The organism is Pseudonocardia sp. T1-2H, from assembly GCF_038039215.1.
GTDB lineage: Bacteria > Actinomycetota > Actinomycetes > Mycobacteriales > Pseudonocardiaceae > Pseudonocardia.
On sequence record NZ_JBBPCL010000001.1, the window covers coordinates 5966392 to 6022722 of the forward strand.

General features: G+C 72.9%; 49 protein-coding genes, 6 pseudogenes and 1 riboswitch (2 of these 56 cut by a window edge). Of the genes and pseudogenes, 29 read left to right on the forward strand and 26 right to left on the reverse strand.

Annotated features, from left to right (window positions below; translation table 11 throughout):
• Positions 1-293, forward strand: partial view of a LytR C-terminal domain-containing protein gene (locus WBK50_RS29415; protein ID WP_341338681.1) — the 3' end only. 505 nt of this gene lie to the left of the window's left edge; only the last 293 of its 798 coding nucleotides appear in the window; its start codon lies beyond the left edge, outside the window; its stop codon occupies positions 291-293.
• Positions 294-348: 55 nt separating this feature from the next.
• Here WBK50_RS29415 and WBK50_RS29420 read toward each other — a convergent pair.
• The 4 genes and pseudogenes from WBK50_RS29420 to moeA form a co-directional block, all read right to left on the reverse strand.
• A pseudogene (locus tag WBK50_RS29420) lies at positions 349-2620 on the reverse strand (AAA family ATPase).
• Positions 2621-2702: 82 nt separating this feature from the next.
• Positions 2703-3713 carry a CDP-alcohol phosphatidyltransferase family protein gene (locus WBK50_RS29425; RefSeq protein WP_341338682.1) on the reverse strand — a complete coding sequence of 337 codons (1011 nt, stop codon included), beginning with the start codon at positions 3711-3713 and terminating at the stop codon, positions 2703-2705.
• The gene (locus tag WBK50_RS29430; RefSeq protein ID WP_341338683.1) at positions 3710-4426 is read right to left on the reverse strand and encodes a phosphatidylserine decarboxylase; all 717 of its coding nucleotides are present in this window, start codon (positions 4424-4426) and stop codon (positions 3710-3712) included. The genes WBK50_RS29425 and WBK50_RS29430 overlap by 4 nt, the downstream gene beginning before the upstream one ends.
• A 497-nt stretch (positions 4427-4923) precedes the next feature.
• Entirely contained in the window at positions 4924-6195 is a 1272-nt protein-coding gene (gene moeA, locus WBK50_RS29435; protein WP_341338684.1) for a molybdopterin molybdotransferase MoeA, read from the reverse strand.
• 225 nt (positions 6196-6420) lie between these two features.
• Between moeA and groL the strand changes: the two are divergent.
• Positions 6421-8050 (forward strand): annotated as a pseudogene (gene groL / locus WBK50_RS29440) (chaperonin GroEL).
• Positions 8051-8431: 381 nt separating this feature from the next.
• Here groL and WBK50_RS29445 read toward each other — a convergent pair.
• The 3 genes from WBK50_RS29445 to WBK50_RS29455 form a co-directional block, all read right to left on the reverse strand.
• Entirely contained in the window at positions 8432-8767 is a 336-nt protein-coding gene (locus WBK50_RS29445; protein WP_341338685.1) for a PspC domain-containing protein, read from the reverse strand.
• Between the two features lie 86 nt (positions 8768-8853).
• The gene (locus WBK50_RS29450) at positions 8854-9051 is read right to left on the reverse strand and encodes a hypothetical protein (RefSeq protein ID WP_341338686.1); all 198 of its coding nucleotides are present in this window, start codon (positions 9049-9051) and stop codon (positions 8854-8856) included.
• A gap of 93 nt (positions 9052-9144) precedes the next feature.
• On the reverse strand, positions 9145-10818 hold the full coding sequence (locus WBK50_RS29455) for a DNA repair helicase XPB (protein WP_341338687.1): 1674 nt from the start codon (positions 10816-10818) through the stop codon (positions 9145-9147).
• A 553-nt stretch (positions 10819-11371) separates the two neighbouring features.
• Here WBK50_RS29455 and WBK50_RS35475 point away from each other — a divergent pair.
• The 7 genes and pseudogenes from WBK50_RS35475 to WBK50_RS29485 all read left to right on the forward strand — a co-directional run.
• A pseudogene (locus WBK50_RS35475) lies at positions 11372-12280 on the forward strand (nitrate- and nitrite sensing domain-containing protein); the annotation flags it as partial.
• A 495-nt stretch (positions 12281-12775) separates the two neighbouring features.
• Positions 12776-14062 carry an ATP-binding protein gene (locus WBK50_RS35480; protein ID WP_445942407.1) on the forward strand — a complete coding sequence of 429 codons (1287 nt, stop codon included), beginning with the start codon at positions 12776-12778 and terminating at the stop codon, positions 14060-14062.
• Positions 14038-14856 carry a hypothetical protein gene (locus tag WBK50_RS29465; RefSeq protein ID WP_341338689.1) on the forward strand — a complete coding sequence of 273 codons (819 nt, stop codon included), beginning with the start codon at positions 14038-14040 and terminating at the stop codon, positions 14854-14856. The genes WBK50_RS35480 and WBK50_RS29465 overlap by 25 nt, the downstream gene beginning before the upstream one ends.
• A 259-nt stretch (positions 14857-15115) precedes the next feature.
• Entirely contained in the window at positions 15116-16009 is an 894-nt protein-coding gene (locus tag WBK50_RS29470) for a hypothetical protein (RefSeq protein WP_341338690.1), read from the forward strand.
• A 73-nt stretch (positions 16010-16082) separates the two neighbouring features.
• On the forward strand, positions 16083-16505 hold the full coding sequence (locus WBK50_RS29475) for a roadblock/LC7 domain-containing protein (protein ID WP_341338691.1): 423 nt from the start codon (positions 16083-16085) through the stop codon (positions 16503-16505).
• 89 nt (positions 16506-16594) lie between these two features.
• Positions 16595-17218: a DUF742 domain-containing protein gene (locus WBK50_RS29480; protein ID WP_341338692.1), complete on the forward strand. Its 624-nt coding sequence runs from the start codon at positions 16595-16597 to the stop codon at positions 17216-17218.
• On the forward strand, positions 17199-17801 hold the full coding sequence (locus WBK50_RS29485; RefSeq protein ID WP_341338693.1) for a GTP-binding protein: 603 nt from the start codon (positions 17199-17201) through the stop codon (positions 17799-17801). Before WBK50_RS29480 ends, WBK50_RS29485 begins: the two co-directional genes overlap by 20 nt.
• 72 nt (positions 17802-17873) lie before the next feature.
• Here WBK50_RS29485 and WBK50_RS29490 read toward each other — a convergent pair whose 3' ends face one another.
• Positions 17874-20102 (reverse strand): helicase-associated domain-containing protein, encoded by a 2229-nt coding sequence (locus tag WBK50_RS29490; protein ID WP_341338694.1) that lies wholly within the window; start codon positions 20100-20102, stop codon positions 17874-17876.
• A 123-nt stretch (positions 20103-20225) separates the two neighbouring features.
• Here WBK50_RS29490 and WBK50_RS29495 point away from each other — a divergent pair, with 123 nt between their 5' ends.
• Positions 20226-20411: a hypothetical protein gene (locus WBK50_RS29495; RefSeq protein WP_341338695.1), complete on the forward strand. Its 186-nt coding sequence runs from the start codon at positions 20226-20228 to the stop codon at positions 20409-20411.
• 47 nt (positions 20412-20458) lie between these two features.
• Complete coding sequence (locus WBK50_RS29500; RefSeq protein WP_445942408.1) at positions 20459-21028, forward strand: nucleotidyltransferase family protein; 570 nt, start codon at positions 20459-20461, stop codon at positions 21026-21028.
• Between the two features lie 31 nt (positions 21029-21059).
• On the opposite strand, the gene WBK50_RS29505 is transcribed toward WBK50_RS29500, so the two are convergent.
• Positions 21060-21662, reverse strand: a complete 603-nt coding sequence (locus WBK50_RS29505) for a LysM peptidoglycan-binding domain-containing protein (protein ID WP_341338698.1) — start codon at positions 21660-21662, stop codon at positions 21060-21062.
• A gap of 440 nt (positions 21663-22102) precedes the next feature.
• Between WBK50_RS29505 and moaC the strand changes: the two genes are divergently transcribed.
• Positions 22103-22591 carry a cyclic pyranopterin monophosphate synthase MoaC gene (gene moaC / locus WBK50_RS29510; protein ID WP_341338699.1) on the forward strand — a complete coding sequence of 163 codons (489 nt, stop codon included), beginning with the start codon at positions 22103-22105 and terminating at the stop codon, positions 22589-22591.
• Positions 22588-23495, forward strand: a pseudogene (locus WBK50_RS35485) (molybdenum cofactor biosynthesis protein MoaE). Before moaC ends, WBK50_RS35485 begins: the two are co-directional and overlap by 4 nt.
• A 66-nt stretch (positions 23496-23561) precedes the next feature.
• Here the strand turns inward: WBK50_RS35485 and WBK50_RS29525 are convergent.
• On the reverse strand, positions 23562-24134 hold the full coding sequence (locus WBK50_RS29525; protein WP_341338702.1) for a LysM peptidoglycan-binding domain-containing protein: 573 nt from the start codon (positions 24132-24134) through the stop codon (positions 23562-23564).
• A gap of 645 nt (positions 24135-24779) precedes the next feature.
• Between WBK50_RS29525 and WBK50_RS29530 the strand changes: the two genes are divergently transcribed.
• From WBK50_RS29530 to WBK50_RS29555, 6 genes and pseudogenes are all read left to right on the forward strand, one after another.
• A complete protein-coding gene (locus WBK50_RS29530; RefSeq protein ID WP_341338703.1) occupies positions 24780-25571 on the forward strand; it encodes an AAA family ATPase in 792 nt (263 codons plus the stop codon).
• A 4-nt stretch (positions 25572-25575) separates the two neighbouring features.
• Positions 25576-26723, forward strand: a pseudogene (locus tag WBK50_RS29535) (vWA domain-containing protein).
• Between the two features lie 11 nt (positions 26724-26734).
• Positions 26735-27847, forward strand: coding sequence for an XdhC/CoxI family protein (locus WBK50_RS29540; protein ID WP_341338704.1), 1113 nt, complete (start codon positions 26735-26737; stop codon positions 27845-27847).
• A gap of 345 nt (positions 27848-28192) precedes the next feature.
• Entirely contained in the window at positions 28193-29407 is a 1215-nt protein-coding gene (locus WBK50_RS29545; protein WP_341338705.1) for an iron-containing alcohol dehydrogenase, read from the forward strand.
• A gap of 4 nt (positions 29408-29411) precedes the next feature.
• Positions 29412-30812 (forward strand): MadS family sensor histidine kinase, encoded by a 1401-nt coding sequence (locus WBK50_RS29550; protein WP_341338706.1) that lies wholly within the window; start codon positions 29412-29414, stop codon positions 30810-30812.
• A gap of 11 nt (positions 30813-30823) precedes the next feature.
• Positions 30824-31504: a MadR family response regulator transcription factor gene (locus WBK50_RS29555; protein WP_341338707.1), complete on the forward strand. Its 681-nt coding sequence runs from the start codon at positions 30824-30826 to the stop codon at positions 31502-31504.
• A gap of 55 nt (positions 31505-31559) precedes the next feature.
• Here the strand turns inward: WBK50_RS29555 and WBK50_RS29560 are convergent, their stop codons facing one another.
• The 5 genes from WBK50_RS29560 to thiO all read right to left on the reverse strand — a co-directional run bounded on the left by WBK50_RS29560 (position 31560) and on the right by thiO (position 35488).
• Complete coding sequence (locus WBK50_RS29560) at positions 31560-32411, reverse strand: Gmad2 immunoglobulin-like domain-containing protein (protein ID WP_341338708.1); 852 nt, start codon at positions 32409-32411, stop codon at positions 31560-31562.
• Between the two features lie 274 nt (positions 32412-32685).
• Complete coding sequence (locus tag WBK50_RS29565; RefSeq protein ID WP_341338709.1) at positions 32686-33219, reverse strand: gamma carbonic anhydrase family protein; 534 nt, start codon at positions 33217-33219, stop codon at positions 32686-32688.
• Positions 33220-33399: 180 nt separating this feature from the next.
• Positions 33400-34158 (reverse strand): thiazole synthase, encoded by a 759-nt coding sequence (locus WBK50_RS29570; protein WP_341338710.1) that lies wholly within the window; start codon positions 34156-34158, stop codon positions 33400-33402.
• Between the two features lie 2 nt (positions 34159-34160).
• Positions 34161-34361, reverse strand: coding sequence for a sulfur carrier protein ThiS (gene thiS / locus WBK50_RS29575; RefSeq protein ID WP_341339545.1), 201 nt, complete (start codon positions 34359-34361; stop codon positions 34161-34163).
• A gap of 5 nt (positions 34362-34366) precedes the next feature.
• Complete coding sequence (gene thiO, locus WBK50_RS29580; protein WP_341338711.1) at positions 34367-35488, reverse strand: glycine oxidase ThiO; 1122 nt, start codon at positions 35486-35488, stop codon at positions 34367-34369.
• Positions 35485-35597: riboswitch (TPP riboswitch) on the reverse strand. It overlaps the preceding gene by 4 nt.
• Before the next feature lie 33 nt (positions 35598-35630).
• Between thiO and thiE the strand changes: the two genes are divergently transcribed.
• Positions 35631-36299, forward strand: a complete 669-nt coding sequence (gene thiE / locus WBK50_RS29585; protein ID WP_341338712.1) for a thiamine phosphate synthase — start codon at positions 35631-35633, stop codon at positions 36297-36299.
• 43 nt (positions 36300-36342) lie between these two features.
• Here thiE and WBK50_RS29590 read toward each other — a convergent pair whose 3' ends face one another.
• Together WBK50_RS29590 and WBK50_RS29595 are read right to left on the reverse strand one after the other, a co-directional pair.
• A complete protein-coding gene (locus WBK50_RS29590) occupies positions 36343-37272 on the reverse strand; it encodes a hypothetical protein (protein WP_341338713.1) in 930 nt (309 codons plus the stop codon).
• 304 nt (positions 37273-37576) lie between these two features.
• Positions 37577-38266: a DUF3159 domain-containing protein gene (locus WBK50_RS29595; protein ID WP_341338714.1), complete on the reverse strand. Its 690-nt coding sequence runs from the start codon at positions 38264-38266 to the stop codon at positions 37577-37579.
• Positions 38267-38402: 136 nt separating this feature from the next.
• On the opposite strand from WBK50_RS29595, the gene WBK50_RS29600 reads away from it, so the two are divergent.
• Positions 38403-39224, forward strand: coding sequence for an SGNH/GDSL hydrolase family protein (locus tag WBK50_RS29600; RefSeq protein WP_341338715.1), 822 nt, complete (start codon positions 38403-38405; stop codon positions 39222-39224).
• A 72-nt stretch (positions 39225-39296) separates the two neighbouring features.
• Here WBK50_RS29600 and thpD read toward each other — a convergent pair whose 3' ends face one another.
• The 7 genes from thpD to WBK50_RS29635 all read right to left on the reverse strand — a co-directional run bounded on the left by thpD (position 39297) and on the right by WBK50_RS29635 (position 46542).
• Positions 39297-40217, reverse strand: a complete 921-nt coding sequence (thpD, locus tag WBK50_RS29605; protein WP_341338716.1) for an ectoine hydroxylase — start codon at positions 40215-40217, stop codon at positions 39297-39299.
• Between the two features lie 80 nt (positions 40218-40297).
• Complete coding sequence (locus WBK50_RS29610) at positions 40298-40702, reverse strand: ectoine synthase (protein WP_341339546.1); 405 nt, start codon at positions 40700-40702, stop codon at positions 40298-40300.
• Between the two features lie 8 nt (positions 40703-40710).
• Positions 40711-41967, reverse strand: a complete 1257-nt coding sequence (ectB, locus tag WBK50_RS29615; RefSeq protein WP_341338717.1) for a diaminobutyrate--2-oxoglutarate transaminase — start codon at positions 41965-41967, stop codon at positions 40711-40713.
• A gap of 11 nt (positions 41968-41978) precedes the next feature.
• Complete coding sequence (gene ectA / locus WBK50_RS29620; RefSeq protein ID WP_341338718.1) at positions 41979-42518, reverse strand: diaminobutyrate acetyltransferase; 540 nt, start codon at positions 42516-42518, stop codon at positions 41979-41981.
• Positions 42519-42801: 283 nt separating this feature from the next.
• Complete coding sequence (locus tag WBK50_RS29625) at positions 42802-44418, reverse strand: flavin-containing monooxygenase (RefSeq protein WP_341338719.1); 1617 nt, start codon at positions 44416-44418, stop codon at positions 42802-42804.
• Positions 44419-44470: 52 nt separating this feature from the next.
• Complete coding sequence (locus tag WBK50_RS29630; protein WP_341338720.1) at positions 44471-45214, reverse strand: RluA family pseudouridine synthase; 744 nt, start codon at positions 45212-45214, stop codon at positions 44471-44473.
• 131 nt (positions 45215-45345) lie between these two features.
• A complete protein-coding gene (locus tag WBK50_RS29635; RefSeq protein ID WP_341338721.1) occupies positions 45346-46542 on the reverse strand; it encodes an FAD-dependent monooxygenase in 1197 nt (398 codons plus the stop codon).
• Positions 46543-46714: 172 nt separating this feature from the next.
• Between WBK50_RS29635 and WBK50_RS29640 the strand changes: the two genes are divergently transcribed.
• Together WBK50_RS29640 and WBK50_RS29645 are read left to right on the forward strand one after the other, a co-directional pair.
• Positions 46715-48103 carry a UDP-glucose dehydrogenase family protein gene (locus tag WBK50_RS29640; protein WP_341338722.1) on the forward strand — a complete coding sequence of 463 codons (1389 nt, stop codon included), beginning with the start codon at positions 46715-46717 and terminating at the stop codon, positions 48101-48103.
• The gene (locus WBK50_RS29645) at positions 48100-49392 is read left to right on the forward strand and encodes a lipopolysaccharide biosynthesis protein (protein WP_341338723.1); all 1293 of its coding nucleotides are present in this window, start codon (positions 48100-48102) and stop codon (positions 49390-49392) included. Before WBK50_RS29640 ends, WBK50_RS29645 begins: the two co-directional genes overlap by 4 nt.
• Here WBK50_RS29645 and WBK50_RS29650 read toward each other — a convergent pair.
• The gene (locus WBK50_RS29650) at positions 49367-50269 is read right to left on the reverse strand and encodes an ATP-grasp fold amidoligase family protein (RefSeq protein ID WP_341338724.1); all 903 of its coding nucleotides are present in this window, start codon (positions 50267-50269) and stop codon (positions 49367-49369) included. The genes WBK50_RS29645 and WBK50_RS29650 overlap by 26 nt on opposite strands.
• Before the next feature lie 207 nt (positions 50270-50476).
• On the opposite strand from WBK50_RS29650, the gene WBK50_RS29655 reads away from it, so the two are divergent.
• The 5 genes from WBK50_RS29655 (at position 50477) to WBK50_RS29675 (ending at position 54914) form a co-directional block, all read left to right on the forward strand.
• Positions 50477-51478 carry a glycosyltransferase family 2 protein gene (locus tag WBK50_RS29655; RefSeq protein ID WP_341338725.1) on the forward strand — a complete coding sequence of 334 codons (1002 nt, stop codon included), beginning with the start codon at positions 50477-50479 and terminating at the stop codon, positions 51476-51478.
• 71 nt (positions 51479-51549) lie between these two features.
• Positions 51550-52368, forward strand: coding sequence for a class II aldolase/adducin family protein (locus tag WBK50_RS29660; RefSeq protein WP_341338726.1), 819 nt, complete (start codon positions 51550-51552; stop codon positions 52366-52368).
• 66 nt (positions 52369-52434) lie between these two features.
• Positions 52435-52641: a hypothetical protein gene (locus tag WBK50_RS29665; protein WP_341338727.1), complete on the forward strand. Its 207-nt coding sequence runs from the start codon at positions 52435-52437 to the stop codon at positions 52639-52641.
• Between the two features lie 309 nt (positions 52642-52950).
• Positions 52951-53841: an SMP-30/gluconolactonase/LRE family protein gene (locus WBK50_RS29670; protein ID WP_341338728.1), complete on the forward strand. Its 891-nt coding sequence runs from the start codon at positions 52951-52953 to the stop codon at positions 53839-53841.
• An 83-nt stretch (positions 53842-53924) separates the two neighbouring features.
• Positions 53925-54914 (forward strand): LLM class flavin-dependent oxidoreductase, encoded by a 990-nt coding sequence (locus WBK50_RS29675; RefSeq protein WP_341338729.1) that lies wholly within the window; start codon positions 53925-53927, stop codon positions 54912-54914.
• 186 nt (positions 54915-55100) lie between these two features.
• Here WBK50_RS29675 and WBK50_RS29680 read toward each other — a convergent pair whose 3' ends face one another.
• Positions 55101-55880 (reverse strand): TetR/AcrR family transcriptional regulator, encoded by a 780-nt coding sequence (locus WBK50_RS29680; protein WP_341338730.1) that lies wholly within the window; start codon positions 55878-55880, stop codon positions 55101-55103.
• A 236-nt stretch (positions 55881-56116) separates the two neighbouring features.
• Between WBK50_RS29680 and WBK50_RS29685 the strand changes: the two are divergent.
• Positions 56117-56331 (forward strand): annotated as a pseudogene (locus WBK50_RS29685) (ankyrin repeat domain-containing protein) (its annotated part continues 16 nt past the right edge of the window); the annotation flags it as partial.

Genomic DNA, 56331 nt, shown 5'->3' on the forward strand with positions numbered 1-56331 from the left:
GGGAACCGCTGCGCGTCTACAACAACAGCACGATCGCCGGCCTCGCCGCCAAGGCCGCGGAGGACTTCCGCCGCGCCGGCTGGACGGTCACCGAGAGCCGCAACTACTCCGACGGCGTCATCCCGACGACGACCGTCTACTACCGTCCGGGCACCGCCGAGCAGGCCGCGGCCGAGCGGCTCGCGGCGGAGTTCGGGATGCGCGCCGAACCCCGGTTCGCCGGCATCCAGGACGCGACACCCGGACTGATCGTCATCCTCACCAAGGACTACAAGTACGCCGCGAGCTCGTAGGGAGAGCACCGCCGCAGCGCCGCCCGGTAGGGCAGCGAACGGCCCCGGCCTCCGGTCAGGCGCGGCGCGCGGCGTAGGCCTCCAGCTCCGCCACCTGCTCCGGGTCGAGCGACGGCGGGACCGCGCGGCGGGCCGCCGCCAGGTGGGCGGCGGTGACCTCCGTGGCGTCGAGGGACTCCCGCATCGCGGTCAGCGCCGCCTCGCGCAGGATCGCGGCACAGTCCGCGGCGGAGTAGCCCTCGAGCTCCACGGCGAGGGCGTCCAGGTCGACGTCCTCGGCGAGCGGGATGTTGCGGCCCGCCGCCCGCAGGATGTCCGCCCGCGCCTCGGCGTCCGGCGGCGGGACGAACACCAGCCGCTCGAGCCGGCCGGGGCGCAGCAGCGCGGGATCGACGAGCTCGGGCCGGTTCGTCGCCCCGACCACGACGACGTCCCGCAGCGGGGTCGCCCCGTCGAGCTCCGTGAGCAGCGCCGCGACCACCCGGTCCGCCACCCCAGAGTCCGTGGACCCGCCGCGGCGCGGGGCGAGCGCGTCGACCTCGTCGAGGAAGATCAGCGAGGGGGCGGCGTCCGCCGCCTTGCGGAACAGCTCGCGCACCGCCCGCTCGGACTCGCCGACGTACTTGTCCAGCAGCTCCGCGCCCTTCACGGCGAACACGTTGAGCGCGCCGGAGCCCGCGAGCGCCCGGAGCAGGAAGGTCTTCCCACCACCCGGCGGCCCGTAGAGCAGCACTCCGCGCGGGGCGGCGACCCCGAGCCGGGCGAACGAGTCGGGATAGCGCAGCGGCCACAGCACGGCCTCGGTCAGGGCCTGCTTGACCTCGGCCATGTCCCCGACCTGGTCCAGCGTGATGCCCCCGGTCTGCAGCGTCTCCGTCGACGACATGGAGATCGGCCGGGTGCCCCCGACCGCGTCGAGCAGGTCACGCTGGGTGATCTTCGGATCCTCGCCGGAGCCTCTGCCGCAGCGCCGCCTGCACCGCCGCCTCCCGCCGCACGGCGAGCAGGTCCGCCACGACGAAGCCCGGGGTCCGCTCCGCGATCTCGGCCAGGTCGACGTCCTCGGCCAGCGGCACGTCCTGCAGCAGCCTGCGGAGCAGCTCCGCCCGGGTCCGGTGGTCGGGGAGCGCGAGTCCCAGCTCGCGTTCGGCCAGGTCAGGGGCCCGGAACCGGGGATCGACGGCCTCGGGTGCCGCCGTCGTCGCGACGAGGGCGAGCCCCGGCGTCCCGACGGTCTCGCGCAGCGCGTCCAGCACCAGGGTCGCGAGCGGCGGCGCGGTCGCGGCGGGGAGCAGCGCGTCGACGTCCGTGACGAGCAGGACCACGGGCGAGTCCGCGGACGCGGCGGCCCGGGCGGAGGTCAGCACCTCCTGGACCCGTGCCGCGGCCGACGCGGGCTCGAGCGCCCCCGCGGACGGCCCGTTCAGCTCGACGCACCGCGCCTTGGTCGCGGCGGCGACGCTGTGCACCAGCGTGGTCTTGCCGGATCCTTCCGGCCCGGTGACCAGCACCCCCAGCCGTGCGGTGCCGCCGAGCCGGACGAGCAGCTCGGGACGCGCGAACGTCAGCTCCAGCCACTCCACGAGCTTGCGCGCGGCCGCCGTGTTGCCGATCAGGTCGTCGATCGGGAGCGCCGGTTCCGCCGGCGGCGCGGGTGCGGGCCGTGCGGCGGGTGTGGGGCCTGCCCCGGTGGCGGCGGGCGCGGAGGCATGTGGGGCGGCGGTGGCGCGGGACGACGCGGTGGGCGCGTCCGCGGTCGTCGGACCGTCGACCCAGCCGACGACGGTCGTGGGCGAGATCGAGACCGGCCCCGCGGGCTCGGCGGCGGCGACCGTGAGCAGCTCGCTCGTCCACACGCCGCCGATCGCGTTCGCCAGCGTCCGGCGGGTTCCGGGGACGTCCGCGCCGGGCGGCGGCGCGATGTCCTGGGGCAGCAGGGACACCGCGTCGCCCGGCGTCAGGACCTTGCCGAGCAGGGCGAGCCGGGCCGTCGCGGGCGTCACCGCGGCCCGGACCAGGCGCGATCCGGCGAGGACCACTCGTCGGGCCGGGGTGACCTCGACCGGTTCGACCACGACCGAGGACCCGTCCGTGAGCCCGGCGTTGGAGAGCGTGACGTCGTCCAGGCGGGCGTGGCCGGGGGCGCCGCGGGCCTCACCGGCCACCGCGAGCGCGGCCGTCTCCCGGGTCCCGGTGAGGGTGACCGCGTCCCAGGAGCGCAGGCCGAGGGCGTCGAGCACCTCCGGGTGCAGGCGTACCACGCCCCGGCGGGCGTCGAGGGCGGAGGTGGCGAGGCGGGCGACCAGGGTGATCACGGGCACCGGCACACGGTATCGACCGCGTGGTGACGGGCGTCGGCCCGCTCAGCGACGGCCCGCTCAGCGACGGCCCGCTCGGCGACGGCCCCGCTCAGCGACGGCGGAGCCCCGGCCGACGCCGGTTCGCACTCGGTACCGGCTGGCCGCCGGGACGCGGGCCGGTCCCGTTCGGGCCCGTCCCGTTCGGGGCACTGTTCTGGGGGGATCCGCCGTCCGGGCCGAGGCGGCGGACCGCCGCGCGCATCACGCCGCTGGCCCGCCCGGCGACCCGGCGTCGCAGCGGTGGGCGCAGGCCCAGCCGGCGGGCCGAGCGCGCGGCCCGGGCGACGGCCCGGCGCTCACGCGGCGGGACACCCCATGCCTCGGGGTGCTTCGACAGCCAGCGGTACCGCTGGAACGTGACCGGTGCCAGCGCCACGTACCCGGCCGCGATCAGCGCCATCCCGAGGAACGGGGCGGTGAGCAGGATCGCCGCGACCACGCCGACCAGCACCAGCAGCGGGGCGATCAGGCGGGGCTGCACCCGGACGCTCTTCAGCGACAGCGTCGGGAGCCGGCTGACCATCAGACCTGCGACGAGCAGCGCCCACAGCGCCACCGTGATCTGCGACGACCACCAGCCCGGTCCGAAGTGCAGCCACAGGTAGAGCGGAACGCCCGCGGTGAGCGCGGCCGCCGGCGCCGGGACGCCCATGAAGAAGCGCTTGGCGAACGGGGGCTGGTCCACGTCGTCGATCAGGGTGTTGAACCGGGCGAGGCGCAGCGCCATGCAGACCGCGAACACCAACGCGACGACCCAGCCGAAGCGGTTGCCCTGCAGCGCCCAGATGTAGAGGACAAGCGCGGGCGAGACACCGAAGGAGACGAGGTCCGCGAGCGAGTCCAGCTCGGCGCCGATCCGGCTGCTGGCGTCGAGCAGGCGGGCCAGGCCGCCGTCCAGCGCGTCGCAGAGCGCGGCCGCGCCGACCGCGGCGATGCACAGCTCGAACCGTCCGGCCAGCGCGAACTGGACGGCGGAGAGTCCCGCGCAGAGCGCGAGGACGGTGACGGCGTTGGGCAGCAGCCGCACGCCCGCGGCGTACGGGCCGTCCGGCCGTGTCACCGATCCCGCCTCGGCGCGCAGGGGGACAGGTCCGCGAGGACGGTCTCGCCGCCGATCGTCCGCTGCCCGACGGCCACCTCCACGGAGGCACCGGGCGGGAGGTAGGTGTCGACGCGGGAGCCGAAGCGGATCAGCCCGTAGGTCTCCCCGGCGGCGACCTCGTCCCCGGCCCGGACCTCGCAGACGATCCGCCGCGCCAGCAGGCCGGCGATCTGGACGACGCCGACGGCGTGCCCGTCCTGGGTGTCGAGCACGAGGGAGTTGCGCTCGTTGTCCTCGCTGGCCTTGTCCAGGTCCGCGGAGAGGAAGGCGCCGGGCCGGTACTCGACCTCGCGGATCCGGCCGTGCGCGGGGACGCGCTGCACGTGCACGTCCAGGACGGACAGGAAGACGCTGACGCGCGGGCACGGCACGCGCGGGAGGTCCAGCTCGTCCGGCGGCACGACCTCGGCGATCGTGGCGACGGTGCCGTCGGCCGGCGCGAGGACCACGCCGGTGCGCGGCGGGGGCGTGCGGTGCGGGGACCGGAAGAAGGCTGCGGTGCCCAGCGTGGCGAGCAGGCCGAGACCGCCCCCGCGGCCGGTGAGCAGGCGGAGGGCTGCGGCGGTGACTCCCACGCCGGCGACGATCGGCCGTCCGCCCGGATGCATCGGCGGAACCGCGGCGCGGACCAGCTCGGCGATGTGACTCAGGGACGTCCCGGTCTCGGGCATGTGGCGGGTCTGCTCCTCGTCGGCCGGCGCCCGACCCGGGTCACCGCCATGGCGGTACCACGCGGTCGGATGGGCGGCCGCCACGCTACGCGGGGCGGATGGGCCAGGAGTAACGGGAGTCCGATTCGCGGAGGACCTGCCCGGGATCCGCGGAAAGGCCCCGGCCACGCAGAGGGCTCCGGGAACGGAAAGGGCCCCGGACACGCAAAGGGCCGGAGCCGCCATCCCCCGAGACGACGACCCCGGCCTTGGAACCGCTCGTCCGCTCCCCAGCGACGGGCGGTGGGTCCTTTGCGAGGAGTGGTTGCCCCTCCTCAGTTGAAAGTATCCCCAGCAGTCGACCCAACGTCCAGATCAATGGCGGAGATGCCGCTGATGCGCACCGATTGGCCGAACACTCACAAGCTAAGACGCTTCGCTGCGTTGCAGTGTTGCACCGAGCGACTGTGATCTGTACCACTTTCCGGGCGACGTGTGGTGCGATTACCCCTGACGGGTCACCCGTCGAGCAGCCAGACCTCGACGGGGTCGCCCACACGGACGGCGTCCAGCCCTTCGGGCAGGACCATCAGGCAGTCCGCCCGGGCCAACGCTCCCAGCAGGTGGGACGCCGGACTGCCCACCTCGCGGACGGTGCCGTCGGCGGCGTCGAGCACCCCGCGGCGGAACTGACGCTTGTCCGCCGGCGAGCGGAGGTCCTCGCCGGCCTTCGCCGTCACCACCGGGCGGGCCGGGTGTGGATGGCCCATGGCGGCTCGCAGCGCGGGACGCACGAACACCTCGAAGGACACCAGCGAGCTGACCGGGTTCCCGGGGAGTGTGACCACGGGGCAGGAGATGCCGTCGTCGAGCTGCAGGCGGCCGGCACCCTGGGGGCCGCCCGGCTGCATCGCGACGCGCACGAAGTCCACCCCGTGTCCCGTCAGCGCGTCCTTCACGACCTCGTAGGCGCCCGCGCTCACCCCGCCCGAGGTGATGACGAGGTCGACGCCCTCGGCGACGCGTTCCTGCAGGACCTTCCGGAACTCGTCGACGTCGTCCGCGACGCTGCGCAGCTGCTCGGCCGTGCACCCGGCGTCGCGGATCGCGGCGGCGAGCATCACCCCGTTGGACTCGTAGATCTGGCCGGGGCGCAGCTCCCGGCCGGGCTCGACGAGCTCCGAGCCGGTGGAGAGGACGAGGACGTGCGGCTGCCGGCGCACCCGCAGGGTCGCCAGGCCGAGCGCGGCGGCGATGGCGATCTGCGGCGCGCCCAGGACCGTGCCGGCGGTCAGCGCCACGACGCCGGCCGCGACGTCCTCGCCGACCGTGCGCACGTGGGTGCCGGCGGGCCGCTCCGCCGCGATCCGGACCCGTTCGGTGCCGCCGTCCGTCAGCTCGACCTGGATGACGGCGTCCGCGCCCGCGGGCATCGGGGCGCCGGTCATGATCCGGGCGGCCGTCCCGGGCTCGAGCGCCGGGACGTCGACCCGGCCGGCCGGGATGTCCGTGGCCACCGGGAGCTCGACCGGGGACGACTCGCCGGCCCCGACGACGTCGACAGCCCGGACCGCATAGCCGTCCATCGCCGAGTTGTCGAAGGGCGGCAGGGCGAGCGGGGTGACGAGGTCCTCGGCCAGCACCCGGCCCCGGGCCTCGGCGACCGGCACCTCGACGACCTCGGTCGGCGGCAGCAGGGCCGCGACCACCGCCCGGTGCTCGTCGACGGTCCGAGCGGACTTGATGGTTCCGGGCTGCGGGGCGGGCGCGGCGGCGTTCACGATCACCATCCTGCCGCAGCTTCGCGAGTACCGTCGCGACGGCTCCATCGCTCGATCGACCCGGCCACCCAGTCTTGCACTCGCCTACCCCGAGTGCTAAAAACGCCCTTGGCACTCGACACGCGTGAGTGCCAGGTCGGGCCGGTGAGACCGGCGCAGGGTTGCCGGTCGTCCGTCGCGGGCGCCGCTCGACACAAGACTTTCGTGTCATCCCAATCGGAGGACAACACCCCCATGGCGAAGATGATCGCTTTCGACGAGGAGGCGCGCCGCGGGCTCGAGCGCGGCATGAACACCCTCGCCGACGCTGTCAAGGTGACGCTCGGCCCGCGCGGCCGCAACGTCGTCCTGGAGAAGAAGTGGGGCGCGCCCACCATCACCAACGATGGTGTGTCGATCGCCAAGGAGATCGAGCTCGAGGACCCGTGGGAGAAGATCGGGGCCGAACTCGTCAAGGAAGTTGCCAAGAAGACCGACGACATCGCGGGTGACGGCACCACCACCGCGACCGTCCTGGCCCAGGCGCTGGTCCGCGAGGGCCTGCGCAACGTGGCCGCCGGCGCGAACCCGATGGGTCTCAAGCGCGGGATCGAGAAGGCCGTCGAAGCCGTCTCCCAGCAGCTGCTGAAGACCGCCAAGGAGGTCGAGACCAAGGAGCAGATCGCTGCCACGGCCTCCATCTCCGCCGCCGACAAGCAGATCGGCGAGCTCATCGCCGAGGCGATGGACAAGGTCGGCAAGGAAGGCGTCATCACGGTCGAGGAGAGCCAGACCTTCGGTCTGGAGCTCGAAGCTCACCGAGGGCATGCGCTTCGACAAGGGCTACATCTCGCCCTACTTCGTGACCGACGCCGAGCGCATGGAGGTGGAGCTCGAGGACCCCTACATCCTCCTGGTCTCCTCCAAGATCTCGACCGTCAAGGACCTGCTCCCGCTGCTGGAGAAGGTCATGCAGTCGGGCAAGCCGCTGGCGATCATCGCCGAGGACGTCGAGGGCGAGGCCCTGGCCACGCTCGTCGTCAACAAGATCCGCGGCACCTTCAAGTCCGTCGCCATCAAGGCGCCCGGCTTCGGTGACCGCCGCGAGGCCATGCTCACCGACATGGGCATCCTGACCGGCGGCGAGGTCATCTCGGAGAAGGTCGGCCTCAAGCTGGACACCGCCGACCTGTCGCTGCTCGGCAGCGCGCGCAAGGTCGTCGTGACCAAGGACGAGACCACCATCGTCGACGGCGCGGGCGACGCGGACCAGATCGCGGGCCGGGTCAACCAGATCCGCGCCGAGATCGACCGCACCGACTCGGACTACGACCGCGAGAAGCTGCAGGAGCGCCTGGCCAAGCTGGCCGGCGGTGTCGCGGTCATCAAGGCGGGCGCGGCCACCGAGGTCGAGCTGAAGGAGCGCAAGCACCGCATCGAGGACGCCGTTCGCAACGCGAAGGCGGCCGTCGAGGAGGGCATCGTCGCCGGTGGCGGCGTGGCGCTCATCCAGGCCGGTGCGGGCCTGTTCGAGGGCCTCGGCCTGGAGGGCGACGAGGCGACCGGGGCGAACATCGTCAAGGTCGCGCTCGAGGCGCCGCTCAAGCAGATCGCCATCAACGCCGGCCTCGAGGGCGGCGTCGTCGCGGAGAAGGTGCGCGGGCTTCCGGCCGGCGAGGGCCTCGACGCGGCCACCGGTGAGTACAAGGACCTGGTCAAGGCCGGCATCATCGACCCGGCCAAGGTCACCCGCTCGGCGCTGCAGAACGCGGCCTCGATCGCGGCCCTGTTCCTCACCACCGAGGCGGTCATCGCCGACAAGCCGGAGAAGAACGCCGCTCCGGCCGGCGACCCGACCGGCGGCATGGGCGGCATGGACTTCTGAGTCCTGCCCCACCCAGTACGTCCACGCGAGGGCGGCACCCAGCAGGGTGCCGCCCTCGCGGCGTTCTCGCCGGGCCCGGAGGCGGGCGGCGCCGCGCCCGCCGGACGCGCAGCCCGTGCTGCGGCCGCTGCGATCCGCCCGCCACGATCACCTCGACGTCGGCTGCGGCGGTCCCGCACGAGGTGCCGAGGATCCCGGCGGCCGACCAGCCGCCCAGCCCCCCGTGACGAGCAGGTACGCGGCGCGCGAGCGCAGCTCGAGGTCCGGCGGATCCGCCTCCCCTCGAAGGACGGGGACCTACACCCCGCCCGCCCGTCACCAGCTCGCAGCGTGGTTCCGGCCGGTGCCGGATCCGCGCCGTGGTTCCGGGAGGCCTGATGCTCACTCCACCGGGGCGAGCGCCCAGGCCGCGGCATAGATCAGCACGCCGGCACCGAAGCCGAACACCGTCAGCACCACGAGGCCGATCCGGATCAGCCCCGCGTCCACGTCCAGGCTCTCGGCGAGGCCGCCGCAGACGCCGCCGAGCATCTTGTCGGAGCGGCTGCGGTGCAGGCGGAAGGGCTTCTTCGCCGGCGCGGCGGCCTTGACCGCGGCGGGGGCCGCCGGCTCGTCGGAAGTCGGGCCTGCGGTGATCGGGCCGGCGTCGGTCAGGCCGCCGGGGATCGGGCCGTCGGTGATCGGGCCCGTGGAGGTGGTGGTCGTCGTCTCGTCCATGTCCACCACACTGCGCCGCGCCGGAGCCCGGAACCTCCGGGAGGACCCCGGTCCCGACCCGGATCCGCCCCCGGCCCCGGCCGGGGTCAGGACCCCGGGGGCTTCGACGGCGTGCGCGCGGACTGCCGCGGGTGCGGGACCTCGCGCTCGGCGTCGCCCGGCACCTGTCGGTCCCGGAGCCGGATGACCCGGCCCAGGAGCAGCGCGACGACCACGGCGACGACCACCCAGGCCGCCACCGCGACGACGATCCAGCCGATGATCGAGATCTCGGGGCTCCTCATGTCGCGTCGAAGACCCAGTGTCCACCCCTCGCGGCCGTCGCGCACGCTCCGGCGGGTGGCCGCGATTCGGCCGAGCGGACGCGAAGTCGCTGCTCAGCCCGTCTCGGGGTCCATCTCGGGGAGGGCGGGGCCGAGCAGGTCGTCCGCGTCGACGATTCGGTAGGCGTAGCCCTGCTCGGCGAGGAACCGCTGCCGGTGCGCGGCGTACTCCGTGTCGAGGGTGTCTCGCGACACGACGGAGTAGAAGTGCGCCTGCCGTCCGTCGCCCTTCGGGCGCAACAACCGGCCGAGACGCTGTGCCTCCTCCTGCCGCGAGCCGAACGTGCCGGACACCTGCACCGCGATGGACGCCTCGGGCAGGTCGATCGAGAAGTTCGCGACCTTGCTGACGACCAGCCGGTCGATCTCCCCCATGCGGAAGGCCTCGAACAGCGACTCCCGCTCCCTGTTCTTGGTGGAGCCCTGGATGACCGGGCAGTCCAGCGCCTCGCCCAGGTCGTCGAGCTGGTCCAGGTAGGCCCCGATGACGAGGGTGGGCTCCCCCTTGTGCCGGTCCAGGATCGCCTGGACGACGGGCAGCTTGGTGCGCGCGGTGGAGGCCATGCGGTAGCGCTCCTCGGCCTCCGCCGTGGCATACGCGAGCCGCTCGGCCTCGGTCATCGTGACCCGGACCTCGGTGCACTCGGCGGGCGCGATCCAGCCCTGCTGCTCGATGTCCCGCCACGGGGCGTCGAAGCGCTTGGGCCCGATCAGGGAGAACACGTCACCCTCCCGGCCGTCCTCGCGGACCAGCGTCGCGGTGAGGCCGAGGCGCCGGCGGGACTGCAGGTCCGCCGTCATCCGGAACACCGGCGCGGGCAGCAGGTGGACCTCGTCGTAGAGGACCAGGCCCCAGTCCCGGGAGTCGAAGAGCTCGAGGTGGCGGTACTCACCCTTCGTCTTGCGGGTGATCACCTGGTACGTGGCGATGGTGACCGGGCGGATCTCCTTCTTCTCCCCGGAGTACTCGCCGATCTCCTCCTCGGTGAGGCTGGTCCGCGCGATCAGCTCACGCTTCCACTGGCGGCCGGAGACGGTGTTCGTCACCAGGATCAACGTCGTGGCCTTGGCCTTCGCCATCGCCGCGGCCCCGACCAGGGTCTTCCCCGCGCCGCAGGGCAGGACGACGACGCCGGACCCGCCCTGCCAGAACCCCTCGACCGCCTGGGCCTGGTAGTCCCGCAGCGTCCAGCCGTCCTGGACGAGGTCGATGGCGTGCGCCTCGCCGTCGACGTAGCCGGCGAGGTCCTCGGCCGGCCAGCCGACCTTGAGCAGCATCTGCTTGAGGTGCCCGCGCTCGGACGGGTGGACGATCACCGAGTCCTGGTCGATCCGGGCGCCGAGCATCGGGGCGATCTTCTTCTGTCGCATGACCTCCTCGAGCACGGCGCGGTCCAGCGCCGTCATGACGAGGCCGTGGGCAGGGTGGTTCGCCAGCTGCAGCCGCCCGTAGCGGCCCATCGTGTCCACGACGTCGACGAGCAGCGGCTGCGGCACCGCGTAGCGGGAGAAACGGACCAGCGCGTCGACGACCTGCTCCGCGTCGTGCCCGGCGGCACGGGCGTTCCACAGCGCGAGCGGGGTGACCCGGTAGGTGTGCACGTGCTCCGGCGCGCGCTCCAGCTCCGCGAACGGCGCGATCGCGGAGCGGGCGTCGTCCGCCATCGGGTGGTCGACCTCGAGGAGCAGCGTCTTGTCGGACTGGACGATCAGAGGTCCGTCGGTCACGGAACGGGTTCCCTTCGACGGGGTGTGCGGGTCACCGGCGGGTGACCGGTCGGTACAGCAACGAATACTCTCGGTGAGCCGGACGGCACCCGACGCGCGACGAGCGGTCGGGTTGGGGAAGATCGGCTCGGGGGCCGACCGGTGGTCCACCTCACCGGCCTGGGGAGGCTCGGTCCGGAGTTATAGTGATCGGGCTCAAACAAGAGAACGTACGTGTGCCACGACGATCATATCCGTTACCGGCGCGAACACGGCCTCCCCAGCGGCCGCGTGTCGGCACCGAGAAGAACCGGAACGCGCTTCGCGGAATTCCCCGTGCCGCCACCGGTCCCCGACGAGTAAGGCGCGAGAAGATCGACCCGACGCTCCCCCGGCCCCGCAGACACCTGCCGAGTCCCGTACCGCCCGTCCGGCGTGTACGGCGCACCCGCTGTCGGCCATTTGCCGCCGCTGGCGTGCACCTCGGCGTCCGCGAGGGCCGTGAGGGCGCTTCCCGTCGGTCACGCGTGTCACTCTCGTCCGGGTCGTCGGGAACCATCAGGGAGACGTTGACGTGACCAGCACCGAACGCCACCCCACGTGGTCCGAGCGGTTGAACCCGCGCAACTGGAACCTGGCCACCAAGCTCGTCGCCGTCGGGCTCGTCCCGACGCTGCTGGCACTGGTCCTCGGGGTCCTGCGGATCGCGGACCAGGCGGGGGTCGCCCAGGACCTCGGCACGGGGAACCGGCTGCTCGAGATCAGGCAGCAGCTCGCCGCGAGCGCGGACGCCCTGCGGGCGGAGCGCGACGCCGCGGTGCTGTTCGTGGCGGGCAACCGGAAGGGGGACCGCGCCGCCCTGGAGGCCGCGGACGGCGCCACGGACGCCGAGCTGGACAAGGCGCGGCAGGCCCTCGCGGACCCGGCCGCGCAGGGTCCGGGCACCGCGACGGCGATGCAGCAGGCCGAGGGCGGGTTCACCCAGCTCCCGGTGCTGCGCACGGCCACCGTCTCCTCGCCCGTCCCGGCCGAGGACGTGCTGAACCAGTACACGGACATCATCGAGCGCGCGGACGTTCTCGAGAGCGCCCTGCTGCGGCAGGCGCAGACCGAGCAGAACGGCGGCCTGGCGGACGCGCTCGCCGCCACCACCGCCGCCTCCGAGGCGCTGGCCCTGCAGCACACCGTGATCGGCGGCGCGATCGCCGCGGGGCAGGTGCGGGAGCCGGACCGGACCGCCGTCACCGGCAGCGACGCCGCCTACCGTGCGGCCTTCGCCGCCTACCAGGTCTCGCTCACGCCGGAGCAGCTCGGCCGCTACGGCAACTTCGCCACGGACGGCGCCAACGTCGCCCGCGAGCAGCTGCGTACCGCGGTCCTCGGCACCGCCGACGGGCGCCCGGTGGTCGCGGACCCGGTGGCCTGGAACGCGGCCTACCAGCAGTCGGCGCAGGTCGTGGAGAACGCCGCGGCAGGCGTCGAGAACGAGCTCACCAGCGACAGCGCCGCCGCCCAGGAGGAGGCGAGCAACCAGGCCGGGGTCAACTCCGTGATCCTGATGCTCGGCCTGCTGCTCGGCATCGCGATCATCGTGCTGCTGGCCCGCTCGCTGATCCGCTCGCTGCGCATCCTGCGGCGGTCCGCCCTGGACGTCGCCGAGCGGCGACTGCCCGCCGCCGTCGAGAACATGCGCACGGGCAACGCGATCAACGCGATCGTCGAGCCGGTGCCGCTGAGCGGCCGGGACGAGGTCGGCCAGGTGGCCCGCGCGTTCGACGCGGTGCACGGGCAGGCCGTCCGCCTCGCCGCGGACCAGGCCGCCCTGCAGGCCAACGTCTCCAACATGTTCGTCAACCTCTCCCGCCGCAGCCAGGCCCTCGTCGAGCGCCAGCTGCAGCTGATCGAGCAGCTGGAGAGCAACGAGCAGGACCCGGACCAGCTCTCGAACCTCTTCCAGCTGGACCACCTCGCCACCCGTATGCGGCGCAACAGCGAGAACCTGCTGGTCCTCGCGGGCACGGACCTCGCCAAGCGCAACATCGCCCCGGTCCCGGTGGTCGACGTGCTCCGCGCCGCGGTGTCCGAGATCGAGCAGTACCAGCGGATCGTCGTGCAGCCGCCGCCCTCCGCGACCGTCGCCGGCCGCGCCGCGAGCGACATCGTCCACCTGCTGGCCGAGCTGCTGGACAACGCGACGAACTTCTCCCCGCCGGACTCGCAGGTCGTCATGAGCACGATCCGGCTGGACGACGGCTCACTGCTGGTCGAGATCGCGGACCGCGGCGTCGGCATGGCGGACGCCGAGCTCGCCGAGGCCAACCAGCGCCTCGACGGCCCGTCCGCGATCGACGTCTCCGCGTCGCGCCGCATGGGCCTGTTCGTGGTCGGCCGCCTGTCCCACCGGCACGGCCTGGCCGTTCGCCTCGGCGGCACCCCGATCGACGCCGGTGGCGGCGGCCTGACGGCCTCGGTGACCGTGCCGTCGACGCTCGTCCCGTCGGCGGAGCCCGGGCCGCCCCAGCGCGCGGTGGCCCCGGCGCAGGTCCCGCAGCAGACGCCGAACACGCCGGAGCGTCCCGGCGGTGGCCTGCAGAGGGCGGGCGGCCGGAACACCGGCCCCGACGGGCCGGGCCCGAACGGCTCCGGCCTGAACGGCTCCCGTCCGCAGGTCAACGGAACGCCGCGCACCGGATCGCTGTCGTCGCTGGTCGCGGGCAGCGACGGGCCGATGAGCCCGGCCGGTGCGTTCGAGCAGGCGTTCCCCCGGAGGTGCCGAAGGCGCCGTCCAGCCTCAACGGCAGCAACGGCCTGCCCACCCGCAAGCCCGGGTCGGCGCTGCGCCGTAACAAGCCGCCGGAGGCCGCCTCGCCGTCGCCGTTCGACGCGTTCGAGCGGCCGGACCCGGCCGAGCGGCCCAGCGCGGCCGAGCGGCTCACCGCGTTCGACAAGACCCGGCGCGACTCCCGCCCGGACGACCTGGCGGACACGCCGGACGCGCCCGGTGAGGCCACCTTCGGCGGCATCGCCGCCGTCGGTGCGGCCGGTCCCGCCGTGGGCCTTCCCGGCCCCGGCCGGGCGGACGCCTCGCAGGACCGTTCCGACGACGCCCGGGACGAGACGTCCACGAACGATGCCGAGACGGGTGCGGCCGAGCGCGGCCTTCCCGACGGCAGCCGCACCTCGGCCGGGCCGGACGACATCGAGAACACCGACGACACCGCCACCCAGGCCAACCCGATCGTGGCGCAGTCCGGCCCCGAGGTGACGGCCGCCACCGAGGACGACACGGACGCCGACCGGGGCGAGGGGCACATCGAGTCCCCGGGCGGGTCCTGGGCGGTGGAGTCGCTGCGCGGCACCCCCGACGACCTCCGCGACGCCGGCGCCCCCGGCTCCGGCTCGAACGGAAGCGCGCCCGGGAGCAGGGACGACATCGCACCGGGTGCGTCGTCGCAGAACGGCTCCGGGTCCGGCGGCTCGGCCTTCGAGGGCCTGCCGAAGCGCGAGCCCGGTCGGCTCTCCCGTGGCGTTCCCCGCTCGGGTGACCCCGCCGAGACCGGTGAGGCCGAGGACGGGACGGAGCAGGAGACGATCGCCCCCGCAGCCCCCGCCACGGCCGCCGCTTCCGGCGGCCGCGAGGACACGGCCGAGAAGGACCGGGCCACCGGGGACCTCCCGGACGGTGAGACCGCCGACGAGGTCGAGGCCCCGGATCCCCTTGCCGAGGACGTCCGGACGGACGGCCACGACAGCGGCGACACCCGGGACGGCGAGAACCCGGACAGCGGAGCTGCAGGACGAGCGCTTCCCGGACTTCCCCGGCGCGGGTGTCGGCGGGCCCGGAAGCAGCGGCAACCTCGGCGGCCCGCTGCCCACGCGGAACGCTCCGGGTGCGGGCCCGAACGGCCCCGGCTCCGGTCGTCCCGGCTTCGGCGGGCCCGGGTCCGGTCGACCCGGTGCCCCGGGCAACGGCATCCCCGGCCCCGGCCCGTTCCGGGCGGCCGAGCAGCAGCCCGTCGGGGCCTCCGCGTTCGCCGGTCCCCGGGACCGGCCGGGTGAGGAGCGCGAGCAGGACGGCCTCCCCGTCCACGGCGGCCGGACCCGGAACGATCAGGGTCAGAACGGCCTCGACCGCAACGGCCCGGGCCAGAACGCACCTGGGCACAACGGCCCGGGTCAGGGGCAGAACGGCCCCGGCGGCCAGGGTCTCGGTCAGGGTCAGGTCGGTCAGGGTCAGGTCGGTCAGGGTCAGGGCGCTGCGAACGGTGGCGGGCTGATCGGGCCCGGCGGTCTGCCCCGGCGTCGCCCGCAGGCCCCCATGGCGGCCCAGGCGCCGGCCGAGAGCCTCTTCGCGCCGCACGTGGCGGGTGCGGGAACTCCCGCCGACCAGCTGCGGCGGCCCGGCGGCTTCGAGACCCCGCGCAACGCTCCGCCCGCCGGTCCCCCCGGGGCCCCGTTCGGTGCGGCGCCCTCGGGTCCCGCAGCCGGCGGCCCGTCGGGCCTCACGGGCCCCGCGAGCACTACCCAGGCCGGCTTCGACATGGGCCAGACCACGCCGATCTTCGAGGAGATCGCCTCCGCCTGGTTCCGCTCGAACCGTGCGGTCCCGGTGCGCTGGGAGGACGGCCAGGATCCGGACGCCGCTCGCGGCCAGGGCCCGCAGGCGTTCCAGCCGGGCCCGCACCAGGGCGGCCCCGGCCGCGCGCCCGAGGGTCCGGTCCGCACGGGCGGACCCGCCCGGTTCGGCCGCCCGGCGGAGGGCGGGCCGGCAGGCCTGCCCCGTCGCACGCCCGGCAACGGGGATCGGCAGCCGCTCGAGGCCCCCGTCGGCGCCCGCGCCGAGGCGGGCCGCGGCCCGGCTCTCCCCGAGCGGACGGGCCCGCAGCGGGACGAGGAGTTCGCCACCGCGGCGGACGAGGGCTGGCGCGCGGCGGAGTCCACCGTCACGGAGGCCGAGCGTTCGGCCGAGGTCACGACCGCCGGACTGCCGAAGAGGCGACCCCGCGCGCGGCTCGTCCCGGGCAGCGCAGCAGGATCCGCGGTACTGGACGGTCCGTCGGCACCCAGCCGTAGCGCCGAGGTCATCCGCGGCCGACTGACCAGCTACCAGCAGGGTGTCCGGCAGGGCCGGGAGAGCAGGCTGCGTCGGCAGGCGGGACCCCCGCCGGCCGGCGGCCCGGCGCGCACGACAGAACAGCAAGGGGAGTCATGATCGGGCTCGAGCGGTCGCACCGAGCGGCCACACCGGGAAGCACCGGTCCGACGAGGATCAACGGGGAGCAGGCGTGACGGCACCACAGTCCCAGCCCAGCCGATTCGGATGGCTGGTCACCAACTTCGCCGAGCGGGTTCCGGGGGTGGCACACGCGATCGTGGTGTCCGCCGACGGCCTGCTGCTGACGGCGTCCGACAGGCTTCCCCGGGACCGGGCGGACCAGCTCGCCGCGGTGGCGTCCGGGCTCGTCAGCCTCACCCAGGGCGCGGCGCGCTGCTTCGACGCCGGCGGTGTGGTGCAGACCGTCGTCGAGATGGACCGCGGGATCGTTCTGCTCATGTCCATCAGCGACGGGTCCTGCCTGTCGGTGCTCGCGTCGCCGAGCTGCGACATCGGTCTGATCGGCTACGAGATGACGCTGCTCGTCGACCGGGTCGGCCAGCTGCTCACGCCCGAGCTCCGGGCCGAGCTGCAGGGTTCGTTCGGGCCCTGATTCCCACCGGCGGCGCCTGCCCGGGCGCCGCCGTTCCCCAGAAGACGACGAATACCCGTCACGATCGGCGTAAGGCAGGTGAGGTCCCGATGGCCGACGGTCCCGGCGACGAGCCGCGGCAGAACGCAGAGCCGACGTTCGCCGACGTGATGAACGGATTCAGCTTCGATTCCGGACGTTCACGCAAGAAGCGCAGGTGGGGACGCCGGCGCGAGGACGAAGCCGTCCAGGACGGCCCCCGCACGCCCTCAGGCGGGTCGCCCCAGGCGCCCGAGCGGGCCGAGAGCGTGCCGCCCGAGCGGGACCCGGAGATGTACCAGACGGGCCCGATCGACCGGGTCCCGTACGAGCCGGTGCCGCCGGCGGCGCCGATCGGCGCGTCCGCGGTCCGGCCCTACGCCTGGACCCGCGGCCGGACCAAGTCCGGCTTCGACCTGGCGATCGAGACCTTGGTGTCGACCAGTCCGCAGGGTCGCGCCAAGTTGGGAATGCTCCAGATGGAGCATCGCTCCGTCGCGGATCTCTGCGAGGAACCGCGCTCCGTCGCCGAGGTGGCCGCGCTGCTGTCCATCCCCCTCGGGGTGGCGCGCGTGCTCCTCGGAGACATGGCCGGTCTCGGCGTGGTGACCGTTCACCAGACCGCGAGCAGCGCCGGCAACCTGCCGGACCTCGCACTGATGGAAAGGGTGTTGAGTGGACTCCGTCGGCTCTAGGCCGCCGCAGCAGGCCGCCTCCACCGCGACGATTTCGGCCAAGATCGTGGTCGCGGGTGGCTTCGGCGTGGGCAAGACGACTTTCGTCGGCTCCGTCTCCGAGATCGTCCCGTTGACCACCGAGGCGGTGATGACCGAGGCGAGTGCCGGTCACGACGACCTCTCGGCGACGCCGAACAAGACGACCACCACGGTCGCCATGGACTTCGGCCGTGTCTCCCTGGACCGGGACCTGATCCTGTACCTGTTCGGCACGCCCGGACAGCACCGGTTCTGGTTCATGTGGGACGACCTGGTCCGGGGCGCGATCGGCGCGGTCGTCCTCGTGGACACCCGCCGCCTCGCGGACTGCTTCGCGGCCATCGACTTCTTCGAGGACCGCGGCCTGCCCTACGTGGTGGGTGTCAACGCGTTCGACGGGCTGATCCAGCACCGCATCGAGGACGTGCGCGAGGCCATGTCCATCGGCGCGGACGTCCCGATCGTCGCCTGCGACGCCCGGGACCGGGAGTCGACCAAGCAGGCGCTCATCGCGCTCGTCGAGCACGCGATGGCGCACCGGATGGCCGCCGGCGCCCGCTGACCCGCCGTACCGGACGGCCCTCCGCGGACAGACGTCCCGGGAGGGCCGTCCTCCGTCGGCGGACGGCCGAGCTCACGTGTCGACCAGCGCGATCGACGTGATCCGGTGCAGCGGTAGCCGGTGGATCTCGCCGCTGACCGCGTCCGTCCCCTCGACGACCCCGGCGCCGATCTGGGTCGGTGCGAGCACCCGCTCCCCCGCGACCCCGTGCCCGTCGACGTAGCCGATCCACACCTGGCCGCGGGTGCGCGCGGCCTGCTGCAACGTCGCGAGCGTCGCAGTGGATCCGTTCGCCGCGCCACGGCGGACGCCGGCGAGCGCGTCCCCGGATCGCATCCTGGCGACGAGTCGGTCCAGCTGGCTGCCGGCGGGCTCGGGTGCGACGGCGGCGCGCCGGGGCCGCCGGGGATCCGTGCGGGCGCCCTTGCCCCCGAGATCCAGCACTCCGCCGGACGCGTCCTCCGCCGCGGGGCTGAACCCGGCCGCGCGCAGCCCGTCCATCAGCTCGGACAGCGGGACCGGGCTGATGGCGACAGTCGGCGCGATCCGCCGCAGTTCCAGGGCCGCGCTCTGCGGATGGGCGATGACCTCGGAGAGCAGCACCTCGTCGTCGGAGCGCAGGAAGGCCGACGCGACGCCGCCGCGCAGCCGGCCGTGCCGCCGCGCGACGTCCTCCACGAGATAGGTCAGGCCCTGCGGCACCGGCGTCGACGAGTGCGCCTCGAGCAGCGTCTTCACGTCCGACGCGGACCGTCCCGCGTCCAGGGCGCGCCGGATGCTCGCGTCGGTGAAGCGGTAGACGGTGGCGCCGCCGCCGGACTCGACGTCCGCGAGGAGCGCGAGCTCACGAGCCAGCTCGGGCACCAGCGGCCCGGGTGCGACCGCGGTGAGGTCCGCCTGCAGCAGGATCCTGTCGACGGGTCGGGGCAGCGTCGCGCGGAGTGCGGCGACGAGAGCGGCCGAGTCGTCTGGCTGCGCGTCCAGCAGCACCCGGCCCGGACCGGTGAGGGCGTCCAGGGCGACGACGCCGAGGACCGTGGCCTCGGCCAGTGTCCAGCTGACCATCTCGTCCCGCAGCCGCCCACCCCGGCGCGGCGCGCGCCACGCCAGCAGGTCCGCGAGCCCGCTGGGGCTGCGGACCGACGTCCCGGCGGGCAGGTCCGCGAGCGCGCCGAGCACCCGGCGTCGGTCCCGGACCGCCAGCGGGCGACGCAGGGTCTCGGACAGCGCGTTGATCGGGCGGTCCTGGTCGTCCCGGCGGCCGACCAGACCCGGGAGCCGGGGCATCTCCAGCCACGCACGGGCGAGGGTGACCCAGCGGTGCTCGGGCCCGCCCGCGGCCCACACGTCGACGTTCGTGGTCGGCATCCACTCGGGGTTCGGGCTGTCGCTCTCCCCGACCAGGTCCGCGGCCAGCGCGACCTCGATGAGCAGCGCCGCGACGGCCTCGTCGACCTCCATCTCCCGGGCCGCGCGGCGCAGTTCGCGCACGCCGAGGCCGCCGGAGCGGAGGACGGGCGGGGGCACCCGGCCCCAGAGGTCGATCAGCCGCTCGACCTTGCGCAGCATCTCCAGCGCGGCGCCCGCGGCGGTTCCGTCCACGACCGAGGGCTCACGGGCGAGCGTCTCCGGGTCCGGCGGCGTCGCGTCGATGTGGCCCATCGGCCGTTCCCCGCGCAGCGCGACCCCCACCTGCAGCGGCAGCTCGACGGTCTCGGGGTCCAGGCGTATCAGCAGCCCGCGGGTGAGCAGCCGCCCGACGGGGCTCGACGGGTCCGACGCGGAACGGCTGCGGCCGATCGGCGGGCCCGCGATCAGCGCGTCCAGCACCCGCTGCTCCTCCGGCGCGACGGCGGCGAGCAGTGCGGGCAGCTCGGAGCTCGCCGCGGGGCCGGACGCCCGGCGCCCGAGGTTGCCCGGATACTGCGGCACGACGTCCCGCGTGGCCGGGACCAGGCACAGCTCGTCGTCCGCGCCCCAGACCAGGGCGCGGGCCCGCAGGGCCGCCAGCGACGCACCGAGGGCCTCCGCGGGCACGTCCGGTCCGAGGAGCCGCGCGATCTCGCCGCGCTCGGCGGGCTCGCTGTCCGCGTCCACCAGCACCAGCGCCTCGAGGACGGCCAGGGTCACGGTGTCCAGATCGTCACACGCGCGGTGCACGGACGCCCGGATCGCCGCCCTCGTCGCAAGCACCGTGAAGTCCCCGGGCGGGGGCACGCCGAGGTCCGGCCGGAGCCTGAGCAGGGCGGCTAGCGTCTCGTCGTCCTGGGCGCGCAGCCAGTCGACCAGCGAGGTGGGCATCGCCCTCCACGGTAGCCGCCGGGGCTCCGCGCTTCCTCCGCACGCCCGATACGGGATACTGGTGTCAGACGAGTGCGGGTCCACTGAGACCCGCGCACCACCACGCACGAGTCGGAGGACACCGTGGCGAAGGCGAAACCTCAGAAGCCCGGCCGCATCGACCCGAACTGGCCGCAGCTGCCGGACGGCGAGCACCCCCTCACCGAGCTCCTCGGACCGGTCCAGGGCTCGTTCTCACCGTTCGGGGAGATCGAGTTCCCGCTGGCGAAGGTGCCCTACGAGCACCCCGTCACCGAGATCAACAAGTAGTCGTGCCGCCTGCCGGCCTGCTGCTCGCCGCGGGCGCGGGCCGGCGGATGGGCGGACCGAAGGCCCTCGTCGAGCTCGACGGGCAGCCGCTGGTCCGCCGGGCGTTGCGCGTGCTCGCCGAGGGCGGGTGCACCCCGCTCGTCGTGGTGCTGGGCGCCTCGGCCGAGCGCGTCGCCCCGCTGGTCCCGGACGACGTGCGGGTGGTCGTCGCCGAGGACTGGGCCGAGGGCATGGGTGCGTCCCTGCGCGCGGGCCTCGACGCCCTGGCGTCGCTGGACGTCGACTCCGCCGTGGTCCATCTCGTCGACCTGCCGGGCGTGACCCCGGAGGCCGTGGCCCGGCTGGCCGCCGCCCCCACCTCGGACGCCCCGGGCCCGGACGCCCTCGCCCGGGCCGCCTACGCCGGGATCCCGGCTCATCCGGTCCTGCTCGGCCGTTCGCACTGGGCCGGGGTCCGGGATGCCGCGAGCGGCGACGCGGGCGCACGGGGCTATCTGAGGGGCAATCCGGCGGTCCGGCTCGTCGAGTGCGGGGACGTGGCCGAGCCCGACGACGTGGACACCCCGCAACAGCTCGCCCGCCTCGGACACACCACCGCCCCGCCGCCGTCGGTGTGACGGGAGCGGGGCGGAGGTCCGGAAGGACCGCTCAGAAGCGGACGACCTGCCCGGGGAAGATCAGGTTCGCGCTCTTCAGCCCGGGGTTCTTCGCCAGCAGGGCCTGGAAGCCACCGGCGACGTCGTGCGCCGCGGCGATCTCGCCCAGGGTGTCCCCGGCCTTCACCGTGTAGGTCCCCGCGGTGGGCTGCGCGGCCGGCGCGGCGGCGGGGGCGCTCAGCCGCACCTGCTGGGCGGGCGCGGAGCGCTGCGTGGCGCCACCGGACGCACCGACCTTCTTCGAGCACGCGGGCCACGCGCCCCAGCCCTGGCCGGCCAGCACCTTCTCGGCGACGACGATCTGCTGCTCACGGGTGGCCTGGTGGGCCGCGGGGGCGAACTGGCCGCCGCCGAACGCGTTCCAGGTGCTCTGGGTGAACTGGAGCCCGCCGGAGAAACCGTTCCCGGTGTTGATGGCCCAGTTGCCGGTGCTCTCGCACTGCGCCAGGCGGTCCCACGTGGAATCGGACGCGGCGTTCGCAGCCGGTGCGGCGACGACGAGCGGGGCGCCGGCGACGGCACCGACGAGAGCGGTGCGAGCGATCTTGCGAGTCGCGCTCGAGGGTTTACGGTGCTTTCCGCGATTGTGCGCCATGACAGTTCTCCGCCGCTGCGCGTGCGGAATCAGACTTCTGGCCGGGGAGCCGGGCAGCGGCAATGTGGGGCCATCGCCGGTCTTTCCGTCCCTGTCCCACGTGAGTGCCTCGGGGGCCGTCACCGCCGGACAGGGAACGCGCTGCGGTGTCGGGGCCCGCCCGCGTGGGATAAACCCGGGGGGATTCGGGAGGGCCGGAGAAGACGGTACGTGGACCGCAGAATCTCGCAAGTGACCTCGACATCGGCGGATCACCGTGCATTACGCCGCCGTTAACCTGCGACGAGCGACGTCCCACCAGGTCAACGACGTTATATAACGAGCAGGACACGGCCGGGCTACGGAACGACATGCGGTCGATCATGTGACCTAGATCACTGCAACCGTGGCGGGCCACGTGGCCCGCACCACGCCCGACGGCGGCACGTAGGGTCACCCACGTGGAGCTCACGCACGTCGACAGCACCGGCGCCGCCCGCATGGTGGACGTCACGGCCAAGGAGCCGAGCGCCCGCACCGCGGTGGCGACCGGGGTGTTCCGGACGACGGCCGAGGTCGTCGCCCTGCTGCGCAGCGACGGCCTGCCCAAGGGCGACGCGCTGGGCACCGCCCGGATCGCCGGGATCATGGGCGCCAAGCGCACGCCGGACCTCGTCCCGCTGTGCCATCCGATCGCGCTCAGCGGCGTGACCGTCGAGCTGGAGCCGGGGACCGACACCGTCGGGATCCGCGCCACCGTACGCACGACGGACCGCACGGGCGTCGAGATGGAGGCCCTCACCGCGGTCGCGGTGGCCGGGCTGACCCTGCACGACATGGTCAAGGCGGTGGACCCGGCGGCCGTGCTGGACGCGGTGCGGGTCGAGCGCAAGGAGGGCGGGAAGACCGGCCTCTGGACCCGCCCGGACGCGCCCGGGGACGAGTCGTGACGACCTCCAGGACCGCCGGCGTCGTGACGGCGTCGAACCGCGCCGCGGCCGGCGTCTACGAGGACCGCGGCGGTCCGTTGATCGTCGACTGGCTCCGGGAGCACGGGTTCCACGTGGCGGAGGCCGTCGTGGTGCCGGACGGCGAACCCGTCGGCCAGGCGCTCCGGGCAGCCGTCGCGTCCGGCCTGGACGTCGTCCTGACGACGGGCGGGACCGGCCTCTCGCCCACGGACGCGACACCCGAGGTCACCCGCGCGGTGCTGGACTACGAGGTGCCGGGGCTCGCGGACGCGATCCGCGCCGCCGGGGCCCCGAAGGTCCCGACGGCGGTGCTGTCCCGCGGGCTGGCCGGAGTGGCGGGACGCACGCTGATCGTCAACCTGCCCGGCTCGCCGGGCGGGGTGCGGGACGGGCTCTCGGTGCTCGAAGGTGTCCTGGAGCACGCCGTGGACCAGCTGCGAGGAGGGGACCACTGATGACCGCAGAGATCCGACGGGCCGCCGTCGGCGAGGACGTCCTGGACGTCGACGAGCACGCGCGGCTGGTCGACGACCCGGCCGCCGGCGCCGTCGTGACCTTCGCCGGAGTGGTCCGGGACCACGACGGAGGACGGTCGGTCAACGGGCTGGAGTACAGCGCGCACCCGACCGCGCAGTCCGTCGTGGCCCAGGTCGCGGCGGACGTCGCGGCGCGCGCCACCGGGGTCCGGGCGATCGCGGTGAGCCACCGCGTCGGCCCGCTCGGGATCGGCGACGTGGCACTGGCCTGCGCGGTTGCGGCGGATCACCGCAAAGAGGCCTTCGACACCTGCGCCGAGCTGGTGGAAGAGGTGAAACGGCTGCTGCCGGTGTGGAAGCACCAGGCGTTCGCCGACGGTTCGGACGAGTGGGTCAACTCGACCTGAGCCGCGCCCGTCCCCCGGGGACGACACCGGGTTGGACCGGGCGCGTCACAGGCGAGCGGCGGCCCGTCAGGCCGAGAGGACCTGGCCGATGCTCAGCACGTCCGGGTTGGCCAGGCCGTTGGCCGCGGCCAGCTTCTGCCAGGTCGTGCCGTGCGCGGCGGCGATCTCGCCGAGCGTGTCGCCCGCCTTGACCGTGTAGTTGCCGCCGGCAGGGGCCGGGGCCACGGCCGACTTCGCGGGGGCCGACTTCGCGGGGGCCGGCGCCGAGGCGCGAACGGCCGTGGGGGCCGGCTTGCCGCTCATGCCCGCCTTCTTCGAGCAGGAGGGCCACGCGTTCCAGCCCTGCGCCGCCAGCACCTTCTCGGCCACGGCGATCTGCTGCTCGCGGCTGGCGTTGTGCGGCAGGCCGGTGCCGCCGTAGGCGCGCCAGGTGGTCAGGTTGAACTGCAGGCCGCCGTAGTAACCGTTGCCCGTGTTGGTCGCCCAGTTACCACTGCTCTCGCACTGGGCGAGGGTGTCCCACGCGGAGGTCGGGGTCGCCGCCTCGGCCGTGCTTGCGAGGGCGACCGGGGCGCCGACCGCGACTGCGCCGGCGACGGCGACACGCAGAAGGCCTCGACCGGAGATACCTCGTGTCATTTTCACAGCTCCATACCGCGCTACCGAGGAATCCCGATGCGAGCGGGCAGGGGAACCCGCACTGCAATCGCAATAGCGATCGGATTGCAACCTTTGCGATCCGGAAATACTTCCTCGCCCTGTCCCGTCTCGTTGCTCGACGGACCGGGAACCGCGGGACAGGGAAGCGTGGCGCGGCGGTTCCGGATGTTTTCCGGCCGAACCCTTCGGCTCGACCGAGGCGGAACGCTACGTTTCGAACAACGGAAGAGGTCAAATTCGTGAAGCGTGACCCTCGTCACTGTAACGCTACACGGTTGTCATTCGAACATGATGGTTTCCCTGGTCAGGACGTCGTTATTACGGTTGCATCACGACCAGACCAATACGACCGATCCGGAACTGTTGTCGAACGGCTCACAAGAGATCAGTTACTCGCTGATCGGTGTTCGACGACCGTGCGTGACGAGGGACGCGCGGCCCCCTGGTGGCCGGACGCCCGTTCGTCGGTCATGCTGGGGTGGTGACCGATTCCGCTCCGGGAACGGGTGACGGCGCCGCCCGCGGCCTCTTCTCCTCCCCGAGTCGCCCGCTGCTCTCGCCGACGCCCTCCGCTCGACGGGCTACCTCGCCGACGACGGCCTCGCCACGGCGACCTTCCTCGCCATGCGCATGGGCCGCCCGCTCTTCTGTGAGGGTGAGCCCGGGACGGGCAAGACCGCACTCGCCCAGGCGCTCGCGACCGTGACCGGCGCCGAGCTCATCCGGCTGCAGTGCCACGACGGGATCGACTCCACCCAGGCCCTCTACGACTGGGACTTCCCCCGCCAGCTGCTGCACCTGCGCGCGCTCGAGACGGCGGCGACGGTGGACGGGGACAGGCTCGACGCGGACGCCGTCGAGGCTTCCCTCTACGCGGATCGCTTCCTGCTCGCCCGGCCGATCCTGCGTGCGCTGCGCACCACCCCGAGCGTCCTGCTGATCGATGAGATCGACCGCGCGGACGACGAGTTCGAGGCCTTCCTGCTCGAGGTGCTGAGCGAGCACGCGGTGACGATTCCGGAGATCGGCGAGGTCCGGGCGAAGGTGCCGCCGATCGTCGTGCTGACGTCGAACCGCACCCGCGAGGTGCACGACGCGCTCAAGCGCCGCTGCCTCTACCTCTGGCTGGACCACCCGGACATCGCCCGCGAGGTCGAGATCCTGAAGAGCAGGCTGCCGGGCGTGCCCGAACGGCTCGCCGCGCAGATCGCTACCACCGCGCACACCCTGCGCCAGTCGGACCTGATCAAGCCCCCGGGCGTCGCGGAGTCCCTGGACTGGGCCCGCGCGCTGATGCTGCTCGGGGCCCGGCACCTGGACGTCGAGAACGCGGCGCGCACGCTGGGCGCGGTGCTGAAGTACCGCGAGGACGCGGACCGCGTCCGCAACCAGCTCGACGCGCTGCTGGCGTCCTGACCCGATGCAGTACCCGAGCGCGGCGCCGCCGGCGGAGGAGGGATCGGACCCGATCCCCGGCCTCGTCGGCTTCACCGAGGTGCTCCGCGCCGCCGGGGTCCCGGTCACGACGGACCGGGTCGCGGCGTTCTTCGAGGCGCTGGACACCCTCGACGCCACCAGCCGGACGCAGAGCTACTGGGCCGGGCGGCTGACCCTGTGCTCGGATCCGGACGACGTCCGGCGGTACGACCTCGCCTTCGACGCCTGGTTCGATCCGCCGAGGGGCGGCCGGACCACGATCAAGGACGACCGGCCGCCGCCCCCGCCCAAGCTCGCCTCCCTGATGCCGGCGTCCCCGCGGGAGGCCGGTCCCGGCGAGGAGGAGGACGGCCCCGTCATCCGGGCCACGGCCTCCGGGGACGAGGTGCTGCGCAGCCGGGACATCGCCGAGCTGTCCCCCCGGAGCGCGAGCACCTGCGCCGGATGCTGGCCCTGCTGCGACCGGCCCCGCCGACCCGCCCGTCCCGGCGGCGCCGGCCCTCCCGGCACGGTGCCGCGGACCCCGGCCGGACGTTGCGCGCGGCCCTGCGCAACCAGGGCGAGATCCGCGAGCTGCACCGGCGGCGGAACTCCCCGCGCCCGCGCAAGGTCGTCCTGCTGATCGACGTGTCCGGCTCCATGGAGCCCTACGCGGACGCGCTGATGCGCTTCGCGCACGTCGTCGTCCGGCGGGCGCCGCGCAGCACCGAGGCGTTCACCCTCGGCACGCGGCTCACCAGGATCACCCGCGAGCTGCGCCAACGCGACACGGAGCGGGCGCTCGGCCAGGCCGGCAAGGCCATCCCGGACTGGTCCGGCGGCACCCGCCTCGGCGAGGTGCTGCAGGCGTTCGTGGACCGGTGGGGTCAGCGCGGGGCCGCCCGGCGCGCCGTCGTGGTGATCTTCTCCGACGGCTGGGAGCGCGGCGAGCCGGACCTGCTCGGCCAGCAGCTGGCCCGGCTCTCCCGGCTGGCCCACAAGATCGTCTGGGTCAACCCGCACGCCGGCAAGGACGGCTACGCCCCGGTCCAGGGCGGAATAGTGGCGGTGCTGCCGTACTTGGACGACCTGTTGGCCGGGCACAGCCTGGACACGTTGCAGAAGCTGCTCGAAGTAGTGCGGGAATCCTGAGGTGGACCGGTATGCGTGACGTGGTGGACCAGCTCGAGGGCTGGTGGAAGAACGGCGAGACGGCGGCGCTCGCGACCGTCGTCGCGACGTTCCGGTCGGCCCCGCGCCAGCCCGGCGCGTCGATGCTCGTCGGGCCCGGCGGCGAGGCGGTCGGGAGCGTGTCCGGCGGCTGCGTGGAGGGCGCGGTCTACGAGCTCGGCCAGGAGGTCCTGACCGACGAGCGCCCGGTCCTGCAGCGCTACGGCGTGTCCGACGACGACGCGTTCTCCGTGGGCCTGACCTGCGGCGGCATCCTGGACGTCTTCGTCGAGAAGGTCTCCCCCGAGACCTACCCCCAGTTCGGCGAGGTCGTGGACGCGATCCGGACCGAGCAGCCCGTCGCGGTCGCGACCGTGGTGTCCGGGCCCGCGGAGCGCCTGGGCAAGCGGCTGATCGTGTGGCCGGACCGGGTGGACGGCACCACCGGTTCCGCCCGGCTCGACGGCGCGGCCGGGGACGACGCGCGCGGCCTGCTCGACGCCGGCCGCAACGCGATGCTGACCTACGGCGTCGACGGGCAGCGCCGCGGCGAGGGCCTCTCGGTGTTCGTCGAGGCGTTCGCCCCGCCGCCCCGCATGATCGTGTTCGGCGCGATCGACTTCGCGGCGGCCTGCGCCAAGATGGGCAACTTCCTCGGCTACCGCGTGACCGTCTGCGACGCCCGCCCGGTGTTCGCCACGGCCAGCCGGTTCCCCGGGGCCAACGAGGTCGTCGTCGAGTGGCCGCACCGGTACCTGGCCGCGGAGGCCGAGGCCGGCCGGATCGACGGCCGCACCGTGCTCTGCGTCCTCACCCACGACCCCAAGTTCGACGTTCCGCTGCTCGAGGTCGCCCTGCGGCTGCCCGAGGTCGGCTACATCGGCGCGATGGGCTCGCGGCGCACCCACGACGACCGGCTCGAGCGGCTCAGGGAGCGCGGCATCACCGACGAGGAGATCGCCCGCATGTCCAGCCCGATCGGCCTGGACCTCGGCGCGCGCACCCCGGAGGAGACCGCGGTGTCCATCGCCGCGGAGATGATCGCGCAGCACTGGGGCGCCGGGGGCTCCCGGCTCGCCGAGCGCGAGGGTCCCATCCACACCTGATCCCCGCCGGCGACGGCGCGTGCACCTGACCTTTCGGAGAGTCCCGGACCGTCCCCTCGGGCGGTCCGCATCCGGCCTCGTCCGGCTAGCGTCCGGGGACGTCGACGAGAGGGGTCTGTGCATGTCGTGCCGCCGTGCCCGTCCGCGCCCCGGCCGAACGGAAGACGGTGATCGGTGACGACCCGTCACGGAGCATCCCCGTCCCACGCCCCTGTGGCGTGCGGCGTCCCGCTCGCCGGAGGGCACGCACGGTGCCGCGGCGGTAACCTCGCTCCGGTGGTTCGGACGCCGGCGCCCCTCACGGCACGGTCGGATCACGCCGGCGATGTGGTGCAGGAGGGCAGCGTGGTCCTCGTCGACGACACGGGCAGGGCTGACGATCGGCCGCGGCACGAGCACGCGGCGGCCGAGGTCCCCAGGATCTCCAAGTTCCACGCCCCCGAGATCGTCTTCGGCCCGAACTCGCTGCCCGAGGCCGCCCACGCGGCGCTCCGCCTCGGCGCCAGGCGCCCGTTCGTCGTGACGGATCCGGGGTTGTTCGAATCCGGCTGGCCCGGGGAGCTGCTCACGCACCTCAAGGAGGCCGGGCTCGCACCGCGGCTGTGGTGCGACGTCACGCCGAACCCCAAGGACCACGAGATCGAGCAGGGCTACCACGAGTACGTGGCGTCGGGCTGCGACGTCGTGCTGGGCATCGGCGGTGGCTCGGTCATCGACGCCGCCAAGGGCGTAGCGCTGCTGGCGTCGAACGGCGGCCGCATCCTGGACTACGAAGGCATCGACCGGATCGCCAACCCCATCCCACCGATGATCATGATGCCGTCGACGTCCGGGACCGGCGCGGACGTCTCGCAGTTCTGCATCGTCACGGACACCGAGCGGCACACCAAGATCACGATCATGGGCCGCGCGCTGGTCCCGGACGTCTCGATCGTCGATCCGCGGCTGCTGACCACGATGCCGGAATGGCTCAACGCCGCGACCGGCCTCGACGCGCTCACCCACGGCATCGAGGCCTTCGTCTCGCTGGCCCACGGCCCACTGACGGACCACCATGCCCTGCAGGCCGTCTCGCTGGTCACGGCGCACCTGCCCGCGACCATGCTGCGGCCGGACGACGCGAGCTCCCGCTCCTTCATGGCGCAGGCCGCGCTCGAGGCCGGGCTCGCCTTCACCAACGCGATCCTCGGCGCCACGCATGCGATGAGCCACCAGGTCGGCGGCATGCTGGACCTGCCGCACGGCGTGATCAACGGGATCCTGCTGCCGCACGTCATCCGGTTCAACGGCGCGACGGAGGCCCAGCGGTTCCGCCCGATCGCGCAGGCGATGGGCCTGCCGGCCGCGGCGCCCGCGGACGAGGCCGTGGACATGGTCGCCGCGGGGATCCGCAAGCTCGGCGACGAGGTGGGTGTGCCGTCCGGGCTGGGTGCGATCGGCGTCACCGAGGAGGACATCCCGCGCCTCGCGGTGCTCACCCTCGGGGACGCGTGCCTCACCACCAACCCGCGCCCGGCGTCGATCGACGAGATCGAGCGCCTCTTCCGGGAAGCCCTGTGAACCGGTGACCTCGGCACAGTGGCCGCCGCGGCGCACCCCCGCCCGTCCCCACCCGCCGTGGCCCGGCCCGGACCTGGACGCGCTCACCGGCCTGCGCTCCGGGAAGCCGTCGTTCTACCCCGAGTACCGGGTGTCGGCGGTGCGGCTGCGCCGGGTCATCCTCGCGCTGGAACGGATCTCGGCCGCGCTCGTCCGGACGATGGAGGGGTCCGAGGCGCTGGTCCGGGCCGTCGTCGACGCGGCGGCGGACCACCTCTCCGCGGACTGGGTCGCGTTCGCGCTCGTCGACGGGCAGCTGAAGGACGCCCGGCCGCGGCACCTGGTCCTCGGGCCGGACGGCGTGGAGTGGTCCCGGCTGGACCTGGTGCCCGCCAACGTGCGCGCGCACGTCGAGGCGGTCCGGTCGGGTGGCGAGGACGGCGCCCCGGCGGACCCCGCCCACGACGACACGCACGACCGCGCCACCGCCCGGTGCCACCTGCACGTCCCCGTCCGGCTCGACGGCCGCAGCATCGGCGGCTTCGTCGCGTGGACTCCGTCGGACCGCGAGATCGACGACACGGACCACTCCGTGATGCGGATCCTCGCCGGCCAGACGGCGGCGGCCCTGCAGAACTGCGCCCTGCTCGAACGGTCCGAGCGGCTCTACGCGCGCACCGCCCGGCAGGCCGCGGACCTCAGGTCCCGCAACGACGAACTGCAGGAGACCCAGGCGGAGCTCGGCGCGGCGCGCCAGCGCGAGGTGCTGGACAGCGAGCGGCACCGGATCGCCCGCGAGCTGCACGACAGCGTCACCCAGTACGCGCTGTCGGCCGGCATGCACATCGAGCTGTGCCGCAGCGAGATCCTCTCCCAGGAGGGGGAGAACACCGCGAGGCTCGTCGGGCACCTGGACACGGCGAAGGCCCTGACCCGCAGCGCCGTCGAGCAGCTCCGGTCCGCGATCTACGCGCTGAACCACAGCGAGAGCGAGGACAAAGACCTGCCCGCGATGCTGCGGCAGCTCTCCACCGTGCACATGCCGGACGAGCTGCGCGTGGAGGTCCGGATCGGCGGCGGCCCGGTGCCGCTGCCGGCCGAGGCCGAGCAGTCGCTGTTCCGGATCGCGGGCGAGGCGCTGTTCAACACCGCGATGCACGCGGACGCGTCCCGGGCGGTGATCCGGCTCGCGTACCGGGCGGACGGGGTCCGGCTGACGGTGTCCGACGACGGGAAGGGCAGCCCCGAGGAGATCCGGCGCAGCCTGAAGGCGTCGGCGCTGTCCGGGCCGTCGGGCGAGCACCGCGGGCTCGGCAACATGCAGACCAGGGCGATCGAGATGGGCGGGACGCTCACGTTCCGCCGGGCACGGATGGGTGGGCTTCAGGTGCAGGTGGACATCCCGCTGGCCGGGGGCCGGTCGTGAATCGAGTGGACATGCCGAACCGGACGAACGCCCCGGCGGGGATGCGGACGCGGCCGGTGCCCGTCCGGATCGTGCTGGTGGACGACCACTCGATCATGCGGCAGGGCCTGCGGGCCGTGCTGGAACGCGAGGACGACCTGCGCGTCGTCGGCGAGGCGGGGACGCCCGCGGACGCCGTCGCCGCCGTCGCCGCGACCCGGCCGCACGTGGTCCTGCTGGACCTCAAGCTCACCTCCGGCCCGCAGACGGACGGCCTGGACGTCTGCCGCAAGCTCTGCGCGGCGCACCCCGGGATCGGCGTGCTCGTGCTGACGACGTTCGCCGAGGACCGGCTCGTCGTGGAGTCCGTGCAGGCCGGGGCCCGCGGGTACGTCGTGAAGGACGTCGACACGACCGAGCTGGTCCGGGCGATCCGCGCGGTGTCCCGCGGGGAGAGCGCCTTCGACGCCCGCAGCGCGTCCGCGATGGTCCGCTCGCTGTCCGGCGGGGTGCCGGACCGGGAGCGGCTCACCGAGCGCGAGCTGGACGTCCTGCGGCTGCTGGCCCGCGGGCTGTCGAACCGCGCGATCGGCGCGGAGCTGTTCATCTCGGAGACGACCGTGAAGTTCCACGTGGGGAACCTGATGCGGAAGCTGATGGTCTCCCGCCGGGCCGAGGCCGTCTACGCGGCGACCAAACTCGGCCTCCTGTGAGCGTGGAACCTCGCTAGAACGAGGTTCCACGCGCACGACCCCGTCCGAGCTGCGGCTATGCGACCGTGACGCGACGCGTGTCCCGCTGCACCGGCCGCCCCTCGCCCCCCGACGGGTCGTCCTCCGCCACCGTGATCTCGTAGGAGCCGGGCGGCAGCGGGACCGTGAAGCGGAACGGGCTGAAGCGCATGCCTTCCGCGGACGTCGTCACACCGGAGCGGACGACGGTGCCACCGGAGTCCCGCACCTCCCAGAGCACGGTCGCTTCGAACACCGCGGCCTCGCCCGAGACCGTCACGGTGCCTCCGCCGACGGTGGCCCCCTCAGCTGGGTCGTCGATCTGGACGAGCAGCCGGGTCGCGTACGGGTCCGCGCGCGGGATCGGCCGAGAGACGTCCTGGCCCCACAGCGTCGGCACCGGCTCCCCGTCGACGAGCAGCCGCACCGGGTCCGTGCTGCCCGCCGCGCCCTGCACCGTGTAGACGAGCTGCTGGAGCGTCAGCGCGGCCCGCTCGGCCGGGACGTCGCCGGGCCGGGCGACATCGACGGTGACGATGCCGTCGCCGCGGGTCACCGGGGCGTGCAACGCGGTCCCGTCGGGCCAGTCGGTGTGCAGGTCCGGGTCCTGCGGCGGTGTGCCGAGCAGTTCGGTGACGGCGCCGGTGAGCGGGTCGGTCGTCCACACCGCGTGGAACTCGCGCACGAGCCGCGCCTGCTCGCCGTCGCCCAGGACGTAGTAGACGGGCAGGGCGCGCTGCTCCTGCACCCCGGGCGCGGTGGGCGTGGGAGCGGGACTCGAGGGGAGCCCGCGATCCCCGGCACCGCCGGCCCCCACGCAGCCGGCGACCAGCGCCGCCGCGAGCAATCCCGCGGCCAGAACTCCCAGGTGCCCGCTCCGTCGTCGCATCCGCCCCCCGTTCACCGCTGTGCCCCGTTCACCGCTGTGCCCCGTTCAGGAGCCTGGCGGCCGGGGGTGTCCCGGCGGTGACGGCGCGCCGCACCCGGCCGGACGGAACCCCGACGAGTGACACGAGCCCCCGCGAGTCGCGATCCGGCGCCTCGCGAGTCGCGATCCGGAACCCCGCGAGTCGCGCCCTGGCGCCCCGCGAGTCGCGCCCTGGCGCCCCGCGAGTCGCGACCTGGCGCCCCGCGAGTCGGGGTCAGAGGCCGCGCGAGCCGGCCTAGGTGAGCGGGACGACGGGCTGGACCGTGCTCGCGTGCCGACGGGCGAGGTCCCGATAGATCTCGGGGTTGGTGGCCACCCAGCGGGCCGCGGATTCGGTGAGTGGGCCCTTGTCCTGCGCGACCCCGCCGAGGACCAGCGTCTCGTCCGGGATCACGCGGTTCGGCGGGACGATCGCACCGGCGCCGATGAGGCAGCGCGCACCGATCCGGACCCCGTCCTGGATCGTGGCGCCGTTGCCGATCAGCGTCTCCTCGCCGATCACGCAGCCGTGCACCACGCACAGATGCCCGACCGTGACGCCCCTGCCGATCTCGGTGGCCGGGTCGTCGCCGCCGTGCAGGACGCAGCCGTCCTGGACGTTGGCCCCCTCCCGAACGTGGATCGGGCCGAAGTCCGCGCGGAGCACGGCGTTGTACCAGACCGAGGCGTGGGCTTCGACGCGAACGTCGCCGACGAGGGTCGCGGTGGGGGCGATGAAGGCGTCGGGATGGATCGTCGGGGAGACGCCCTGGAACGAGAACAACGGCATACCCGTCACCTTCTCCTACCGCAGGGCGCGACCGCGACTCGCGCGGTCCCAGATCGCGACTCGCGCGGTCCCACACCGCGACTCGCGCGGTCCCACACCGCGACTCGCGCGGTCCCACACCGCGACTCGCGCGGTCCCACACCGCAACTCGCGCGGTCCCACACCGCGACTCGCGGGGGGTCAGTCGACGGCCGGGGAGGAGGCCTGGGCCCAGTAGCGGCGGGGGATCCGGCCCGCGCCCCGCGCGGCCCGGCCGGCCTCGACGGCCAGGCGCATCGCGGTCGCCATGAGCTCCGGGTCCCCGGCGCGGGTGACGGCCGTGGCCAGCAGGACGGCGTCGCAGCCCAGCTCCATGGCCTGCGCCGCCTCGGACGCCGTGCCGATCCCCGCGTCGAGCACCACCGGCACCCCCGCCTGCTCGACGATCATCTCGATGTTGTGCGGGTTCCGGATGCCCAGCCCGGTGCCGATGGGCGAGCCCAGCGGCATGACGGCGGCGCAGCCCACGTTCTCCAGCTTCCGCGCCAGCACCGGGTCGTCGTTCGTGTACGGGAGCACGGTGAACCCGTCGTCGACGAGCTGTTCGGCGGCGTCGAGGAGCTCGATCGGGTCCGGCAGCAGGGTCCGCTCGTCCGCGACGACCTCGAGCTTCACCAGGTCCGTCTCCAGCGCCTCCCGCGCGAGCTGCGCGGTGAGGACCGCCTCGGCGGCCGTCCGGCAGCCCGCCGTGTTCGGCAGGATCTCGATGCCGAGCCGGCGCAGCAGGTCCAGCACACCGGTGCCGGTGGTCGCGTCGATCCGGCGCATCGCGACGGTGGTCAGCGCGGTCCCGGACGCGACGAGCGCACGTTCCAGGATCTCCAGGTTCCCGGCACCACCGGTACCCATGATCAGTCGGGAGCCGATCTTCCGGCCTCCGACGACGAACGGGTCGTTCATGGTCATCCTCCCTGCACCGCCGTCAGCACCTCCACCTGCGCGCCCGCGGCCAGCGTCGTGCCGGCCCAGCGCCCCCGCGGGACCACCGCGCCGTCGACGGCCACGGCCACGCCCTTCTCCGGTGCCCCGAGGGCGGCCAGCGCGTCGACGACGGTCGCGCCGTCCCCGAGCGCGTGCGGCTGCCCGTTGATCCAGATGTCCATCGCGCTCACCTCCTGCTCCCTGCGAACCGGTCCGGGTCCGCGGCGCCGACCACGTCCGGCATCCGCTCGCCCCGCAACGACGCGACGACGGCCGCCGCCGTGATCGGGGCGAGCAGGATCCCGTTGCGGCTGTGCCCGGTGGCGACGAGCAGTCCATCGGGACCGATCGGGCCGATCAGCGGCACGTTGTCCGGGCTGCCCGGCCGCAGCCCCGCCGCGACCTCCTGCAGCGCGTACTCGGCGATCCCGGGCACGATCCGCTCGGCGTCGCGCAACAGGTCCCGCACACCGCCGACGGTGGGCTCGGTGTCGAACCCGTTCTCGCTCTGCGTCGCGCCCACGACCACGCCGTTCTCCCGCGGCACCAGGTAGACCGGGCGCCCGTCGACCAGCGCGCGGACCGTGCGGGTCGGCACCGGGAACGCGCCCGCGCGTCGCGCCAGCCGCAGGATCTCGCCCTTGACCGGGCGCACGAGGCCGTCGAGCGCGGGGTGCAGGGACGACGAGTGCGCCCCCGCCGCGACCAGCACGACGTCCGCCTCCACCGGCGGCCCCTCGACGCACTCGACCCGACCGACCGGGCCCCCGGTCACCGCCCGCGCGGCCCGGCGGTCGGAGACCACGCCGGCCTTCTCCGCGGCGGCCTGCAGGGCCGCGAGCAGCGCCCGGTTGTCCACCGACAGGTCGTCCGGCACCGAGAGCCCGCCCCTGACGTCCGGCCCGAGGGCCGGCTCGAGGCGCCGCAGCTCCCGCCCGGACAGCCGCTCGACGGGCCGGCCCAACCGCCCGAGGTGCGACGCCAGGGCGTCCAGCTCCGCACGGTCCCCCGCGCCCGTCGCGGCGACGACCGTGCCCTCGGTGCGCAGCCCGGCCGAGCGACCGGCGTCGGCGGACAACGACGACGCCCACTCGGGCCACAGCGCCACGGACGCCACGCCCAGCTCGAGCAGCGGCTCCTCGCCCGGCCACGCCTCGGTGACCGGCGCGAGCATGCCGCCTGCCACCCAGGACGCCCCGGAGGCGGGTGCGGCGTCGACCAACGTGACCTGCCAGCCCTCGCGGGCGGCGGCCCACGCGCAGCTCAGCCCGATGACACCGCCACCCACGACGGCCAGATGTGCGCTCATGTCCTCACCTCGCTCCCTGCGCCGGCATGATCCGGATCAGGTTCGACGGTCGGGACCGCGACAGTCCCCTCTCAGCCCGCTGCGCGTGCGGACTCCCGTGCGTCACCTTTCGGTCGTCACCCTACGCCGTAGGGTCGCGGCCGTGCCTCGACTCGACGCCTCCACCGTCCGTACCCGCCTGGCCGACGCGCGCCTCTACCTCTGCACCGGGGCGCGCCGGGAGCGCGGTGACCTCGCGGAGTTCGCCGACGCCGCCCTCGCCGGCGGCGTCGATGTGATCCAGCTCCGGGACAAGGGCGCCGAGCCCCTGGAGGCGAAGCAGGAGCTGGAGGCCCTGGAGATCCTCGCCGACGCCTGCGCGCGGCACGACCGGCTCCTCGCGGTCAACGACCGGGCGGACATCGCGCTGGCCTCGGGCGCGGACGTGCTGCACCTCGGCCAGGACGACCTGCCCGTCGAGTGGGCCCGCCGGATCGTCGGGGACGACGTGGTGATCGGTCGCTCCTCGCACAGCGCCGAGGAGACGCTGCGCGCGGCGGACGAGCCGGGCGTCGACTACTTCTGCGTGGGCCCCTGCTGGCCGACGCCCACGAAGCCGGGACGCCCCGCGCCGGGCCTCGACCTGGTGCGCACCGTGGTGAGCCGCACCCCGCAGCGCCCGTGGTTCGCGATCGGCGGGATCGACCACGACCGCCTCGACGAGGTCCTGGCCACGGGCGCGACCCGGATCGTCGTCGTCCGCGCGATCACCGAGGCCGAGGACCCCGGGGCCGCGGCCGAGGCGTTCGCCACAAAGCTGCGTGCGCGGTAGGTGATGCCGGAGCACCCTCTACCGCGCACGGGGGCGGATCGCGTCAGTTCGTCGAGTCCTGCCCGCCCGAGCTGCTGCCGCCGGAGCTGCTGCCGCCGGCGTCCGACGACCCGTCGGAGCCGGTCGAGCCACCGAGCTGCGGCACCTGGACCTTCACGGACGCGCTCGGCGCGGTGCTCGCGCTCGGCGCGCTGCTCCGTGTGGAGGACGCCGCACCGCTGCCGTTCTCCGCGCTCGGCGTGGCCGACGAGCTCGTGCTGGGCTCGCTGGAGCTCGACGTGTCCGTGCCCCTGCTCCGTTGCTGGTCCTCGTTCGTCGAGGTGGTGTCCGTCGACGCGCTCGACCCGCTGACGACCCGGCTCACCGACGTCCCGGAGTTCCCGGACAGCGACGAGCCCTTCAGCGCCTCGATGCCGGTGATCAGCGCCATCGCCGCGACGAACGCGACGACCGCGCCCGCGATCGGCACCCAGACCCGCTTGCGGATCCGCCGCTTCGCCTCCTCCGGCGCCGGCACCGGCGCCTGCTCCGCGGGGACGAGGACGGTGGACCCGTTCTCCGTCGTCGTCCTCCGCTGCAGCGGCACCGTGGCGAGCGGGTCGACCTTCTCCGAGGTCGAAGGAGCCACCGTGGTGGGCGCGTCGCTGCCGCGCAGCACGACGGACGCCCCGCTGGGCAGCTTGACCTTCTGGAGCACCGTCTCCTTGGTGCGGTCCAGGGAGCGCTGGTACACCGCCGTGACGACGGTGCTGACCACCGAGCCGAGGGCCGCGCCCGTCACCGTGCCGGTGGCGCCGAAGAACGAGCCCATGACTGCGGTGGTGGCCGCGGCGCCCGCGCCGGCGAGCACCTTGTTGACGGTGAGGCTCGGCGCGGCGGCCGGAGTCGCCGCCGTCGTGATGACGGCCTCGGTCGTGTGGCCCTCGGCCTTCACGGTCACCCGGGTCGGCTCACCACTGCTGGAGCCGGTCATCCGGGCCCGTCTGTCCTCGGGCCGCACCTGCTGCGGGATCGACGGCGCCGCCGGCCGGCCTGCAGTGCGAGCCGGGCCCGGCCGTCCGTAAGGAATGCCTCCTGGAGGTACGGCAGGCCGGGGGAACGGTGGTCTGCGGCGTGCTGGTCCGGGCGCTGCTGCGGCTGGTAGGGCATGACTCCTGTTCACGATCCACGTCGGGGTGCGGCGACTCTCCACCTGTATCAACGTCGTCGATCAAGCTAACGCACCCGATGATCACGCATAGTGACGACGTTCACGTCCCCGCGGCGAACGTCCGAGGCTAGTGCACGCGAGGGTGACGGATCCCGGGATGGCCGGGCGGCAGGGCCGAACGGAGTACCGGCCAGGACAGGAAGACGCAGAGCGCCACGAGCGCGGGGCTGAGGATCGCTCGCGCCGCGCCGAGCCCGAGCACCTGGTCCGCCTCGTAGAGCGGCAGGAACACCGCCACCCGCACGACGTACTGCCCCACCCAGACCCAGCTGGCCCGCTGGTAGCCGCGCATCAGGTCCGGGTCCTTGCGCCAGCGCGTCCGCTGGCCCAGGAGCGTGCCGACGATCAGCCCCAGCAGCGGCCAGCGCACGACGATCGAAAGGGTCCAGACCAGCGCGGAGGCCGCGTTCGTCGCGATCTGGACGAGGAAGAAGTCCGCGGCCCGCCCCGTGTACATCGCGACGAGCGCCGCGACGGCCACGCCGAGCAGCCCGAGCAGCACGGCCCGGGGCCTGCGGCCGTTCGCCAGCCGCACGATCGCGACGACCACGCCGGCAAGCATCGCCGCGCCTGCGCCGATCGCCACGGACGAGGGCCATCCGGCGGAGTCCGCGACCACCCAGGCGATGACGAAGACGACGACCGGGATCGTGGCGTCGATCGCCCCGCTCCGGCCGCCGAGGATGGTGCGCAGCGTCTCCGCCTCGCCGGGCCTCTCGGGGGGCGGCGCGGCGGAGTCGCGCTCGGAGGTCGTCACCTAGGCAAGGGTGCCCTATCGGCGCCCGCGCATCACCCTCATGGTGGCGGAAACCGCCGGGGATGAGTGATCCTTGTGTGAGCATCACGCCACAGGTGGTTGGCGCGAAGGGAAACGACCGGTAAAGGGGCGACGCATGCGGGAGCTGAGAAGTTTCGTCGCGGTCGGCGACAGCTTCACCGAGGGCCTCGACGACCTGTGGGACGACGGTTCCCCGCGCGGCTGGGCGGACCGCCTGGCCGAGCGGCTGGCCGCCGGCAGGCCTGGCTTCACCTACGCCAACCTCGCCGTCCGCGGAAAGCTGCTGGACCAGGTCGTCGCCGACCAGATCCCCGTCGTCGAGCGGATGAAGCCGGATCTCGTCTCCTTCTGCGCCGGCGGCAACGACATCATCGGCTTCCAGTGCGACACCGACGACCTGATCGCCCGTTTCGACGCGGCCCTGGCGCGGATCGTGGCGACCGGCGCCGAGGTCATCATCTTCACCGGCTTCGACCTGCGGCGGATGCACGTGCTCCTGCGCCGCCTGCGCGGCCGCGTCGCCTGTTTCAACGAGGACATGCGGGCCAGCGCGGAGCGCCACGGCTGCAAGGTCGTGGACCTGTGGGGCATGGACGTCCTCGCGGACCCGCGCGCCTGGGCGAGCGACCGCCTGCACCTGACGCCGGAGGCGCACGAGCGCGTCGCCCTGCGGGTGCTCGAGACGCTCGGCGAGCCCGTCCCCGCGGACTGGCGGACGCCGTGGCCGGCCGCCGATCCGGCGCCGTGGCGGGCCCGGCAGCAGGACGACCTGCGCTGGGTCCGGGACCACGTCATGCCTTACGTCCGCAGGCGGCTGCGCGGCGCCCACCCCGGCGAGGGTGCGCTGCCGAAGCGCCCGAACCTGGCCCCGTTCCTCGCGTGTTCCCCTCTGATCGACCGGCCCCGGCTCGTCGACGGCCCCGACCACCTCGTCTGAGCGGCCCCCGCGCACGACTCGGCCCCGCCACGGAAGCCGTGGCGGGGCCGTTGTCGTCGTCGGTGGGACCGCTCAGCGTGCCCCGACCGGCGTGAAGTCCCGCGCGCCGATGTACTCGGGCCGCCGCGTGGGTGCGTAGAACGGCTCGCCGCAGGCGTTCTCCACGCTGTTGAACACCAGGAAGATGTTCGAGCGCGGGTACGGCGTGATGTTGTCACTCGAGCCGTGCATGCAGTTGGAGTCGAAGAACGTCGCCGACCCGGCCTTGCCGGTGAGCATGGCGATCCCGTGCCGGTTGGCCAGCGCCGTGAGGCTGTCCTGGTCCGGGGTGCCGACCTCCTGCTCCTTCAGCGACGAGCGGTAGTTGTCCTCCGGCGTTTCGCCCACGCAGGAGACGAACGTCCGTTGCGAACCGGGCATGATCATGAGACAGCCGTTGTACTCGTAGTTCTCGGTCAGCGAGATCGAGCAGCTGACGGCGCGCGGGGTCGGCATGCCGTCCTCCGCGTGCCAGGTCTCGAAGTCCGAGTGCCAGTAGAACCCGCCGCCACCGAAGCCCGGCTTGTAGTTGATCCGGCTCTGGTGGACGTACACGTCCGAGCCCAGGATCTGCCGGGCCCGGCCGACCACGCGCTCGTCCGCGACCAGCCGCGCGATGGCGTCGCTGATCCTGTGGACCTCGAAGATCGAGCGCACCTGGTTCGACTTCTTCTCCACGATGCACCGGTCGTCCGCCCGCACCGCCGGGTCCGTGGCGAGGCGGTCCAGCTCCGCGGCGTACCCGGCGACCTCGTCGGGCGTCAGCAGCTGGGGGACCTGGCTGAACCCGTCCCGCTCGTGCCGGTGGAGCTCCTGCGCGCCGTACATCCCCGCGCTCGCCGGATCCCCCCACACCGTCGGCTCGATCCGCTCGATGAGGGCGGGTTCGTTCGAGACCCGCGTGTAGTAGCGGTCGCTCGTGGTCTGGATCGAGCTACCGGTGACAGCAGTCATGCTCCTCGCCTCCTTCTCGGTTCCCGCGGGAGTGGGTCCGCCCTTCCTCGGTGGTGGGGTTCGGCGGTGTTCGGAAGTCGTTACGCCCCGCCCGGCTCGTCGATCTTCAGGAGCGGGTACACGCCGTGCTCGTCGTGCACCTCGGTGCCGACGACCGGCGGGTTGAACACACAGACGCAGGTGATGTCCGTCTTCGGACGTACCTGGTGCTTCTCGTGCCCGTTGAGCAGGTACATCGATCCCGGGCCGATCTTGTGCGTCTCGTCGTTGTCCTTGTCGTACAGCTCGCCCTCGCCGGAGGTGATGTAGACGGCCTCGACGTGGTTGGCGTACCAGAAGTCGTTGACCGTGCCGGCGCGCAGCACCGTCTCGCCCACGGAGAACCCGACCCGGTCGTGGGCGGTCACGATCCGCCGGCTGTACCAGCCGGGGGTGTCCACGTGGTTCTTCGTGCCGGTGACGTCGTCGATGTTACGGACGATCATGTAAGTGCTCACGCTCCATTGATGACGGTCTTGACGGACTCGGCGATGATCTCCAGACCCTCGTCGAGCTCGTCGTCGGTGGTGGTCAGCGGGGCCAGGATCTTCATGACCTCACTGGACGGTCCGGAGGTCTCCATCAGCAGACCACGCTCGAATGCGGTGGCGCAGACCTTGGCGGCCAGTTCCGGCTGCGCGAACTCGATCCCGCGGGCCAGCCCCCGGCCCCGGGCCGTCAGCTCGACCGAGGTCGTGTCCTTCGCGATCCTGGTGAAGGCCTCCTGGACCTTCTCGCCCTTGCGGATGGTGTTCCGCTCGAGCGTGTCGTCGCTCCAGTACTCGTGCAGGGCCGCGGTGGCGGTGACGAACGCCGGGTTGTTGCCGCGGAAGGTGCCGTTGTGCTCGCCGGGGCTCCAGACGTCGTGCTCGGGCTTGATCAGCACGAGCGCCATCGGCAGGCCGTAGCCGGAGATCGACTTCGAGATCGTCACGATGTCCGGCCTGATGCCCGCCTCCTCGAAGGAGAAGAACGGCCCGGTGCGGCCGACGCCCATCTGGACGTCGTCGACGATCAGCAGGATGCCGTGCCGCTGGCACAGGTCCGCCAGCCCCTGCAGCCACTCGACGCGCGCGGGGTTGATGCCGCCCTCGCCCTGAACGGTCTCGACGATCACGGCCGCCGGGTCGTTGAGGCTGGAGCCCGTGTCGTCGAGGACCTTCTCGAACCACAGGAAGTCCGGCACCTTGCCGTCGAAGTAGTTGTCGTAGGGCATCGGGGTGGCGTGCACCAGCGGGATGCCCGCGCCGCCACGCTTCATCGAGTTGCCGGTCACCGACAGCGAGCCCAGCGTCATGCCGTGGAACGCGTTGGTGAAGTTGATCATCGATTCCTTGCCGGAGATCTTCCGGGCGAGCTTCAGCGCGGACTCGACGGCGTTGGTGCCGGTCGGGCCGGGGAACTGGACCTTGTAGTCCATGTCGCGCGGCTTCAGGATCCGGTCCCGGAACGCGGTCAGGAAGTCCGCCTTGGCCTGGGTGTGCATGTCCAGGCCGTGCGTGATGCCGTCGCGCTCGAGGTACTCGAGCAGCGGTCTCTTCAGCGCAGGCGGGTTGTGCCCGTAGTTGAGGGCACCCGCGCCGCCGAAGAAGTCCAGATATCGCCTGCCGTCGACGTCCCACAGCTCACTACCCCGCGCGACGTCGAACACCGCGGGCCAGTTGCGGCTGTAGCTGCGGACCTCGGACTCGACCTCTTGGAAGATGTTCATGGCGTGTCCCCTCAATCCTGTCGCGCAATCGGGCCGATCCGGTAGAGCATCTCGGGCTCGTGCCCGGCTCCCAGCAGCTCCCCGGAAAACAATTCGGTCCGTTCGAAACCTGCATTTCGGCGTGTAGCAAAAGAAACGAACATTCGATTCGACGACTCGTTGTCCGGGGTCACCGACGTCTCCATATACGCGGCGCCGGGCACCCGGTCGAACAGCGAGTCGAGCATGCGGCCGCCGACCCCGGCACCACGCGTCACCGGGTCCACGGCGACCTGCCAGACGACCAGCGTGTCCGGCGCGTCCGGGCGGCGGAAGCCGGTGACGAAACCGACGACCTGGCCCTTCATCCGGGCGACGACCGACGTGGCGGCGAAGTCCCGGCACCAGATCAGGTACGCGTAGCGCGAGTTGACGTCCAGGACGCCGGACTCGGCCGCCATCCGGTGCATCGCCACGCCGTCCGCGATCTCGGGGGCCTCGATCGTCACCTCGGGGGTGGCGGTCGGTGGCCGACCATCGGTATCGGACGCGTCGGACGTAGCGGCGGTCATGTCGAGCGAAGTTAACAGGGACGTCCTCAACTCGCGACGTTCGACCGTTGCCGACAACGCAATTTCTGCGCCCGATGTGACCTGTAACACGGTCACGTTTAATGCTCTCGGGATCTGGGCACGACAATTGGTTGGCCGATTTCTGGCCCGTATCCCCGGCGCATCAGGTGGATCGCGTGGGCACCTGCGAGGACTTCGGCCCTCCGCGAGCGGATCTCCCGGACGGTACCCCGACCCCACCCGGCGCACGTAATGCTCGCCACGCCGGGCGGGTCGGGTGCCCCTACCGGGTCCGGACGAACCCTCGGTACTCCTCGGCCGCCACCTCGTCGCAGATCCTCGTGTAGGCCGCGAAGCCGCCCGCGTACGGCATGAACACCCGCGGCTTGCCCGGCACGTTCGCGCCCAGGTACCAGGAGCTCGACGCCTGCGGCAACAGGGTCTTCCCGGCCGCCTCGTTGTTGTGCGCCACCCACGCGGTCTCCGCGTCCTCGGTGGCCTCCATCCGGGCCAGCCCGCGGGCGTCGAGGTCGGCGATGCAGTCCGCGATCCAGTCCACGTGCTGCTCGATGGCGGTCGGCATGTTGCACAGCACCGACGGGCTCCCGGGCCCCGTGATCGTGAACAGGTTCGGGAAGCCGGCGATCCCCAGCCCGAGGTAGGTACGCGGGCCGTCCGCCCACTTGTCCCTCAGCGTCCGGCCGCCGGTGCCGCGGATGTCGATGCCGAGCAGCGGGCCGGTCATGGCGTCGAAGCCGGTCGCGAAGACGATCCGGTCCAGCGGGTACTCCGCGGCCGACGTGCGCAGGCCGGTCGGGGTGACCTCCTCGATCGGCGTCTCCCGGACGTCGACCAGGGTGACGTTCTCCCGGTTGTAGGCCTCGAAGTAGTCGGTGTCGATCGGCGGGCGCTTGGTGGCGAAGCCGTGGTCGCGCGGGGTGAGCCGCTCCGCGACCTCCGGGTCCCGGACGATCTCGCGGATCTTCGTGCGGATGAAGTCCGACGCCGTGTCGTTGGCCGCCCGGTCGCTGAGCAGGTCCGCGAACGAGGCCCGGAAGCGCAGCCCGCCGCGCTCCCAGGCCGCCTCGTAGATCGCCCGGCGCTCGTCCTCGGACGGCTCGAGCGCGGAACGCTCGCTGATCAGGAAGGGGTGCCCGTTGGTGGACTCGCGCTGGATCCGTCGGATCTCGGCGTAGTCGTCCTTGATCGCCTGCCGGGACTCGACGCTCTCCGGGCCGTTGCGGGCCGGGATGCTGTAGTTCGCCGTGCGCTGGAAGACGGTCAGGTGCGCGGCCTGCTCGGCGATCACCGGGACCGCCTGGATCCCGGTGGACCCCGTGCCGACGATGCCGACGCGCCTGCCGGCGAAGTCCACGCCCTCGTGCGGCCAGCGCCCGGTGTGGAACCACTCGCCGGCGAAGGTGTCCAGCCCGGGGATCGCCGGGACGTTCGCCGTGGAGAGGCAGCCGACCGCCGTCACCAGGAACCGGCAGGTCAGCCGCTCGCCGGCGTCGGTCGTGACGTGCCAACGGGCCGGGCCGTCGTCGAACTCCGCGGACACGACGCGGGTGCCGAGCCGGATGTCCCGGCGCAGGTCGAACCGGTCCGCGACGTGGTTCAGGTACGCCATGATCTCGGGCTGCTGCGGGTAGCGCTCGCTCCACTCCCACTCGTTCTGCAGCTCCTCGTCGAACGAGTACGAGTAGTAGTAGCTCTCGGAGTCGCACCGGGCGCCCGGGTACCGGTTCCAGTACCAGGTGCCGCCCACGCCGTCGCCGGCCTCGAGCAGGGTGACGGACAGGCCCTGACCGCGCAGGCGGTGCAGGGCGTAGAGGCCGGAGAACCCGGCGCCGACGACGAGCACATCCTGCTCGCCGGTTCCGTTCGGTGAAAGCGTCATCGATTCCCTCACGCCCCCACTCTGCGCCACGGGGCCTGGGAATGCACGTGCTTCAGTGCGCGGCGAGCGACTGCCAGACATCGTCGAACCGGGCGCCGGGGAACGCCTGCAGGAACTCCTCGTCCGGCACGGCGGTGACGTCGAGGCCCTCCCCCGCGGGCAGCCGCAGCCGCCAGGAGTGCAGGAACGTGCGGCCCTCCCCGCGGAAGAGCGGGTCGCCGACGATCGGGCTGCCGGTCCAGGCGAGGTGGACGCGGATCTGGTGGCGCCGCCCGCTCACCGGGTTGGCGACGACGAGCGTCCGGCCGTCCGCCTCGGCGACGCGGTGCAGGTGGGTGACCGAGGGGTAGCACTTCCTGCCCGGGCGGACGTCCGCCTCGGCGACGCCCCAGCGGGACGCCTGCGCGTCGAAGGTCAGGGACTCGCGCGGGGCGGCGATGCGGACCGTGTTCTTGCGTCCGACGCCGAGCGGGAGGTCGATCGTCCAGCGCTGCGGGAGCCCGGTGCCCTCGACCACCGCGAGATAGGCCTTGGTGGCCGTGCGGTCGGCGAACTGCCTGGTCAACGGGCCGTGAGCGGGCAGGGTCCGGGCCAGCAGGACGAGCCCGGAGGTGACCTTGTCGATCCGGTGGACCGGGTACAGGGTCTCGCCCTCGGCCTCCGCGAGCTCCACGAGGTCGACGTCGTGCCGCTCGCCCGTCACCGAGATGCCCGGCGGCTTGTCCAGCACCAGGACCTCGGGGGTCTCGAGGACGACCCGGGCGCGCAGCGCGGCCCAGCTCCACGACGTGCTCACGGCGGCACCCTAGTCGGCTCGACGGCCCGGCCCGCGACGAAGGACCGGCGGGAAGGCTGACCACCGGGTGCGGTACATCCCGACCACCGATGGCCGCCCCGTACCGGAGCCCGCGATCACGCCGGCAGCCCTCAGGCGGGTGCGTTCCGACTGCGTTTGACCGCCCGTGCCGTCCGGCGGGCGTTGGTGATCGTGCGGCGGACCTGACGGAGGCCGTCGATCTGCGTCGCCTGGTGGACCCGGTACTGCCAGGCGGGCTGGTCGCCCCGGCGGTTCAGCAGCGCGTAGGCGAAGCGGACCGGGTCGTCGACGGGCCGGCTGTCGATCGTCTCGAAGAACTGCATGCTGCGCCGCGCCATGTCCTGGATCGGGTCCAGCTCCGCGCGGCGCACCCGGTCGTAGGTGTCCAGCCCGGCCGCCAGGCCCGCGCCGTACACCGCGTCCGCCAGCGCGATCGAGTCCTGGACGGCGAGCACGGTCCCCGCGCCGATCCCGAAGTGCGTCGTGTGCGCCGAGTCCCCGACGAGCACGAGGTTGTCCCGGCGCCAGGTGGCGTTGCGGATCTCGCGGAAGTGCAGCCACGGGTCCGCGCCCAGGCCGCCGGCCGGCTCGAGGAGCCGGTGCCCGTCGAGCGCGCGGGCGAAGAGCCCCTCCAGCATGCCGACGCCGGCGCCCGGCTCCATGGTGTCCAGCCCGAGGCCGGACCAGGTCTCCGGGGAGCACTCGACGATGCAGGTGCTGGCCTCGTCCGACGACGGGTAGGCGTAGAACCAGACGAGCCCGGCCTCCGTGCGCTCGAAGGCGAACGTGAACGCCTCGAACGAGCGAGACGTGCCGAGCCAGACGTACCGGTTGCGGCCCGGCGTGATCGTGGTGCCGAAGTGCTCGGCGTGCCGCGCGCGGAGCCGGCTGCCGACGCCGTCCGCGGCCAGGACCAGGTCCGCGTCGAAGTCGGACTCGGAACCCGCGTGCGCCCCGAACCGCAGCTCGACGCCCAGCTGCTCGGCCCGGCGCGCGAGGACCTCCAGCATCCGGGTGCGGTCGATGCTGTAGCCGTACTTGCCGCCGAGGTGCACCGGCCGCGCGTCGCCGACCAGCACGACCTGGTCCCCCCACAGCAGGGACGCCTCGTGGATCGCGCGCGCGCTGACGGGGTCGTTGCGGTGCAGGTCGTCCAGGAAGTCCTCACCGAACGTGACGCTCCAGCCGAACGTCACGCCGGGCTCGTTGCGCTCGACGACGAGCACGTCGTCGGACTCGCGCCGCAGCTTCGCCAGGATCGCGTAGTACAGCCCAGCCGGGCCGCCGCCCACACACACCGTCCGCACCGCAGCCCCCCAGGTGACGCGTCCCGGTCGGGCAACCTAGCAATGCGGTGCTCACGCGCCGCAGTCGGGACCGCTCGCCGGGAAGCGCGTCGGACGGCCCCGGTACGGTCCCCTCGACACCCGTCCGTGGGCCGGATGCCGGTCGCCACCTCGACAAAGGGAGCAGCGCGGAGTGTTCGCTCGGAGCGTCGCCGTCGTCGGAACCGGATACGTGGGCCTCACGACGGGGGCCTGCCTGGCCTCCCTCGGGCACCGCGTCGTGTGCGCGGACATCGACGCCGCCAAGGTCGGGAAGCTGGTCCGGGGCGAGATCGGGATCCGCGAGCCGGGTCTCGCGGAGCTCGTGCGCGAGGGGATCGCGGCGGGGCGGCTCTCGTTCGTCGTCGGGGCCGCCGCCGCGCTCGCGGAGCTGCAGTCCCGCGGCACGCCCGTCGAGGTCATGTTCCTGTGCGTGCCGACGCCGATGGGGGTCGGCGGCGTCGCGGACCTCGCCGCGGTCGAGGCTGTCGTCGAGGAGACACGGGACGTCATCCCCGAGGGCTGCGTGGTCGTCAACAAGTCGACGGTCCCGGTCGGGACGGCGGACCGCACCTCCGAGCTGCTCGGACGCCCGGACGTCGGCGTGGTCAGCAACCCCGAGTTCCTGCGCGAGGGCTCCGCGGTGCACGACTTCCTGAACCCGGACCGGATCGTCGTCGGGTCGAACTCGTCGCAGGACGCCGCCGAACGCGTCGCGGCGCTGTACGCCAGGCTGGGCGCCCCGACCGTCCTCACCGACGCCGCCAGCGCCGAGATGATCAAGTACGCGGCGAACTGCTTCCTCGCGATGAAGCTCTCCTACGTCAACGCGCTCGCCGAGCTGTGCGAGCGCCTGGACGCCGACGTCGCGGACGTGACCGAGGGGATCGGCTACGACAAGCGCATCGGCCAGGCGTTCCTCTCCCCCGGGCCGGGCTGGGGCGGCTCCTGCCTGCCGAAGGACATCCACGCGCTGCTGCAGGTCGCGGACTCGGCGGACTTCGAGTTCCGGCTGCTCCGCGCCACGATCGACACGAACACCCGGCAGTTCCAGCGGATGGTCGAGAAGATCCGCAAGGCGGTCACCGGCAAGCGCAGCGGCTCCGTCACGCGCAAGCGGATCGCCCTGTTCGGGCTCACGTTCAAGGCCGGCACGGACGACCTGCGGGACTCCCCGGCGCTCGGCGTCGCCGCGCTGCTGAAGCAGGCCGGCGCGGAGCTCGTCGCCTACGACCCGGGAATCGCGGCCGCGAGCTCGAGCATCGACGGCTCGCTGCTCACCGTCGTCGACGACCCGTACGAGGCCGCGAAGGACGCCGAGGCCATCGTCATCCTCACCGAGTGGCCCGAGTTCCGGTCCCTGGACTGGCAGCGCCTCGGCGCGGCCGTCGCCGAGCGGACGGTCGTCGACACCCGGAACCTGCTGGACCCCGCCGTCGTGCGGCGGGCGGACTTCGACTGGGTCGGCGTGGGCCGCGCCGCCCCGTACGTCGCGTCGTCCCTGGCCACGTCGTCGGTCTCCGCCGTCCGCAAACCCGCATGAGCATCGCCGGCAAGGTCAGGGGCCTGCGCACGGAGCTGACCACCCCGCTCTTCCGGAACGCGTACGCGTTGATGTTGAACACCGCGGTCAACTCGGTGTTCGGCCTGCTCTACTGGATCGTCGCGGCCCGGACGTTCACCGACGCCGAGGTGGGCCGCGGCAGCGCGCTCATCTCGCTGATGATGCTGGTCTCGACCCTGACCCAGCTCAACTTCGGCCAGGCGCTGATCCGTTTCCTGCCGCGGGCCGGGACGTCGTCGCGGAGCCTGGTCCGCAGCGCCTACGGGATCTCCGCCGGGCTGGCGGTCCTCGGCTCGGCGGCCGTCATGACGTACTGCGCCCTCGTGCTGCCGGAGTCCGACCCGCTGCACGTCTCGCTGCCGTTCGCGGGCTGGTTCATCCTCTCGACCACCCTGTGGTCGCTCTTCACGCTCCAGGACGCGACGCTCACCGGGCTCCGGTCGGCGATCTGGATCCCGCTGGAGAACGGGATCTACGGGATCGTCAAACTGGTGCTGTTGGTGATCGTCGCGCAGACGTCGCTCACGGACGGCGTGTTCACCTCGTGGACGCTGCCGGTCGTCGCGCTGCTGGTCCCGGTCACGCTGCTGGTGTTCCGGCGGCTGCTGCCCCGGCACGCGGCGGAGAGCGCCGCGGAGCAGAAGCCGCCGACCCGCCGGGTCCTGCGCAACTACATGGCCGGGGACTACACGGGCCAGGTCTTCAACCAGCTCGCCTCGACGTTCCTGCCGGTCCTGGTGGTCTCCGAGCTCGGGCCGGAGGCGGGCGCCTACTTCCTGCCGGCCCAGACCGTGTTCGTCGCGATGAACCTGTTGTCCCAGGGCATCACGTCGTCCCTCGTGGTCGAGGCGGCCCGGGACGAGTCCCGGACGCACATCTATGCGATGGCGATCCTGCGCCGGATCGGCGCCACCGTGCTGCCCGCCGCGGCGCTCATCGCGCTCGGGGCGCCGCTGCTGCTGCAGCTGTTCGGCTCGCAGTACCGCTCCAACTCGACGTTCCTGCTGCAGCTGCTGATGGCCTCGACGTTCCCTCGGGTCGTCGTGACGCTGTTCATGACGCGTTCCCGCATGCAGAACCGCACGATCAACCTGGCGATCCTGCAGTCCGTCCAGGCCGCGGCGTTGATCGGCGGCACGGTCCTGTTCGCGGACTCCCTCGGGCTCGACGCCGTGGGCTGGTCCGCCCTCGGCATCGAGCTCGCGCTGGCGCTGGTGCTGGCGCCCACGGTCGTCCGGTGGCTCAGGCCGAAGGCGCCGGCCGCTTGACGAACCGCTCCGGCAGCGGGGTGCGGTGGCGCCAGATCTCGCCGAGCGCGAGGTCGAACTCCCGCGGCTGCAGCCGGACGAGCCCGCCGCCCGGGTTGTGCGTGATCTCGCCGAAGTAGATCCGCCCGTCGACGTTGTAGAGGTCGATCCGGGCGAACTCGAAGTCCGCCGCGAGCTTCCGCGCGACGTCGAGCATCTCCGCGTAGTTCCGCGGCTGCTCGGGCAGCGCGTCGGCGAACGCGAAGCGGCCGCTGACGTCCAGCTCGTGCCAGTCCGGGCTGAGCAGCGTCGAGGTGTGCGCGGAGAAACGGTCCTGGTCCACGACGACCATCGCCGGCTCGCCGTGGAACATGAAGAACTTGTAGTCCGACGGCGCCGTGCGCCGGTCGCCGATGAACTCCTCGACGACGGCGCGGCGCGGCAGCCCGCGGTAGGGGCTCTCCCGCCAGCCGGCCTTGTAGAAGTCCGTGTCCAGCCACCTGCGGACGGTCCGGCGCACCGCGTCCCGGTCCACCTTCGCGAGGTCCGGCAGCAGGATCGTCATGTCGCAGCCGTGCGTCCCCTTGATGACGCAGGGCCCGGGCATGCCGTCGAAGTCGAGGTCGTCAGCCCGATCCACCACCTGGACCAGCGGGATGAGGTACTGCGCGCCGACGCGCTCCGCGACGTGCTCGCGCACGGCGTACTTGTCGGCGGTCAACTGCACCAGCGGCGGTTGTGCCTTCAGGTTCTTCGCGGCGAGCATCTGCGAGTAGGTCCTGGGCCTGCGCAGCGTCGAGAGCTCGCCCTGGAAGATCGCGTGCTTGACGACCGCGAAGGGCCGGTCGGGCAGGAACCGGAGCCGCCGGGCCAGCATGACCCGCGCATCGAAGGACATTCGCCGGAATATAGAGGGGGCCGTGGACGGCGTAGCGCGCGCGTCACGGCGGATCGCCTCCGCCCGATCCGCACCGCTGCGACGAGCGAGCGGCGCTGGCCGCTGAACCGCCGTTCCGTGCCGCTTGCAGGAGAGCAAATCACCCACACGGTGTAGTAATGACTACATCGGACGACCAGAAATTCTCAGATTGCTAGTGTCTGCCCGGTGCTGAACGAGACGGCTCTCGTCGCCGTGATCACCCCCGCGTACAACGTCGGCCCCTGGATCGGCGAGGCCATCGACTCCGTGCTCGCGCAGACCGAGCGCCGGTTCGAGTACATCGTGGTCGACGACGGGTCCACGGACGACACCGCGGACATCGTCCGCGCGAAGGCCGCTGTGGACGATCGGGTCCGCCTCGTCTCCAGTGCGAACGCCGGCTCCGGCAACGCCCGCAACCTCGGCATCCGCGAGTCCACGGCGCCGTTCGTCGCCTTCCTCGACGGGGACGACCGCTGGCACCCGGACTTCCTCCGCAGCCAGCTCGAGGTGATGGAGCGGACGCCGTCCTCCGTGGGCGTCGTCTACTGCCACACCCGGGTCATGCTCGAGGGCGGGCAGGTCGTCGCGCTGCGCTGGCAGCCGGCCGGCGCGTGCGACCTGGACAAGCTGCTCGCGGAGAACAACCCGCCGCACAACGGCAGCTCGCTGCTGATCCGGCGCAGCTGCTTCGACGAGGTCGGCGCCTTCGACACCTCGCTCACCAGCGCCGTGGACTTCGAGATGTGGCTGCGGATCGCCACCCGGTCCTCCACCCCGCTGTTCTGGGGGAACCGGCGCTACCTCGTGGACATGCGGCTCATGCGCACCGGCTGCATCAGCTCCAACCGCGGCGCCCGCTTCGCGGCCCTGGACAAGGTGCTCGCCGAGTACTCCTCGCAGATGACCCGCCTGCACCCCGGCCTGGCCTACGTCCGGCCCGCGGTCTTCGCCTACCGGGACGGGTTCGACGACGTCGCGGGCGCGTGGGCGCTGCAGGCGCGCAAGGCCGGCGCCAACCAGCTCGCACGTAACTCCTGGGGCGCCTCGCTGCTGGCCTGGGACCAGGCGGGCCCGGCCGGCCGCGCCCGGATGCGCGCGACGCGGGAAGGGGTCCGCAAGGGCGCCTACAAGGGCGTCGCGCAGGCGCTCAAGGCCGTGAACGGGGCCCGCGCGCGTCTGGCGTGAGCGCCCCCGCCCGCTCGCCGGGACGCCTGAAGCACTTGACTCAGCGCTGTGACCCGGCGCACCGTCGAGGAATGGCTGCTCCGACGTCGCCCGCGCCCGCCTCCATGCCCTCCTTCGAGCCGAGCCAGGAGGGCATCTCGCTTCCGCGGCCGCCTGTCTTCGCGACGGTCGAGGAGGAGCGGCTGCATCGCAAGCAGCAGCTCGCCGGGGCGTTCCGGATCTTCGGCCGGTTCGGGTTCGGGGAGGGGATCGCCGGGCACATCACGGTGCGGGACCCCGAGGACCCGGACATGTTCTGGGTGAACCCGTTCGGCATGTCGTTCCGGCACATCCGCGTCTCGGACCTGCTCCTCGTCGACCACCAGGGCACCGTCCGCCGGGGGAACCGCCCGGTGAACCGGGCCGGATTCGTGATCCACTCCGCGGTGCACGAGGCGCGGCCGGACGTCGTCGCCGCCTGTCACGCGCACTCCGTGTACGGGAAGGCGTGGTCGTCGCTCGGCCGGGTGCTGGACCCGATCACCCAGGACGCGTGTGCCCTCTACGAGAACCACGTCGTCGTCACGGAGGGGGCGGGAGCCGTCGTCGTCGACGAGGAGGCCGCGCGCCTGCTCGCGAAGGGCCTCGGGGACAAGCGGGCCGCGATCCACCAGAACCACGGGATCTTCACCGTCGGCGAGACGGTTGCCGAGGCCGCCTGGTGGTTCGTGCAGATGGAGCGCAACGCCCAGGCCCAGCTGCTGGCGGAGGCGGCGGGGACACCGAAGCTCGTGGATCCGGAGAACGCGCGCTTCACCCGTCAGCAGACCGGGAGCCCGTACGCGGGCTGGTTCTCCTTCCAGCCGCTGTGGGACGAGATCGTGCGCACGGACCCGGACCTGTTCGACTAGGAGGGCGCCGAGGTCACCGCCGCCGCCGGGGTCGAGGTCACCACGCCGACCGAGACCCTGGAGCACGTGGGCAAGGCGCTGCGGTTCACCGGCGAGCAGCAGGACGCGAGCCCCGACCACTTAATCTCCGGTGGGGACCGCACCGCCGGTGGGGTCCTGCACGCGGTCACCTCCGCCGCGCAGCTGATCACCGACGCCGACGCGACCTATGAGAGGGAAGCTCAGGGCCTGCGGGCGATGAGCCTCGCCGCCGCCCACGCCAGCCGCGGCTGACCTCCGGAAGGGGCGGCGCCACCACGGCGCCGCCCCTCCCCGCGCGGCGCGCCAGCTCTCCGCGCGGGGGCGTCGTCCGGGCGAATCGCGATCCGCGTGAACGTCAGGTCGCGTGCGGTCACGCGTGGCGCTTGACACAGCAGGGGCGCTCAGTAACTATGCGCTCTGTCACTGCCACCCGCTGGAGCGGTCGCACGGTCACCGGCCTCGTGGAGTCCTTCACGCCGCAGCTGTTCGCTGAGCGACACCGCTCCCCCAGGACCGACAACGACGTACGGGAACGAGGTCAGAATGACGCAGGGACAGTCAATGGTTCGCAAGCTGTCGGTCGTACTGGACGGGTACTCCTACCTGGAGTGCCCGCGATGGCGAGACGGCCGTCTGTGGGTCTCGGACTTCTACACCAATCAGGTCGTGGCGACCGACGGTCGCGGCAGTACCGAGGTCATCGCCGAGGTTCCCGGCCAGCCGTCCGGCCTGGGATTCCTTCCCGACGGACGCGCACTCATCGTCTCGATGCGCGATCACCGCATCCTGGCGCGTGACGATGCCGGTCAGCTGAGTGAGCATGCTGATCTGTCCGGAGCTGTGTCCGGCATGCCCAATGACATGGTCGTCGACGAGTCGGGACGCGCCTTCGTCGGCAACTTCGGGTTCGACCTCATGGGCGGCGCGCCGCTGCGCTACGCCACGCTCACCCGGGTCGATCCGGACGGGACCGTCACCACGGTGGCCGAGGACCTGGGTTTCCCCAACGGCATGGTGATCCTGCCCGGGGGTGTGCTCCTCGTCGCCGAGACGTTCGCCGGGCGGATCACCGCCTTCGACATCGGCGAGGACGGTGGGCTGGGCAACCGACGGGTATGGGCGCAGTTCGGCGAGACACCGCAGACCGATGATGTGGGCGAGGCCGTCGAACGGCTCCAGGTCGGTCCCGACGGCATCTGCGCGGATGCGGAGGGGGCGATCTGGGTGGCCGACGCGCTCCACGCCCGCGTGATCCGGGTCCGGGAGGGCGGCGAGATCGTCGATGAGATCCCGACCGGGATGGGAGTCTTCGCCTGCATGCTCGGCGGCGAGGACGGCCGCACCCTGTTCCTGTGTGCTGCGCCTTCGTTCGCAGAGCACGAGCGTCGCCCGGTCCGCGAAGCCCAGCTCCTGGCGGTCAAGGTCGACGTCCCGCACGGTGGTCTTCCGTAGACCGTCTGATCGTGACTCCCTCAGGCGGTGGCGTTGGACCTCCGCGCGTCCCCTTAACACCCGATCTGCGAAATGGAGGACCCATGGAGGTGTCCTGCGCTTTCCCGACCGCCCTGGACTCGCCGGACAACATCGCGTTGGCCGAGCGACTGGGCTACGACCGAGCCTGGGTCTACGACACACCGCAACAGAGCCCGGACGTGTGGATGACTCTCGCGCTGGCTGCCGAGCGGACCGAGCGGATCGGGCTCGGCCCCGGTGTGCTGGTTCCCAGCCTGCGTCATCCGATGGTCAACGCCGCCGCGACCGCCACCCTCGCCGCGCTCGCCCCGGGCCGCGTCGCGATTGCTTTCGGAACCGGCTTCACCGGCCGTCGCGCCATGGGGTACGGCGCGATCACGTGGGCGTTCATGGACTCCTACATCCGGGCCTACCGCGGGCTTCTCCGCGGCGAGGTGATCGAGTGGGAGGGCGCCCAGATGCAGATGCTGCATCCCGACGGACACGCCCCGGCCCGACCGGTCGATGTCCCGATTCTCGTGGGTGCGCTCGGCCCCAAGGGGCACAAGGTGGCCAGTGAGCTCGGGGACGGCCTGTACGTGACTCTGCAGCTGCCGGAGTTCATGAGCGAGTACTCGTGGGTGCCGTACCTGGCGTGGGGCACGGTGCTCGACGAGGGGGAGGCCTTCAACTCCGAGCACGCCCGTGTCGCGGGCGGTCCTGGCTGGGCGTTGGCCTACCACGGCGCCTACGAGTTCGGCGGGCCGGACGCGGTGCGCGGACTTCCGGGTGGCCCGGAGTGGATGGACGTCGTGGAGAAGACGCCCCTCGAGCATCGGCATCTCACGCTTCACGCCGGCCACTGCGTCGAGCTCAACGTGGCGGATCAGGCGGCATGGGATGCAGGCGGCCACGTGATCCTGCAGGAGGCGACGATCACCGGGACTCGCGACCAGGTCCGGCGCCGCCTGGACGACCTCGCCGCGAAGGGGGTCACCGAGATCGTGTTCCAGCCGTGCGGGCCCGACATCCGGTCGGAGCTGGAGAGGTTCTTCGAGGCAGCGTCCGCCTGAGACGGGTCGAGGTGAGGGCGCCGGAGCCCGGGCCCGGGACTGACGACGAGGCCGACGTCACCTGGAGGTGACGTCGGCCTTGTGGTCGTGGCCGAGCCGAGATCGTCCACCACGCCACCCGGTAGCTCGCCCGGAGGTGGCTCTCGGCGGCTCCTGTCTGTTCGGCGAACCTGCCCCGTGGCCGGATCAGTCGCGTACGGACGCGGTCGCCGCCCCCGCGACGGCCGGACGGACCGCGCCCCTGCCCGGGGCCGGCGGCGCAGTGGTGAGCATCGCGAGCGCGAGACCCGCGTAGAACTCCCCGAGCTGCTCGGGGCTGTCCGAGCCTTCAAACCGGTACCACCGGACCGGGTCGATGGCCAGCGCGATGATGCCGCGCACCACACGCTTGACGTCGATCGGCACGAACACCCCGTCCTCGATGCCGCCGGCGACCGCCTCGCGATAGACGCGGGTGGTGGCCCGACGGATCTCGCGGATCGCCGCGTAGTCTTCCGGCGTCAGATTCGCCAACTCGTACTGCGCCACCCTCGCCGCCACGTGGTACCGGGCGTTCCATGACACGTGCCGGTAGACCACGTTCCAGATCCGCTCCACCGGGTTGCCGTGGTCGACCTCCCTCAGGCCGTCGAGGGCCTTCTCATGGGCGGTGCGGGCGATCTCCATCAGGATCGCCTCCTTGGACGGAAAGTGGACGTACATCGCCGCCGGACTCAAGCCCGCGCCTCGACTGATGTCCCGCGTCGTGGTCGCCTGGAAGCCCTTCGAGGCGTAGCAGCGGGTGGCCGCCGTCAGCAGCTGCCGGGCCACCTTTCCGTAGCTGTCGTCCCACAGCTCGGCCGAATCGTCTTGCAGTTGCGGGTCGTCGAGCGAGACGCTGTCGAACGCTCCTGGCCGCCTTCTCGCCACGCCCACCCCTAAACTCGGCAACGATGGATTCCCGCTTACTTCGGACAGGCGGGCCATCAGGTCGAATTCTGACAGTGCCCTCCCGGGTAGGCAACTATGCGCTTAGTTGGGTGCGCGATACGTGTGGCCCGCACGTATGCACCGCTCACTGAGTCCCCGGCGCCACCGACCTGCCATGCGACGACCGGCGACGGGGCCGGGTTCCTCGTACGCTGTTCCCCGTGGAACCGGAGCAGGACGAACCGTGGAAGCAGAGTGCGCCCGAGGACGAGGCGGTGGCGTTCGCCCACCGCATGCTCGATCTCGCCCGGGAGGGTGAGACCGCACAGCTCGCCGCCTACGTGGACGCCGGCCTCCCGGTCGATCTCACCGACGCCAAGGGCGACACCCTGTTGATCCTGGCGGCGTATAACGAGCACGCAGACACGGTCGCCGCGCTGCTCGAGCGCGGCGCGGACCCGGCGCGGGTCAACGACCGCGGGCAGAGCGCCCTGACGGCCGCGACGTT

Coding starts and splice junctions, on each gene's coding strand:
- WBK50_RS29505 (WP_341338698.1), bottom strand. CDS start 21,662: ATGGCGCACAATCGCGGAAAGCACCGTAAACCCTCGAGCGCGACTCGC.
- WBK50_RS29610 (WP_341339546.1), bottom strand. CDS start 40,702: ATGATCGTCCGTAACATCGACGACGTCACCGGCACGAAGAACCACGTG.
- WBK50_RS29570 (WP_341338710.1), bottom strand. CDS start 34,158: ATGAACGACCCGTTCGTCGTCGGAGGCCGGAAGATCGGCTCCCGACTG.
- WBK50_RS29625 (WP_341338719.1), bottom strand. CDS start 44,418: ATGACGCTTTCACCGAACGGAACCGGCGAGCAGGATGTGCTCGTCGTC.
- WBK50_RS29450 (WP_341338686.1), bottom strand. CDS start 9,051: ATGAGGAGCCCCGAGATCTCGATCATCGGCTGGATCGTCGTCGCGGTG.
- WBK50_RS29680 (WP_341338730.1), bottom strand. CDS start 55,880: ATGGCCCGCCTGTCCGAAGTAAGCGGGAATCCATCGTTGCCGAGTTTA.
- WBK50_RS29500 (WP_445942408.1), top strand. CDS start 20,459: ATGGGCGGACCGAAGGCCCTCGTCGAGCTCGACGGGCAGCCGCTGGTC.
- WBK50_RS35480 (WP_445942407.1), top strand. CDS start 12,776: ATGCGGCGCAACAGCGAGAACCTGCTGGTCCTCGCGGGCACGGACCTC.
- thpD (WP_341338716.1), bottom strand. CDS start 40,217: ATGACTGCTGTCACCGGTAGCTCGATCCAGACCACGAGCGACCGCTAC.
- WBK50_RS29660 (WP_341338726.1), top strand. CDS start 51,550: ATGGCTGCTCCGACGTCGCCCGCGCCCGCCTCCATGCCCTCCTTCGAG.
- WBK50_RS29490 (WP_341338694.1), bottom strand. CDS start 20,102: ATGCCCACCTCGCTGGTCGACTGGCTGCGCGCCCAGGACGACGAGACG.
- WBK50_RS29600 (WP_341338715.1), top strand. CDS start 38,403: ATGCGGGAGCTGAGAAGTTTCGTCGCGGTCGGCGACAGCTTCACCGAG.
- WBK50_RS29530 (WP_341338703.1), top strand. CDS start 24,780: ATGCGCATGGGCCGCCCGCTCTTCTGTGAGGGTGAGCCCGGGACGGGC.
- WBK50_RS29430 (WP_341338683.1), bottom strand. CDS start 4,426: ATGCCCGAGACCGGGACGTCCCTGAGTCACATCGCCGAGCTGGTCCGC.
- WBK50_RS29565 (WP_341338709.1), bottom strand. CDS start 33,219: ATGCCGTTGTTCTCGTTCCAGGGCGTCTCCCCGACGATCCATCCCGAC.
- WBK50_RS29480 (WP_341338692.1), top strand. CDS start 16,595: ATGGCCGACGGTCCCGGCGACGAGCCGCGGCAGAACGCAGAGCCGACG.
- WBK50_RS29645 (WP_341338723.1), top strand. CDS start 48,100: ATGAGCATCGCCGGCAAGGTCAGGGGCCTGCGCACGGAGCTGACCACC.
- ectA (WP_341338718.1), bottom strand. CDS start 42,518: ATGACCGCCGCTACGTCCGACGCGTCCGATACCGATGGTCGGCCACCG.
- WBK50_RS29445 (WP_341338685.1), bottom strand. CDS start 8,767: ATGGACGAGACGACGACCACCACCTCCACGGGCCCGATCACCGACGGC.
- WBK50_RS29555 (WP_341338707.1), top strand. CDS start 30,824: ATGCCGAACCGGACGAACGCCCCGGCGGGGATGCGGACGCGGCCGGTG.
- WBK50_RS29525 (WP_341338702.1), bottom strand. CDS start 24,134: ATGACACGAGGTATCTCCGGTCGAGGCCTTCTGCGTGTCGCCGTCGCC.
- WBK50_RS29650 (WP_341338724.1), bottom strand. CDS start 50,269: ATGTCCTTCGATGCGCGGGTCATGCTGGCCCGGCGGCTCCGGTTCCTG.
- WBK50_RS29675 (WP_341338729.1), top strand. CDS start 53,925: ATGGAGGTGTCCTGCGCTTTCCCGACCGCCCTGGACTCGCCGGACAAC.
- WBK50_RS29470 (WP_341338690.1), top strand. CDS start 15,116: ATGGCGGCCCAGGCGCCGGCCGAGAGCCTCTTCGCGCCGCACGTGGCG.
- WBK50_RS29540 (WP_341338704.1), top strand. CDS start 26,735: ATGCGTGACGTGGTGGACCAGCTCGAGGGCTGGTGGAAGAACGGCGAG.
- thiO (WP_341338711.1), bottom strand. CDS start 35,488: ATGAGCGCACATCTGGCCGTCGTGGGTGGCGGTGTCATCGGGCTGAGC.
- WBK50_RS29560 (WP_341338708.1), bottom strand. CDS start 32,411: ATGCGACGACGGAGCGGGCACCTGGGAGTTCTGGCCGCGGGATTGCTC.
- ectB (WP_341338717.1), bottom strand. CDS start 41,967: ATGAACATCTTCCAAGAGGTCGAGTCCGAGGTCCGCAGCTACAGCCGC.
- moeA (WP_341338684.1), bottom strand. CDS start 6,195: ATGGTGATCGTGAACGCCGCCGCGCCCGCCCCGCAGCCCGGAACCATC.
- thiS (WP_341339545.1), bottom strand. CDS start 34,361: ATGGACATCTGGATCAACGGGCAGCCGCACGCGCTCGGGGACGGCGCG.
- WBK50_RS29590 (WP_341338713.1), bottom strand. CDS start 37,272: ATGACCGGCTCCAGCAGTGGTGAGCCGACCCGGGTGACCGTGAAGGCC.
- WBK50_RS29670 (WP_341338728.1), top strand. CDS start 52,951: ATGGTTCGCAAGCTGTCGGTCGTACTGGACGGGTACTCCTACCTGGAG.